The 55,175-nt window shown below is 73.8% G+C and carries 57 protein-coding genes and 1 pseudogene (1 of these 58 cut by a window edge); 26 read left to right on the forward strand and 32 right to left on the reverse strand.

From position 1 onward, the window contains the following. The 11 genes from ACQPYN_RS29730 to ACQPYN_RS29780 all read left to right on the forward strand — a co-directional run. Nucleotides 1-368, forward strand: partial view of an acyl-CoA synthetase gene (locus tag ACQPYN_RS29730; RefSeq protein ID WP_433030512.1) — the final stretch only. Its footprint begins 1,129 nt before the window's first position; only the last 368 of its 1,497 coding nucleotides appear in the window; its start codon lies off the left edge, out of view; its stop codon occupies nucleotides 366-368. Next, a complete protein-coding gene (locus ACQPYN_RS29735) occupies nucleotides 365-1,600 on the forward strand; it encodes an acyl-CoA dehydrogenase family protein (RefSeq protein ID WP_433030514.1) in 1,236 nt (411 codons plus the stop codon). Before ACQPYN_RS29730 ends, ACQPYN_RS29735 begins: the two co-directional genes overlap by 4 nt. Continuing rightward, the gene (locus tag ACQPYN_RS29740) at nucleotides 1,597-2,379 is read left to right on the forward strand and encodes a TIGR03084 family metal-binding protein (RefSeq protein WP_433030516.1); all 783 of its coding nucleotides are present in this window, start codon (nucleotides 1,597-1,599) and stop codon (nucleotides 2,377-2,379) included. Before ACQPYN_RS29735 ends, ACQPYN_RS29740 begins: the two co-directional genes overlap by 4 nt. Then, nucleotides 2,376-4,001 (forward strand): acyl-CoA carboxylase subunit beta, encoded by a 1,626-nt coding sequence (locus ACQPYN_RS29745; RefSeq protein WP_433030518.1) that lies wholly within the window; start codon nucleotides 2,376-2,378, stop codon nucleotides 3,999-4,001. Before ACQPYN_RS29740 ends, ACQPYN_RS29745 begins: the two co-directional genes overlap by 4 nt. Nucleotides 4,002-4,083: 82 nt before the next feature. Further along, a complete protein-coding gene (locus ACQPYN_RS29750; RefSeq protein ID WP_433030520.1) occupies nucleotides 4,084-6,090 on the forward strand; it encodes an acetyl/propionyl/methylcrotonyl-CoA carboxylase subunit alpha in 2,007 nt (668 codons plus the stop codon). Then, entirely contained in the window at nucleotides 6,087-7,823 is a 1,737-nt protein-coding gene (locus ACQPYN_RS29755; protein ID WP_433030522.1) for an acyclic terpene utilization AtuA family protein, read from the forward strand. Before ACQPYN_RS29750 ends, ACQPYN_RS29755 begins: the two co-directional genes overlap by 4 nt. Continuing rightward, nucleotides 7,820-8,836, forward strand: coding sequence for a TIGR03617 family F420-dependent LLM class oxidoreductase (locus ACQPYN_RS29760; protein ID WP_433030524.1), 1,017 nt, complete (start codon nucleotides 7,820-7,822; stop codon nucleotides 8,834-8,836). The genes ACQPYN_RS29755 and ACQPYN_RS29760 overlap by 4 nt, the downstream gene beginning before the upstream one ends. Next, nucleotides 8,833-10,347, forward strand: coding sequence for a class I adenylate-forming enzyme family protein (locus ACQPYN_RS29765; protein WP_433030526.1), 1,515 nt, complete (start codon nucleotides 8,833-8,835; stop codon nucleotides 10,345-10,347). The genes ACQPYN_RS29760 and ACQPYN_RS29765 overlap by 4 nt, the downstream gene beginning before the upstream one ends. A gap of 1 nt (nucleotide 10,348) precedes the next feature. Next, nucleotides 10,349-11,491, forward strand: a complete 1,143-nt coding sequence (locus ACQPYN_RS29770) for an acyl-CoA dehydrogenase family protein (protein ID WP_433030528.1) — start codon at nucleotides 10,349-10,351, stop codon at nucleotides 11,489-11,491. Between the two features lie 49 nt (nucleotides 11,492-11,540). Continuing rightward, nucleotides 11,541-12,023, forward strand: a complete 483-nt coding sequence (locus ACQPYN_RS29775; RefSeq protein WP_433030530.1) for a GNAT family N-acetyltransferase — start codon at nucleotides 11,541-11,543, stop codon at nucleotides 12,021-12,023. A gap of 21 nt (nucleotides 12,024-12,044) precedes the next feature. Then, the gene (locus tag ACQPYN_RS29780; protein ID WP_433030532.1) at nucleotides 12,045-12,446 is read left to right on the forward strand and encodes a hypothetical protein; all 402 of its coding nucleotides are present in this window, start codon (nucleotides 12,045-12,047) and stop codon (nucleotides 12,444-12,446) included. Nucleotides 12,447-12,452: 6 nt separating this feature from the next. Here ACQPYN_RS29780 and ACQPYN_RS29785 read toward each other — a convergent pair whose 3' ends face one another. Continuing rightward, a complete protein-coding gene (locus ACQPYN_RS29785) occupies nucleotides 12,453-12,686 on the reverse strand; it encodes a hypothetical protein (RefSeq protein ID WP_433030534.1) in 234 nt (77 codons plus the stop codon). Here ACQPYN_RS29785 and ACQPYN_RS29790 point away from each other — a divergent pair. The 3 genes from ACQPYN_RS29790 to ACQPYN_RS29800 are packed head-to-tail and all read left to right on the forward strand — an operon-like array spanning nucleotide 12,685 to nucleotide 14,603. Next, complete coding sequence (locus ACQPYN_RS29790; RefSeq protein WP_433030536.1) at nucleotides 12,685-12,810, forward strand: hypothetical protein; 126 nt, start codon at nucleotides 12,685-12,687, stop codon at nucleotides 12,808-12,810. The genes ACQPYN_RS29785 and ACQPYN_RS29790 overlap by 2 nt on opposite strands. Nucleotides 12,811-12,819: 9 nt before the next feature. Then, nucleotides 12,820-14,133, forward strand: a complete 1,314-nt coding sequence (locus ACQPYN_RS29795) for an O-acetylhomoserine aminocarboxypropyltransferase/cysteine synthase family protein (protein ID WP_433030538.1) — start codon at nucleotides 12,820-12,822, stop codon at nucleotides 14,131-14,133. Continuing rightward, nucleotides 14,130-14,603, forward strand: coding sequence for a CoA-binding protein (locus tag ACQPYN_RS29800; protein ID WP_433030540.1), 474 nt, complete (start codon nucleotides 14,130-14,132; stop codon nucleotides 14,601-14,603). The genes ACQPYN_RS29795 and ACQPYN_RS29800 overlap by 4 nt, the downstream gene beginning before the upstream one ends. Here the strand turns inward: ACQPYN_RS29800 and ACQPYN_RS29805 are convergent, their stop codons facing one another. From ACQPYN_RS29805 to ACQPYN_RS29845, 9 genes are all read right to left on the reverse strand, one after another. Then, nucleotides 14,604-14,843 (reverse strand): hypothetical protein, encoded by a 240-nt coding sequence (locus ACQPYN_RS29805; protein WP_433030542.1) that lies wholly within the window; start codon nucleotides 14,841-14,843, stop codon nucleotides 14,604-14,606. It abuts the gene before it with no gap. After that, nucleotides 14,813-16,651 (reverse strand): Hsp70 family protein, encoded by a 1,839-nt coding sequence (locus ACQPYN_RS29810; RefSeq protein ID WP_433030544.1) that lies wholly within the window; start codon nucleotides 16,649-16,651, stop codon nucleotides 14,813-14,815. Before ACQPYN_RS29810 ends, ACQPYN_RS29805 begins: the two co-directional genes overlap by 31 nt. Further along, nucleotides 16,648-17,034: a hypothetical protein gene (locus ACQPYN_RS29815; protein ID WP_433030546.1), complete on the reverse strand. Its 387-nt coding sequence runs from the start codon at nucleotides 17,032-17,034 to the stop codon at nucleotides 16,648-16,650. Before ACQPYN_RS29815 ends, ACQPYN_RS29810 begins: the two co-directional genes overlap by 4 nt. Then, nucleotides 17,031-18,881 (reverse strand): dynamin family protein, encoded by a 1,851-nt coding sequence (locus ACQPYN_RS29820; protein ID WP_433030548.1) that lies wholly within the window; start codon nucleotides 18,879-18,881, stop codon nucleotides 17,031-17,033. Before ACQPYN_RS29820 ends, ACQPYN_RS29815 begins: the two co-directional genes overlap by 4 nt. Beyond that, nucleotides 18,878-19,204: a nucleotide exchange factor GrpE gene (grpE, locus tag ACQPYN_RS29825; protein WP_433030550.1), complete on the reverse strand. Its 327-nt coding sequence runs from the start codon at nucleotides 19,202-19,204 to the stop codon at nucleotides 18,878-18,880. The genes ACQPYN_RS29820 and grpE overlap by 4 nt, the downstream gene beginning before the upstream one ends. A gap of 10 nt (nucleotides 19,205-19,214) precedes the next feature. Continuing rightward, a complete protein-coding gene (locus ACQPYN_RS29830) occupies nucleotides 19,215-19,556 on the reverse strand; it encodes a hypothetical protein (protein WP_433030552.1) in 342 nt (113 codons plus the stop codon). 119 nt (nucleotides 19,557-19,675) lie between these two features. Further along, nucleotides 19,676-20,464: a protein kinase domain-containing protein gene (locus tag ACQPYN_RS29835; RefSeq protein WP_433030554.1), complete on the reverse strand. Its 789-nt coding sequence runs from the start codon at nucleotides 20,462-20,464 to the stop codon at nucleotides 19,676-19,678. Nucleotides 20,465-20,506: 42 nt separating this feature from the next. Further along, nucleotides 20,507-22,006 carry a dynamin family protein gene (locus ACQPYN_RS29840; RefSeq protein WP_433030556.1) on the reverse strand — a complete coding sequence of 500 codons (1,500 nt, stop codon included), beginning with the start codon at nucleotides 22,004-22,006 and terminating at the stop codon, nucleotides 20,507-20,509. Nucleotides 22,007-22,016: 10 nt separating this feature from the next. Continuing rightward, nucleotides 22,017-22,577: an RNA polymerase sigma factor gene (locus ACQPYN_RS29845; RefSeq protein WP_433030558.1), complete on the reverse strand. Its 561-nt coding sequence runs from the start codon at nucleotides 22,575-22,577 to the stop codon at nucleotides 22,017-22,019. A gap of 226 nt (nucleotides 22,578-22,803) precedes the next feature. On the opposite strand from ACQPYN_RS29845, the gene hrpA reads away from it, so the two are divergent. Next, complete coding sequence (hrpA, locus tag ACQPYN_RS29850; protein WP_433030560.1) at nucleotides 22,804-26,856, forward strand: ATP-dependent RNA helicase HrpA; 4,053 nt, start codon at nucleotides 22,804-22,806, stop codon at nucleotides 26,854-26,856. A gap of 32 nt (nucleotides 26,857-26,888) precedes the next feature. Here hrpA and ACQPYN_RS29855 read toward each other — a convergent pair whose 3' ends face one another. Continuing rightward, nucleotides 26,889-27,194, reverse strand: coding sequence for a DUF3040 domain-containing protein (locus ACQPYN_RS29855; protein ID WP_328304737.1), 306 nt, complete (start codon nucleotides 27,192-27,194; stop codon nucleotides 26,889-26,891). 103 nt (nucleotides 27,195-27,297) lie between these two features. Here ACQPYN_RS29855 and glsA (ACQPYN_RS29860) point away from each other — a divergent pair, with 103 nt between their 5' ends. Genes glsA (ACQPYN_RS29860) through ACQPYN_RS29870 form a run of 3 tightly spaced genes read left to right on the forward strand, consistent with a single transcriptional unit; the run spans nucleotide 27,298 to nucleotide 29,529 of the window. Next, nucleotides 27,298-28,296, forward strand: a complete 999-nt coding sequence (gene glsA, locus ACQPYN_RS29860; protein WP_433030562.1) for a glutaminase A — start codon at nucleotides 27,298-27,300, stop codon at nucleotides 28,294-28,296. A gap of 35 nt (nucleotides 28,297-28,331) precedes the next feature. Then, nucleotides 28,332-29,336, forward strand: a complete 1,005-nt coding sequence (gene glsA / locus ACQPYN_RS29865) for a glutaminase A (protein ID WP_433030564.1) — start codon at nucleotides 28,332-28,334, stop codon at nucleotides 29,334-29,336. Nucleotides 29,337-29,343: 7 nt separating this feature from the next. Continuing rightward, entirely contained in the window at nucleotides 29,344-29,529 is a 186-nt protein-coding gene (locus tag ACQPYN_RS29870; RefSeq protein ID WP_433030566.1) for a DUF1707 SHOCT-like domain-containing protein, read from the forward strand. Nucleotides 29,530-29,599: 70 nt separating this feature from the next. Here ACQPYN_RS29870 and ACQPYN_RS29875 read toward each other — a convergent pair whose 3' ends face one another. Continuing rightward, nucleotides 29,600-29,779 (reverse strand): PspC domain-containing protein, encoded by a 180-nt coding sequence (locus ACQPYN_RS29875; protein ID WP_433030568.1) that lies wholly within the window; start codon nucleotides 29,777-29,779, stop codon nucleotides 29,600-29,602. Between the two features lie 206 nt (nucleotides 29,780-29,985). On the opposite strand from ACQPYN_RS29875, the gene ACQPYN_RS29880 reads away from it, so the two are divergent. After that, nucleotides 29,986-30,885, forward strand: coding sequence for an IclR family transcriptional regulator (locus tag ACQPYN_RS29880; protein WP_433030570.1), 900 nt, complete (start codon nucleotides 29,986-29,988; stop codon nucleotides 30,883-30,885). Here the strand turns inward: ACQPYN_RS29880 and ACQPYN_RS29885 are convergent. The 15 genes and pseudogenes from ACQPYN_RS29885 to ACQPYN_RS29955 form a co-directional block, all read right to left on the reverse strand. Further along, a complete protein-coding gene (locus ACQPYN_RS29885; RefSeq protein ID WP_433030573.1) occupies nucleotides 30,866-31,114 on the reverse strand; it encodes a helix-turn-helix domain-containing protein in 249 nt (82 codons plus the stop codon). The genes ACQPYN_RS29880 and ACQPYN_RS29885 overlap by 20 nt on opposite strands. A gap of 1,078 nt (nucleotides 31,115-32,192) precedes the next feature. Beyond that, a pseudogene (locus ACQPYN_RS29890) lies at nucleotides 32,193-32,729 on the reverse strand (GAF domain-containing protein); the annotation flags it as partial. 143 nt (nucleotides 32,730-32,872) lie between these two features. Further along, nucleotides 32,873-33,403: a bifunctional nuclease family protein gene (locus ACQPYN_RS29895; protein ID WP_433039125.1), complete on the reverse strand. Its 531-nt coding sequence runs from the start codon at nucleotides 33,401-33,403 to the stop codon at nucleotides 32,873-32,875. An 11-nt stretch (nucleotides 33,404-33,414) separates the two neighbouring features. Continuing rightward, the gene (locus ACQPYN_RS29900) at nucleotides 33,415-33,672 is read right to left on the reverse strand and encodes a hypothetical protein (RefSeq protein WP_433030576.1); all 258 of its coding nucleotides are present in this window, start codon (nucleotides 33,670-33,672) and stop codon (nucleotides 33,415-33,417) included. Continuing rightward, nucleotides 33,669-34,274, reverse strand: coding sequence for a hypothetical protein (locus tag ACQPYN_RS29905; protein WP_274194602.1), 606 nt, complete (start codon nucleotides 34,272-34,274; stop codon nucleotides 33,669-33,671). Before ACQPYN_RS29905 ends, ACQPYN_RS29900 begins: the two co-directional genes overlap by 4 nt. After that, nucleotides 34,271-34,864 (reverse strand): hypothetical protein, encoded by a 594-nt coding sequence (locus tag ACQPYN_RS29910; RefSeq protein WP_433030579.1) that lies wholly within the window; start codon nucleotides 34,862-34,864, stop codon nucleotides 34,271-34,273. Before ACQPYN_RS29910 ends, ACQPYN_RS29905 begins: the two co-directional genes overlap by 4 nt. Nucleotides 34,865-34,898: 34 nt before the next feature. Continuing rightward, nucleotides 34,899-35,612, reverse strand: coding sequence for a metal-sulfur cluster assembly factor (locus ACQPYN_RS29915; protein WP_433030582.1), 714 nt, complete (start codon nucleotides 35,610-35,612; stop codon nucleotides 34,899-34,901). Continuing rightward, nucleotides 35,609-36,673, reverse strand: a complete 1,065-nt coding sequence (locus ACQPYN_RS29920) for an amidohydrolase family protein (RefSeq protein ID WP_433030585.1) — start codon at nucleotides 36,671-36,673, stop codon at nucleotides 35,609-35,611. The genes ACQPYN_RS29915 and ACQPYN_RS29920 overlap by 4 nt, the downstream gene beginning before the upstream one ends. Before the next feature lie 19 nt (nucleotides 36,674-36,692). After that, nucleotides 36,693-37,721 (reverse strand): NAD(P)-dependent alcohol dehydrogenase, encoded by a 1,029-nt coding sequence (locus ACQPYN_RS29925; protein WP_433030588.1) that lies wholly within the window; start codon nucleotides 37,719-37,721, stop codon nucleotides 36,693-36,695. Nucleotides 37,722-37,750: 29 nt separating this feature from the next. Continuing rightward, nucleotides 37,751-39,439 (reverse strand): chaperonin GroEL, encoded by a 1,689-nt coding sequence (gene groL / locus ACQPYN_RS29930; RefSeq protein ID WP_433030590.1) that lies wholly within the window; start codon nucleotides 39,437-39,439, stop codon nucleotides 37,751-37,753. A 121-nt stretch (nucleotides 39,440-39,560) separates the two neighbouring features. Next, on the reverse strand, nucleotides 39,561-39,884 hold the full coding sequence (locus ACQPYN_RS29935; protein WP_433039127.1) for an MmoB/DmpM family protein: 324 nt from the start codon (nucleotides 39,882-39,884) through the stop codon (nucleotides 39,561-39,563). 56 nt (nucleotides 39,885-39,940) lie between these two features. Next, nucleotides 39,941-41,131, reverse strand: a complete 1,191-nt coding sequence (locus tag ACQPYN_RS29940; protein ID WP_433030593.1) for a toluene hydroxylase — start codon at nucleotides 41,129-41,131, stop codon at nucleotides 39,941-39,943. Next, entirely contained in the window at nucleotides 41,128-42,186 is a 1,059-nt protein-coding gene (locus tag ACQPYN_RS29945) for an NADH:ubiquinone reductase (Na(+)-transporting) subunit F (protein ID WP_433030596.1), read from the reverse strand. Before ACQPYN_RS29945 ends, ACQPYN_RS29940 begins: the two co-directional genes overlap by 4 nt. 161 nt (nucleotides 42,187-42,347) lie before the next feature. Next, entirely contained in the window at nucleotides 42,348-44,000 is a 1,653-nt protein-coding gene (locus ACQPYN_RS29950; RefSeq protein WP_274194610.1) for a methane monooxygenase, read from the reverse strand. A 129-nt stretch (nucleotides 44,001-44,129) separates the two neighbouring features. Then, the gene (locus ACQPYN_RS29955; RefSeq protein WP_433030599.1) at nucleotides 44,130-44,996 is read right to left on the reverse strand and encodes an IclR family transcriptional regulator; all 867 of its coding nucleotides are present in this window, start codon (nucleotides 44,994-44,996) and stop codon (nucleotides 44,130-44,132) included. A 360-nt stretch (nucleotides 44,997-45,356) separates the two neighbouring features. Between ACQPYN_RS29955 and ACQPYN_RS29960 the strand changes: the two genes are divergently transcribed. The 5 genes from ACQPYN_RS29960 to ACQPYN_RS29980 are packed head-to-tail and all read left to right on the forward strand — an operon-like array spanning nucleotide 45,357 to nucleotide 48,516. Continuing rightward, nucleotides 45,357-45,896 (forward strand): DUF2505 domain-containing protein, encoded by a 540-nt coding sequence (locus tag ACQPYN_RS29960; protein ID WP_433030602.1) that lies wholly within the window; start codon nucleotides 45,357-45,359, stop codon nucleotides 45,894-45,896. Beyond that, a complete protein-coding gene (locus tag ACQPYN_RS29965) occupies nucleotides 45,896-46,798 on the forward strand; it encodes a nuclease-related domain-containing protein (protein WP_433030605.1) in 903 nt (300 codons plus the stop codon). Before ACQPYN_RS29960 ends, ACQPYN_RS29965 begins: the two co-directional genes overlap by 1 nt. Before the next feature lies 1 nt (nucleotide 46,799). Then, nucleotides 46,800-47,585, forward strand: coding sequence for an MFS transporter (locus ACQPYN_RS29970; protein ID WP_433030607.1), 786 nt, complete (start codon nucleotides 46,800-46,802; stop codon nucleotides 47,583-47,585). Continuing rightward, nucleotides 47,555-47,986 carry a hypothetical protein gene (locus tag ACQPYN_RS29975; protein WP_433039129.1) on the forward strand — a complete coding sequence of 144 codons (432 nt, stop codon included), beginning with the start codon at nucleotides 47,555-47,557 and terminating at the stop codon, nucleotides 47,984-47,986. Before ACQPYN_RS29970 ends, ACQPYN_RS29975 begins: the two co-directional genes overlap by 31 nt. After that, the gene (locus tag ACQPYN_RS29980) at nucleotides 47,983-48,516 is read left to right on the forward strand and encodes a GIY-YIG nuclease family protein (protein WP_433030610.1); all 534 of its coding nucleotides are present in this window, start codon (nucleotides 47,983-47,985) and stop codon (nucleotides 48,514-48,516) included. The genes ACQPYN_RS29975 and ACQPYN_RS29980 overlap by 4 nt, the downstream gene beginning before the upstream one ends. Nucleotides 48,517-48,555: 39 nt before the next feature. Here the strand turns inward: ACQPYN_RS29980 and ACQPYN_RS29985 are convergent, their stop codons facing one another. Next, a complete protein-coding gene (locus tag ACQPYN_RS29985) occupies nucleotides 48,556-48,660 on the reverse strand; it encodes a TraR/DksA C4-type zinc finger protein (RefSeq protein WP_433030613.1) in 105 nt (34 codons plus the stop codon). A 214-nt stretch (nucleotides 48,661-48,874) separates the two neighbouring features. Beyond that, entirely contained in the window at nucleotides 48,875-49,783 is a 909-nt protein-coding gene (locus ACQPYN_RS29990) for a diacylglycerol/lipid kinase family protein (protein ID WP_433030616.1), read from the reverse strand. A gap of 77 nt (nucleotides 49,784-49,860) precedes the next feature. On the opposite strand from ACQPYN_RS29990, the gene ACQPYN_RS29995 reads away from it, so the two are divergent. Both ACQPYN_RS29995 and ACQPYN_RS30000 read left to right on the forward strand, forming a co-directional pair. After that, complete coding sequence (locus ACQPYN_RS29995; RefSeq protein ID WP_433030619.1) at nucleotides 49,861-50,556, forward strand: DsbA family protein; 696 nt, start codon at nucleotides 49,861-49,863, stop codon at nucleotides 50,554-50,556. A gap of 1 nt (nucleotide 50,557) precedes the next feature. Further along, complete coding sequence (locus tag ACQPYN_RS30000) at nucleotides 50,558-51,373, forward strand: cytochrome c biogenesis CcdA family protein (RefSeq protein WP_433030622.1); 816 nt, start codon at nucleotides 50,558-50,560, stop codon at nucleotides 51,371-51,373. Nucleotides 51,374-51,406: 33 nt separating this feature from the next. Here the strand turns inward: ACQPYN_RS30000 and ACQPYN_RS30005 are convergent, their stop codons facing one another. Genes ACQPYN_RS30005 through ACQPYN_RS30015 form a run of 3 tightly spaced genes read right to left on the reverse strand, consistent with a single transcriptional unit; the run spans nucleotide 51,407 to nucleotide 54,974 of the window. Next, complete coding sequence (locus ACQPYN_RS30005; RefSeq protein WP_433030625.1) at nucleotides 51,407-52,057, reverse strand: HAD family hydrolase; 651 nt, start codon at nucleotides 52,055-52,057, stop codon at nucleotides 51,407-51,409. A 19-nt stretch (nucleotides 52,058-52,076) separates the two neighbouring features. Further along, entirely contained in the window at nucleotides 52,077-52,544 is a 468-nt protein-coding gene (locus ACQPYN_RS30010; RefSeq protein WP_433030628.1) for a CinA family protein, read from the reverse strand. A 51-nt stretch (nucleotides 52,545-52,595) separates the two neighbouring features. Next, nucleotides 52,596-54,974 (reverse strand): heavy metal translocating P-type ATPase, encoded by a 2,379-nt coding sequence (locus ACQPYN_RS30015; protein ID WP_433030631.1) that lies wholly within the window; start codon nucleotides 54,972-54,974, stop codon nucleotides 52,596-52,598. Between the last annotated feature and the right edge of the window lie 201 nt (nucleotides 54,975-55,175).

The raw sequence follows: 55,175 nt of genomic DNA on the forward strand, positions 1-55,175 counted from the left end.
GCGTGCGCGATGCCGAGGGTTTCGTGACGCTGGTCGACCGCAAGAAGGACATGATCATCACGGGCGGCGAGAACGTCTATCCGATCGAGGTCGAGCAGGTGCTCCACCGCCACCCGGGCATCGCGGACGTCGCCGTCGTCGGCGTCGGGGACCCGCAGTGGGGCGAGACGGTGCTGGCCGTGGTCGTCGCGTCCGGGGATCTCGATCCGGCCGAGGTGATCACCTACGCCCGCGAGCGCATCGCGCACTTCAAGGCACCGCGGCGCGTCGAGGTCGTCGACGAGCTGCCCCGCAACGCCACGGGCAAGCTGCTCAAGCGCGTGCTGCGCGAGCAGTTCGCGGGCCAGGCGTCGGCGGTGGCGCGGTGAGCGCGTCCGCCGTGTCGCGCGAAGGGCACCATCAGCCGGGTAGAGCGCGCGAAGGTGCCCTTGGGCCGGAACCGGTTTCTGCGCACGACGCCTGGGCGACCCCCGAGCGCCGCGCGCTGCGCGAGCTCGTCGCCGACTTCACGACGCGCGAGATCGTCCCGAACCTCGAGCGCTGGGAGGACGAGGGCGCACTGCCGCGGGCGCTGCACGAGCGCGCCGGGGACCTGGGGCTGCTCGAGCTCGGCTTCCCGGAGGCCGCCGGCGGGGTCGGCGACCACCTCGACGCCTGCCTGGTCGCCGAGCAGCTGATCCTCTCCGGCGGGTCGAGCGGGGTCTGCGCGGGCCTGTTCACCCACGGCATCGGGGTCCCGCACATCGCGGCCGCGGGTGACGAGGAGCAGATCGCGCGCCTCGTGCGCCCGGTGCTGGCCGGCCGGGCCATCGCGAGCCTCGGGATCACCGAGCCCGAGGCCGGCTCCGACGTCGCGGCGATCACGACCCGCGCCGATCGCGACGGCGACGACTACGTCGTGACCGGCGCCAAGACGTTCATCACCTCGGGGACGCGGGCCGACTTCGTCACCACGGCCGTGCGCACCGGCGGCCCCGGGCACCGCGGGATCTCGCTGCTGGTGATCGAGACCAACCGTCCCGGGGTGTCCCGCTCGCGGCTGCGCAAGATGGGCTGGCACTGCAGCGACACCGCCGAGCTGCGCTTCGACGGCGTGCGGGTGCCGGCGACGAACCTCGTCGGCGTCGAGGGCACCGGCTTCCGCCAGATCATGGTCAACTTCGCCGCCGAGCGGCTGTCGATGGCCGTGCAGGCGTACGCCACCGCGCAGCGCTGCGTGGACCTGACGATCGGGTGGGCCCGGTCCCGGCGCACCTTCGGGTCGCCCCTGGCGCAGCGCCAGGTCGTGCGTCACCAGATCGCCGAGATGGCGCGGGAGACGGCCGTCGCGCGCACGTACGTCCGGGACGTCCTGGCGCGGTGGCAGGCCGGGACCGCCGACACCGATGTCGTCACCGATCTGGCGATGGCCAAGAACACCGCGGTCGCGGCGTGCGACGCCGTCGTCGACCGCGCGGTCCAGCTGCACGGAGGGATGGGCTACATGCACGGCGTGGAGGTCGAGCGCCACTACCGCGACGCGCGGATCCTCGGCATCGGCGGCGGCACGACCGAGATCATGAACGAGGTCGTGGCGGGCCGGTTGGGGCTGGACGCGTGAGCGGGCCCTCGGTCGAGGACCTGCTGGCCGACCTCGACGACGAGCGCGCGGCGGTGATGGCGCTGGTGCGTGGGCTCCCGCCGGCGTCGTGGGCGCTGCCCACGCGCGCCGAGCCCTGGACCGTGCGCGACCAGGTCGCCCACCTCGGCTGGTTCGACGCGGCGTTCGCCCGCGCGATCTCGACGCCCGCGGAGTTCGAGGCCGAGCGCGATGCGATCACCGACCTCGAGGGCTTCGTCGACGCCGCGAACGCCTCGGTGCCCGAGGCCGGCCCGGCGGCGCTGGCGTGGTGGCAGGACGCGGCGCGCGCGTTCGACGCCGCGGCGCGCGCGTGCGACCCGTCGACCCGGCTCCCCTGGTACGGGCCGCCGATGTCGCTCCGGTCGGCGATCACCAGCCGGATCATGGAGACCTGGGCGCACGGCAGCGACGTCGCCGACGCCCTGGGGACCCGTCTCCCGCCCACCGAGCGCCTGCGGCACGTCGCCGACATCGCCGTCCGCGCGCGGGCGCAGGGGTACCGGGTGCGGCGCCTCGAGGTCCCCGCGACCCCGGTGCGCGTCGAGCTGACCGGGCCGTCGGGCGAGGTGTGGCGATGGGGCGAGCCCCACGTGAGCGATGCCATCACCGGGGACGTCGAGGAGTTCTGCCTCGTGCTGATCCGTCGCCGCCACGTCGACGACACCGGCCTCGTGGTCACCGGCGACGCCGCGCGGGAGTGGATGGAGATCGGCCAGGCGTTCGCCGGGACGCCGGGGAAGGACCCGGTGCGGGCATGAGCGCTCCCGAGATCTCGCCCAGCACCGTCCTGGGCTCGCGACTCGACCCGTCGTCGGCGGAGTTCGCGGCGGACCGCGAGGCGATGCTGGCCGCGCTCGCGGGCGTCGACGAGGTGGCCGCGACGGTGCTCGCCGCCGGCGGGGCGAAGTACGTCGACCGCCACCACGAGCGCGGCCGGCTCACGGCGCGCGAGCGCGTCGACCTGCTCCTCGACCCCGACGCCGCGTTCCTCGAGATCGGCGCGCTCGCCGGCGCGCACGAGCCCGACCTGACCACCCCGGGCGCCGGGCTCGTCGTGGGGATCGGGGCCGTCAGCGGCGTCGAGTGCCTGGTCGTCGCCAACGAGCCGACGGTGAAGGGCGGCTCGATCACGCCGATCGGGGTGACCAAGCAGCTGCGCGGCCTCGAGATCGCCGAGCGCAACCGGCTGCCGGTGGTGGCGCTCGTCGAGTCGGGCGGCGCCGACCTCCCGCGCCAGGCCGACCTGTTCGTCCCGGGCGGGCGCACGTTCCGCGAGATGACGCGACTCTCGGCCCAGGGCATCCCGACGATCGCGCTGGTCTTCGGTTCGTCGACCGCCGGCGGTGCCTACATGCCGGGGATGAGCGAGTACACGGTGTTCGTCCGTGGGCAGGCGACGGTCTACCTGGGTGGGCCGCCGCTGGTGAAGATGGCGATCAACGAGGACGTCGACGACGAGACGCTCGGGGGCGCGGAGATGCACGCCCGCGAGTCCGGGCTCGCCGACCACCTGGCCGCCGACGAGCGGGACGCGCTGCGGATCGGGCGCCGGATCGTCGCCGACCTGGGCTGGCGTCGCGGCGGACCCGGGCCCTCGCTGCCGTCCGACCCGCCGCGGTACCCGGCCGAAGAACTGCTGGCCTGTGCGGCGAGCGATCCGAAGCGGTCGGTCGAGGTGCGCGACGTCCTCGCCCGCGTCCTCGACGGCTCCCGCTTCGACGAGCACAAGCCGCTCTACGGCACGACGCTCGTCTGCGGCTGGGGATCGATCGGCGGGTTCCCGGTCGGCGTGCTCGCGAACAACGGGATCCTGTTCTCCGAGGAGTCGCAGAAGGGCGCGCAGTTCGTCCAGCTCGCCAACGCACGCTCGATCCCGCTGCTGTTCGTCCAGAACATCACGGGGTTCATGGTCGGGTCGGCCTACGAGCGCGGCGGGATCATCAAGGACGGCGCGAAGCTGATCAACGCCGTGTCGAATTCCGAGGTCCCGCACCTGACGCTCATGGTCGGCGCGTCCTACGGCGCGGGGAACTACGGCATGTCCGGGCGCGCCTACGACCCGCGCTTCGTGTTCACCTGGCCCAACCACCGCATCGCGGTCATGGGCGGCGCCCAGCTCGCCGGGGTGATGTCGATGGTGCAGCGCCGCTCGGCGGAACGGGCCGGGCGTCCGTACGACGAGGACACCGACCGCGCGACGCGCACGGCGATCGAGGACGGCGTCGAGGCGCAGTCCAACGCGGTCTACGCCTCGGGGCGGATGTGGGACGACGGGGTCATCGACCCCCGCGACACCCGCACGGTCCTCGGTCTCGCCCTCTCGGCCGTCCACTCGGCCCCCATCGCCGGCGCGACCCGCTTCGCGCCGTTCCGGATGTGAGCGGGGTGGTGGCTCTCGCATGCAAGCCCTGCGTCCTCGCTTGCACTCAACGCCAGGAAATCCACATCCTCGAGGTGCGCCGGTGATCAGCACGCTGCTCGTGGCCAACCGCGGGGAGATCGCGCGCCGGGTGATCCGCGGCGCCCGGACGCTCGGCATCCGCACGGTGGCGATCTACTCCGAGCCCGACGCCGACGCCCCGCACGTCGCCGAGGCCGATCGCGCCGTCGCACTGCGGGGTTCGACGGCCACGGAGACGTACCTCGACGTCACGCAGGTCCTCGCGGCCGCGCGGGCGACGGGCGCGGACGCCGTGCACCCCGGTTACGGGTTCCTGTCGGAGAACGCCGGGTTCGCCCGGGCGTGCGCCGACGCCGGGCTGACGTGGGTGGGTCCGGACCCGGCGTCGATCGAGGCGATGGGCGTCAAGCACACCGCCAAGGCCCTGGCCCGCGAGGCCGGCGTGCCGACGCTGCCGGACGCGCTGCTGGACTCGGACGACCCCGACGACTGGGCGCGCGCCGCCGAGGGCGTCGGGTTCCCGTTGCTGGTCAAGGCCTCGGCGGGTGGTGGCGGCAGCGGGATGCGGGAGGTGCGGTCGTCCGACGCCCTCGCCGAAGCCGTCCGCTCCGCCCGCGCCGAGGCCGCGCGCAGCTTCGGCGACGAGACGGTGTTCCTCGAGCGCCTGCTCGACGCGCCCCGACACATCGAGATCCAGGTCGTCGGCGACGCGCACGGCCACGTCGTCCACCTCGGCGAGCGTGAGTGCTCGATCCAGCGGCGGCACCAGAAGGTCGTCGAGGAGGCGCCGTCGCCCGCCGTGTCGCCGGAGGTGCGCGAACGGATGGGCAGCACGGCCGTGGCGCTCGCGGAGAAGCTCGGCTACGTCGGCGTCGGGACCGTCGAGTTCCTCGTCGACGATGCGGATTTCCGCGCACCCAGTGCCAGCGAGGACGCAGCGCTTGCACCCCCCGGCTACTACTTCCTCGAGATGAACACCCGGCTGCAGGTGGAGCACCCGGTCACCGAGGAGGTCTACGGCGTCGATCTGGTCGCGCTCCAGCTCGCCGTCGCCGACGAGGAGCCGCTGCCCTTCACGCAAGACGACGTGCGGCCCCGGGGACACGCGGTCGAGGTCCGGCTCTACGCCGAGGACCCCGCCCAGGACGACCGCCCCGCGCCCGGCACCCTCCACCGCTATGCGCACGACCAGACCCTCCGCTGGGAGGACGCGCTGGGCGCGAGCGGCGAGATCAGCGCTTTCTACGACCCGATGATCGCCAAGGTCATCGCTCACGCCCCCACCCGGGCCGCGGCCGCGCGACGCCTCGCCGCCGGGCTCGCGCAGGCGGAGATCCACGGGCCGCCGACCAACCGCGACCTGCTCGTCGCCGTCCTGCGCGACGCCGACTTCCTGGCCGGCGCCACGCGCACCGACTTCCTCGACCGCCACCCCCACCTGCGCACCCCGGCGCCCGCGACCCCGCCCGTCGTGCACCTCGCCGCCGCGGTGGCCTGCACCAGCGCGGCGCGCCGGGAGCACGACCCCCGCGCCCACCTCGCCCCACCCGGCTGGCGCACCCTGCGCGGCGCGCCCCGTCCGACCGTGCACTGGGCCGGACCGGACGGCGAGATCGCGGTGAGGTCCACGATCCGCCCGGACGCGATCGTGCTGGACGTCGACGGCGTCGAGCACACGCTCGGCCTCAAGGACCTCGCCGCGGGCTCGGCCCGCCTCACCCACGACGGCGTCGAGTACCGCTGCCGGGTCGCCCAGCACGGCGGGACCGCGTACGTCGACGACACCGAGGGCCACGGCGCCTGGCGGGAGCTGCCGCGCCTGCCCGCCCCCGACGCCGCGGCGGGCGGGGCGGGGCCGGTCAGTGAGGTCCCGGGCACGGTCGTCGAGGTCCTCGTCCGCGAGGGTGAGCGGGTCGTCGCCGGCCAGAAGCTCGTCGTCCTCGAGGCCATGAAGATGGAGCACCCCGCGCTCGCCGCCGCCGACGGGATCGTCGAGACCGTGCACGTCGCGGTGGGCCAGTACGTCGAGGCGCACGCCACGCTCGTCACGCTGGGGGCGCCCGAATGATCGCGATCGCCAACGTCTCCGGCTTCTACGGCGACCGGCTCGCCGCGGCGCGCGAGATCGTCGACGCGCACCAGGAGGGCCGCGTCCACGTCGACGTCCTCACCGGTGACTGGCTGGCCGAGCTGACGATGGGGCTGCTCGCCAAGCAGCGCGAGCGCGGCGCCGGGGGGTGGGCGACGACGTTCGTGCGCCAGATGCACGACGTGCTCGCCGACTGCCTCGACGCCGGCATCCTCGTCGTCGCCAACGCCGGCGGGCTCGACCCGGCCGGGTGCGCCGCGGAGATCGCCGCGATCGACGAGCGCGCGAGGGTCGCCTGGGTCGGCGGGGACGACGTCACCGAGCAGGTGCGTGCCCTGCCGCCCGAGCGCACGGCGCACCTCGACACCGGCGAGCCGCTGCCGGACGCGCCGCTCGTCGCCAACGCCTATCTCGGGTGCCGCGGGATCGTCGCCGCGCTCGAGGCCGGCGCGAACGTCGTCGTCACGGGCCGCGTGACCGACGCGGCCGTCGTCGTCGGCCCCGCGGCGTGGTGCCACGGGTGGGGCGTCGACGACCTCGACGCGCTCGCCGGCGCCGTCGCCGCCGGACACGTCATCGAGTGCGGCGCCCAGGCCACCGGCGGCAACTTCTCCTTCGCCGCGGAGCTCGACGGCACCGAGCACGTGGGGCTACCGGTCGCGGAGATCGAGGCCGACGGGTCCTCGGTGATCACCAAGGCCGCCGGGACGGGCGGCGCCGTGACCGTCGAGACCGTCACCGCCCAGCTGCTCTACGAGGTCGACGGGCCGCGCTACCTGACTCCTGACGTCGTCGCCCGCCTCGACACCATCACGCTGACCCAGGAAGCGCCCGACCGCGTCCGGCTCGCCGGCACCCGCGGTGAACCCCCGCCCGACACCGTCAAGGTCGGCGCCGTCGTGCCCGCCGGGTGGCACAACGAGATGACGTTCGTGCTCACCGGCCTCGACGTCGAGGCGAAGGCCGAGCACGCGCTCGCCGCGCTGTGGGCCGGGGTGCCGGGGGGCCGCAAGGCCTACGACCGCGTCGAGACCCGCCTGCTGCGCGCCGACCGGCCCGACCCCGCGCGCATGACGGAGGCGGTCTCCCTGCTCACCGTGGCCGTCGCGGGGTCCAAGGAGGCCGTCGGGCGGCTGTCCCGGGCGGCCGTCGAGACCGCGCTCGCGGGCTACCCCGGCTTCTTCGCCACCGCCCCGCCAGGCCCCGGCAGCGCCGCGAGCGTGTTCTGGCCGATCCTGCTGCCGGCCGCCGACCTGCCCCAGACCGTCGGCCTCGGCGACCGGACGTGGACGGTGCCGCCGCCCGCCGTCGAGGCGAGCGAACGGGGAGTTCCGGCGCCTAGAAGCAGCGAACAGCGCGTTCGCTCCGACAGCCCGACCACGCGCGCCCCGCTGGGGACGATCGTCGGGGCGCGGTCGGGCGACAAAGGCGGGAACGCGACGCTCGGGCTGTGGGCGCGGGACGACGCGTCCTCCGCGTGGCTGCGCGCCTGGTGGGACGCCGAGCACGTCGCCGACCTTCTCGGCGAGGACGCCGCGGGGTGCGCGCTGCGGTTGTGGGAGTTCCCGCTGCTCCGGGCGGTCGGCGTCACCGTCGTGGGCTTCCTCGGACGCGGGGTGGCCGACAACCTGGCTCTCGACGCACAGGCCAAGGGGCTCGGCGAGTTCGTCCGGGCCCGCCACGTGGACATCCCTGAGGAGCTGCTGCGATGAAGGTCGACGCCACCGTGGTCACCGGCGGGCTCGGCGACTTCGCCGACGACGCCGTCACCGCGGAGAAGGCCGGGTACGACGCGGTCTGGGCCTCGGAGACCCAGCACGACCCGGCCGTCATGATCACCCTGGCCGCCACCCGCACCGAGGCGGTCACCCTCGGCACCGCGATCACCGTGGCGTTCGCCCGGACGCCGATGACGACGGCGATGACCGCCAACGACCTGCATCTCGTCACCGGCGGGCGGTACGCGCTGGGGCTCGGGACGCAGATCAAGCCGCACGTCACCAAGCGGTTCTCGATGCCGTGGTCGGAGCCCGCACGCCGGATGCACGAGTACATCCGCGCCGTCCGCGCGATCTGGGACGCCTGGGCCACCGGCGAGCGCCTGGACTTCCGCGGCGACTTCTACACGCACACGCTCATGACGCCGTTCTTCTCGCCCGGGCCCAACGCGTACGGCAACCCGCCGATCCACCTCGCCGGCGTCGGGCCGCGGATGACGGCGGTGGCGGGCGAGGTCGCCGACGGCTTCATGGCGCACGCGTTCTCCACCGAGCGCTACCTGCACGAGGTGACGCTGCCGGCGCTGCACCAGGGCTTCGAGAAGGCCGGGCGCGACGGCAGCGGCTTCGAGTTCTCCGCGACCGCGCTGATCGCCACCGGCAACACCGAGGAGGAGTTCGAGGAGTCGATCCGCGACGTCCGTCGCCAGGTCGCGTTCTATGGCTCGACCCCGGCGTACCACCCGGTGCTCGAACTGCACGGCTGGGGCGATCTCGCCCGCGAGCTCAACACGCTCTCCAAGAGAGGCGAGTGGGAGGCGATGGGCGACGCGGTGGACGACGAGGTCCTGCACACCATCGCGATCGTCGCCGAGCCCGGCGAGGTCGGACCCGCCCTGGAGCGGCGCTTCGGAGGCGTCGCCCAGCGGATCCCGCTCTACGCGCCGCGCGGGTCGCAGACCGACCGCTGGGGTCCGGCCCTGGCCCACCTGCAGGCGCTCCCGTGAGCCTCCCCGGCCTCCTGCGCAGCGCCGCCCGCGACCGCCCAAACGCGGTGTTCCTGCGCGAGGCACCTGGGACGATCACTCTGCGCGAGCTCGACGAGCACGCCGACCGGCTCGCGGCCGGGCTCGCCGCGCGGGGCGTCGGCCCCGGCGACCGTGTGGCGGTCGCGCTGCCGAACGGCGCGGCGTGGATCGGCCTGCTGTTCGCGACGACGCGCCTCGGCGCCGTGCTCGTCACCCTCAACGTCCGCTACCGGGGCAGCGAGCTCGAGCACATGCTCGCCGACTCCGGCGCCCGCGTCGTGGTCACCGTGCCCGAGGCGGGCGGGACCGACCTCGTCGCCCTCTACGCCGAGCTCGAGCCCGCGCTGCCCGACCTCGAGCACGTGGTGGTCGACGTCGACGAGCTGCTCGGGGACCGGTCGGGAGGGAGGCCCGGTGACGACGCCGACGCCGACGACCCCGCCGTCATCCTCTACACCTCCGGCACCACCGGGACCCCGAAAGGCGCGGTGCTCACCCACGGCAGCCTGCTCGCGTCGGCGCGCGCCGAGGCGGAGCACCTCGGTCTCGGACCGGACGACCGGTTCCTCGCGACGATGCCGTTCACGCACGTCGGCGGCCTGACCTGCACGCTGTTGTCGGCCCTCGTCGCCGGCAGCGAGGTCGTGCTCACGCCGGGGTTCTCGCCCGCGGTCGCGCTGCGGGACGTCGTCGAGCACGGCGTCACCGTGTTCGCCGGGGTGCCGACGATGTGGACGCTGCTGCTGCGCGAGCTCGGCCCGGACGCCACGCTCCCGTCGCTGCGTTTCGCCGTGGCCGGCGGCTCCAACGTCGAGCCCGCCCTGTGCACCGCGATCACCACGGCCGCGCCGTACGCCCGCGTCGTCAACCTCTACGGGCTCTCGGAGACCTCCGGCGCCGCGGTGATGTCGGCGCTCGACGACGACGCCGACACCGTCGCGAGCACCCTCGGCGTGCCGCTGGCCGGGATCGAGGCCCGGATCGTCGACCCGGTCGAGGGGACCGACGCCCCAGGAGACGGGGCGGAGGGAGAACTGTGGCTGCGCGGTGCGCCCGTCGCCGCCGGCTACTGGCACCGCGAGGAGCCGACGACGTTCCGCCCCGAGGGTTGGCTGGCCACGGGCGACGTCGTGGCCCGCGTCGGCGGCGACCACCTGGCGCTGCGGGGGCGGCTCAAGGAGATGTTCATCAGCGGCGGCTACAACGTCTATCCCGTCGAGGTCGAGAACGTCCTCGGCGCCCACCCGGGCGTCGCGATGGTGGCCTGCGTCGGGGCCCCCGACGACACCCACGGCGAGGTCGGGCACTTCTTCGTCGTCCGCACGCCCGGCAGCGACGTCACCGCCGACGAGCTCGTCGCCCTCGCCACGGACCGGCTGGCGAACTACAAGGTCCCGCGGGTCGTCGAGTTCGTCGAGGACCTGCCGCTCACCCCCGCCGGGAAGATCCAGAAGGCTGTCCTGCGGCAGCGTGTCCAGAAGGAGGCCTGAGATGGTCGCGTTCACCGAGGAGCACCAGGCGTTCCGCAAGACGGTGCGGACGTTCGTCGAGCGGGAGATCGACCCGTACGTCGACGGGTGGGAGCGCGACGGGCGGATGCCGACGCACGAGCTGTTCGCGAAGCTCGGCGACCTCGGCTTCCTGGGCCTCGAGTACGACCCCGCGTACGGCGGTGGGGGCGCGGATCACCTGTTCGCGGTGGTGCTCGCCGAGGAGATCGGGCGCTGCGACGCCGCCGGCGTGGGGATGGCGATCGCCGTGCAGACCGACATGGCGACCCCGTCGCTGCACCGCTTCGGCACCGAGGAGCTCAAGCAGCGCTACCTCGTCCCGGCGATCCGGGGCGAGATGGTCAGCGCGATCGCGGTGACCGAGCCCGACGCCGGCTCCGACGTCGCCGGCCTGAAGACCCGCGCGGTCCGGGACGGCGACCAGTGGGTGATCCACGGGTCGAAGCTCTACATCACCAACGGCGTCGAGGCCGACTGGCTCTGCCTGCTCGCCCGCACCTCCGACGAGGGCGGCGCGCGCGGCATCAGCCAAATCGTCGTCCCGACGACCACGCCCGGCGTGAGCGTGTCCCGCAAGCTCGACAAGCTCGGCAACCGCTGCTCGGACACCGCGGAGCTGGCGTTCGACGGGGCGAAGGTCCCGGTCGACCACACCATCGGCGAGGTCGGTCGCGGCTTCCAGCAGCAGATGTCGCAGTTCCAGAACGAGCGGATGGTCGCCTGCTACGGACGGGTCGGCGCCTGCGAGCGCGCGCTCGACCGCACCGCCGCCTACCTGCGGCAGCGCGAGGCGTTCGGCGGGCCTCTGATCAAGAACCAGTACCTGACCTACCAGCTCGCCGAGCTCTACGCGCGCCTCGACATGTGCCGGCACTACAACTACGCCTGCGCCGAGGCGTACATGCGCGGCGAGGACACCTCGCGCTTCGCGACGATCGCCAAGCTCGCGATCGGCCGGCTCTGCGAGGACGTCGCCCGCACCTGCCTGCAGTACCACGGGGGACTGGGCTACATGGAGGAGACGTGGACCGCGCGCTTCCTGCGCGACATGCGGATCACGTCGATCGGCGGCGGCGCCGACGAGGTCATGCTCCAGGTCATCGCGAAGATGCACGGCATGTGAGACCCCTCCGTGAGTGAAATTCCCGGCTATAGCCGAGAACATCACTCACATGGGGATCGACGTCGTACCGCTGAGCGCCGAGCAGGCGGTGACGCTGCTGACGGAGCCGGAGGAGTTCGCCGGGCGCTTCGGACTCACCCTGGTCGACGGCTTCCTCGCCTTCCCCGAGGCGCTCGAACCGACCGTCGAGGCGCTCGAGGGCGGGATCGCCCCGGCGTGGTTCGCGCACCTGATCGTCGAGGGCACGCAGGTCGTGGGCCTCGGCGGCTACACGGGCCCGCCGGTGGACGGCGTCATCGAGATCGGCTACTCCGTCGCGCCCTCGTGCCAGGGCCGGGGGATCGCGACCGCGGCCGTCGGGCAGTGGCTCGACCGCGCCGCGCGGGCCGGGGTGCGGCGCGTCGTCGCCCACACCCTGCCCGCGGAGAACGCCTCGAGCGCGGTGCTGCGCCGCAACGGCTTCGTCCGCGACGGGATCACCGCCGACCCGGACGAGGGCACGGTGTGGCGCTGGGCCTGGTACCCGGGCTGATCCCCACTACGGTGGCCGACCGTGAACCCGCCCACCCCCGTACAGCGCTCCTTCCAGCTGTGGATCGCCGCGGTCGTCGTCGGCGTCGTCGGCAGCGCCCTCTCGCTCGCGACCACCACCGCGGCTCCGAGCCCCCTCGCCGCGACCGGCGGCTTCGTCGGCGTCGTCATCGGCCTGCTCTTCCTCGGCGTCGTGGTCTACCTCGCCCTGCGGCTGCGGGCGGGTGACCACTGGGCCCGCCTGGCCCTGACGATCCTGGGCGGCATCTCCGCGGTCTTCACCGTGCTCGGCGTGCTGCTCACCGCGGGCCTCGGGGTGAGCATCGGCGCCGTGTCGACGATCGTCAGCCTCGTCCAGGCCGCCCTGATCGTCGCCGCGATCCTCTTCGCGTTCCAGGGCCCCGCGAACGCCTACTTCCGCTGAGCGCCGTCAGACGTGGTCGACCGTCGACGCGCCCTGTGACGCGGAGGCGCAGTGGGCGCAGCAGAAGAAGCGGCCGTCGACCTGGTGGCCGTGTCCGAGGATCATGACGCCGCAGTGCTCGCAGCGCGGGGCCATCGTGTGGATCGCGCACTCGAAGCTGTCGAAGGTGTGCGTCACGCCCTGCGCGCGCACCTCGAAGGCCATCTCGTAGTCGTTCCCGCAGGTCTCGCAGACGGCCATGACGGTCCTCCTCGCGTCGTGCGGCGGCGCGGGCGCGCCGACCGGGGCCGACGGATGCCCGACGGGGCGGCCCGACAACCTGCCGGAGCACCTGAGCCCGGCCGCCACGGCCCCGCTGCGGTAGAACGGCGGGGTGGCCACCGACCGTCCCTGGGGATTCCGCACGCGCGCGGTGCACGCGGGCGCCGTGCCCGACGCCGCGACCGGCGCCCGCGCCGTACCCATCTACCAGTCCACGAGCTTCGTCTTCGACGACACCGCCGACGCCGCGAACCTGTTCGCGCTGCAGAAGTACGGCAACATCTACAGCCGCATCGCGAACCCGACGGTCGCCGTGCTCGAGGAGCGCCTGGCCAGCCTCGAGGGCGCGCTCGGCGCGGTGGCCACCAGCTCGGGGCAGGCCGCGGAGTTCCTGACGTTCGCGACGCTCGCGGGCGCCGGCGACCACATCGTCGCCGCCGCCGCGCTCTACGGCGGGACGGTCACCCAGCTCGACGTGACGCTGCGCCGCTTCGGGGTCGGCACGACGTTCGTGCCCGGCGACGACCCCGACGCGTTCCGCGCGGCGATCACCGACCGCACCCGCTGCGTGTTCGCGGAGATCGTCGCGAACCCCTCCGGCGAGGTCACCGACGTCGCCGCCCTCGCCGAGGTCGCCCACGAGCGCGGCCTGCCGCTGATCATCGACGCCACGATGGCCACGCCGTACCTGTGCCGGCCCATGGAGCACGGCGCCGACATCGTCATCCACTCGGCGACGAAGTTCCTCGGCGGCCACGGCACCACCCTCGGCGGGGTGATCCTCGAGTCGGGGCGCTTCGACTGGGGCAACGGCCACTTCCCGCAGATGACCGAGCCGATCCCGTCCTACGGCGGGCTGACGTGGTGGGGCAACTTCCAGGAGTACGGCTTCCTCACCAAGATCCGTTCCGAGCAGCTGCGCGACGTCGGCGCCACCCTGAGCGCGCACTCGGCGTTCCTGCTGCTGCAGGGCATCGAGACGCTGCCCCAGCGCATGGACTGCCACGTCGCCAACGCGCAGCGGGTCGCGGAGTGGCTGGAGGCCGACGAGCGGGTGGCGTGGGTCAGCTACGCCGGTCTGCCGGGCCACCCCCACCACGCGCGGGCGAAGCACTACCTCCCGCAGGGCCCGGGCGCGGTGTTCAGCTTCGGGGTCCGCGGCTCCGACGAGGACGCCGCGCGGGCCGCCGGCCGGCGGTTCATCGAGTCGGTGCAGCTCTGCAGCCACCTCGCGAACATCGGCGACGCCCGCACGCTCGTGCTGCACCCCGCGTCGACCACCCACCAGCAGCTGACGGCCGACCAGCTGCGCGAGGGCGGCGTCCGGCCGGACCTCATCCGCATCAGCGTCGGGATCGAGGACGCCGACGACATCCTCTGGGACCTCGACCAGGCCCTGACCGAGGCCACGAAGGAGGGCGCGTGAGCACCTGGACCCCACCCACCGCCCAGGAGCGCCAGGCGATCCTGCGCCGCACCCACAGCGTCGCGATGGTCGGCGCCTCGCCGAACCCGGCGCGCGCCTCGAACTTCGTCGCGACCTACCTGCTCGGCTCCACCGGCTTCGACGTCTACTTCGTCAACCCGAACGCGAGCGAGATCCTGGGCCGCCCGGTCTACCCGTCGCTGGACGCGCTGCCGGTGACGCCCGACCTCGTCGACGTCTTCCGCCGGCCCGAGGACCTGCCCGACGTCCTCGACGCGACCATCGCCGCCGGGGCCTCGACGTTCTGGACGCAGTTCGGGCTCTACGACGAGCAGCTGGCCGAGCGCGGCGTCGAGGCCGGGCTGACCGTCGTCATGGACCGCTGCCTGAAGGTCGAGCACGCCCGCTTCCACGGCGGGCTGCACCTCGCCGGCTTCGACACCGGGGTGATCAGCGCCCGCAAGCGGTGATCAGCGCCGGGCGTGCGCCGAGCCGCCCGTGAACGACCAGGCGGCGACCACCACGGCGCCGACGGTCAGGACCATCGCGCCGGGGACGTGCACGGCGATCGGCCCGTTGCTGCCCAGGTAGGCCTGCACGAAGGTCAGCGCGAACACCACGAGCGCGAGCACCGCGGGCCACAGCGCCGCCCCGCCGCGCCACGCCAGCACCGCGACGATCATGGTGAGCCCGGACAGGACGTGCAGCACGACGGCCCCGGTGGCGTGGGCGTCCGCGGACTGGGACCCCTCCACCAACGGGCCGGCGGTGACGAACTGCCACAGCAGCGCCAGGACCGTGAGCGACGCGACGACGCGCAGCGCGGTGAGCAGGGCGGGCGTCGTGGCACGGCCGGTCGCGGTGTGGGACATGCGTTCCTCCGTGGTGGTCGGGGTGCGCCTACTCGACCACGTGGGGCGCGCTCGCGCTCACCACGCGGCCAGACGCTCCGCGACACCGTCCAGGCGGGTGAGGCACTGGCCCAGCGCGCCGAGCTCACCGCGTCCCTCGCGCAGGACCTGCAGCGCGATCTCGGGCGGCAGACCCGGGAAGGGGCTGAAGCGCGTGCCGATCGCAACGCCGAGACCGTCGAGGGCGACCAGGAGCGGCCGGCGCGCGGCGGCCGCGGTCTGGCCCGCCCGGACCGTCGGGGCCGACGCGCCGACGAGGTCGGCCACCCCGGCCGCCTCGGCGATCGCCGCGATCTCCCGGGCGATCTCGCGCGCGGCGGCGTCGTCGGGGGCGGTGCCGGCGGGGCCGCGTGCCGGCCGCCCTCGGTCGGTCCGCTCGCGGGGCGCCGGACCTTGGCGGTGGCCTCGGCCGGCGCGGGCGGGACCGGGAAGCCCGACGGGGTCAGCGGCGGGGTCGGCGGGGCGGGCGGCTGGGCGGGCCGGTGCGGGCGGTGCGACGGGAGCCGGACGTGCATCGTCGCGCTCACCGACCCCGGGACGGTGGCGAGCGCTCCCAGCGCGACGACGGCCTTGGGGTCGTCGCGCATGCCGGGGACGTGCCCGAGCAGGTCGGCCAGCAGCGCGCTGATCCGCGGGGTCCGGCTCGTGCTGCCGGTGAGGTAGACGTCGACGAGCGCGTCCGGCGTGGTGCCGGCGCGGGCGATCGTGTCGGTCAGCTCCTCGACGCTGCGCGCGAGCAGGGGCTCGACGGCGCGCTCGTACTCGCGGCGCGTCACGCGGATCTCGTCGTCGTAGCCCGGCACCCACAGATTGACCGCGGGCAGCCGCGAGAGCGCCTCCTTGGCCTGGGTGACGTCGCGGCGCAGGAGCGTGCGGTGCCGCTCGGCGACCCGGCCGGTGGCCTCCCACAGCTCGTTCCAGGCGTCGGGGTCGAGCGCCTCGGCGTGCTCGGCGAGGATCTCCATGAACGTGGCGTCGAGGTCCTCCCCGCCCAGCGCGACGTCCCCGCCCGGCGAGCCGGCCAGCTCGAAGCCGTCGCGACGACGGCGCAGGACGGCGGTGTCGAAGGTGCCGCCGCCGAAGTCGTAGACGCCGATCATTCCGCCGTCGGGCACCGGGTCGCCGCTGCGGACGTAGTGGTGCGCGGCCGCCACGGGTTCCGCGACGAGGTCGGGCTCGCCGAGCCCCGCGCGCTCCGCGGCCTCGGTGAGCCGGCGCAGCTCCGGGCCGCCGGCCTGCCAGCGCGCCGGGTGGGTCAGCAGGACGCGCCCGGGCCGCCGGCCGGAGAACCGGCGCGTCGCCTCGCCCGCGACCCGGGCCAGGACGGCCGCGACGAGGTCGACGGTGGCGATCGTGCGCCCGCCCAGCAGCACCTGCTCGGAGGCGACCAGCGCCCGCTTGGGCACGCGCTCGGTGCGCTCCGGGGCCATCACGGCCTCGTTGACCGCGTCGCGGCCGACCAGGATCGTGCCGTCCTCGTCGACGCACACCAGCGACGGGACGTACTTCGAGCCGTCGATCTCGAGGACCTCGGTGCGCCCGTCGGCGAGCGTCGCCGTGGTGGTGAACGAGGTCCCGAAGTCGATCGCGAGATCCCAGCCCTTCACGCCCAGCCGCCGTCCCAGCCGCCGTCGTCGTGCGGTGCGGGGTCGTGGGCCGCCGGGTCGTCCCCGGCATCGCCGGCGTCGTGCGCGGCGTGCTCGTCCACCACGTCGGCGGCGGGGTCGTCGGCCGGGTCCTCGACGGGTTCGGTGGTGGCGGTGGCCTCGACCTCCCCGTCCTCGGGCACGTCGCCCACCACGACGGCGAGCATGTGCTCCCACACGGAGTCGGGCAGCTCGGCGTCGTCGACCGCGAGCGACGTGGTCAGCAGGCTGTGGTCGTCGGACGAGAGCACGGTGTCCGGGTCGGTGTCGGGGTAGCGCGACATGTCCAGCCACACGCCCGGACCCCCGGCGTCCTGCTGGCCTCCCTCCTGCGACGCGGTCACGACGACTCCTCTCGGTCGGCGGGCAGCCGCGTCGCGAGCTGCTCGGCGGTCTCCCTCAGTGCGTTGCGGCGGCGCAGGCGGGCCTCGACCTCGGCCTTGCGGCGGACCACGGCGCTCTTCTCGCTCGCCAGGTTCTTCTCGTGCTCGGCGAGGCTCACGGTGAGCCGTTCCTTCTCGGCGGTCAGCGCCTCGGTGATCTGGCGCCCCAGCACCTCGCGGGCCCCGGCCACCGCCTGCGAGACCACCGGCGGGATCTCGTTGTTCAGCCGGGTGGCGACCTCGCCGAGGTAGCGACGGGCGTCCTCGCGGCTGCGGGCGCCGCGCTCCTTGCTCCAGCGTCGCCAGCTGAAGAAGCCGACCGCGCCGACCCCGGCCAGGATGCCGATCGGCGGCGCGACCACGAGGGCCACGAGGTGCCCGAGACCCATGCCGAGGCCCGCGGCCATGATCCCCTGCTCGGCGAAGCTCGTGCTGCCCGCACCGCGGGCGGCCTCGGGCAGCTGGGCGAGGCGCTCGGGGGCGTCCGGCACCACCCCGGCCAGGTCGAGCTCGACGCCCTCGAGGTCGGCGAGCAGGGCCTGCCCGAGCGCGGTGAGCTCGCGGCGCAGCAGCGTGTCGAGCTCGATCCACAGCGCCTGCGCGCGAGGCGGCAGGTCGGTGCCGACCTCGTCGAAGATCTTGTTGTTACCGACGGCGATGCGGTCGCCGACCTCCTTGCGCAGGTCCTCGAGACGCCGGTTGAGCTCGGTGCGCATCCGCTGCTCGAGGCGGGCGGAGCGCTCCGCGAGCGTCTGGCGCCACGTCGCGTTCTGCCCCTGCAGCGCCGTGAGCGCCGCCTTCTCGCGCTTCACCAGCTCGGCGAACTCCGGGCTCGGCGAGAGCGAGAGCGCCCGCCGGACCTGCAGGGCGGACAGGCGCTTCACCGTCGCCGTCGCCTGGTGCAGCAGGTTCGCGAGCCGCAGGCCGTCGGCGCCCTCGGCGAGGCCGGCGAGGTGCGCCGAGAGCGGGTCGATCCCGCTCGCGGCCCGCTCCTCGGCGGCCTCCTCGGGCTCGCCGTCGGCCTCGGCGGCGAGGGCGTCGGCGACGGCGCGGCTCGAGACCCCGAACCACGGGGCGTTGGCGTAGCGGGGCGCGTGGTGGGCGATGAGCTCGATGTCCCGGGCGCGCACCGCCTCCCAGGACGGGAACTGGTCGATCTTGGTGATGGCGAAGACGACCGTGGCGATGCGCTCGGTGGCGCGCTCGAGGAAGGCGAGCTCGGAGGCGGTGATCTCGCTCGAACCGTCGAGGACGAACACCAGCGCGTCGGCGCGGTTCAGCGTCGCGAGGGTCAGCGCGGCGTGGCCGGCGACGAGGCCGCCGACCCCGGGGGTGTCGATGAGCTCGAGGCCGCCCTCGAGCAGCGGGGCGGGCACGCGGACCTGGACCTGGCTGACGTCCTCGTGCTCCGGGGCGCGGGCCCCGGGGTCGAGCGCGGCGTACTCGGCGATCGCGTCGAGCCCCACCTCGCGGCCCTCGGGGCCGCCGCCGAGCACGACGGTCGCGCCGTCCGGACCGTGGCTCACGACGATGTGCACGCAGGTGGCGACGTCGGCGTCGACGGGCAGCAGGCCCGGGCGCCCGATCAGCGCGTTGATGAGCGAGCTCTTGCCGCGCTTCTTCTCCCCGACGACGACCACCGCGGCGTTCCCGGCCTGCACGCGGGCGACGTCGGCGTCGAGCGCCTCGGCGGCGCCGGCCTCGTCGTCCTCGACCGCGGTCGCGCGGACGTCGGCCACCAGCGCGAGGACCTCGTCGGTCAGCGGGTGGCGGCCCCGCGTCGTCGTCGCGGGCGGCTGGAGGGTCATCGGTGCTCTCCGGAGCTGGTCTCCCAGGCGTACACCACGACCTCCGGGCGGCGCAGGACGCTGCCGTGGTCGAGGTAGCCGGTGCGGGCGGTGCTCGCGACCGTGCGGTCGCGGGCCGGGTCGGTGGTGGTTTCGCGGCCGACGGCGTCGTGGTGCGCCCCGTCGAAGGGCGCGCCGTCGGGTTCGAGAGGGGTGATCCCCACGTCGGCGAGGCCGCGGTGCAGCCGGTCCCGGAGCCCGGGGCCGGCGGAGCGCAGCCGGTCGGCGAGGTCGAGGCAGAGCAGGACCAGCGCCGCGCGTTCCTCGTCGAGGGTCACCGTCATGGTGCGCTGCTCAGAAGCCGGCGGGGTCGTGGGCGGTGGTGTCGGCCGTGCCGTCGCGGTCGGTGTCGACCGCCGCGGTGTCGAAGTCGCCGTCGCCGTCGGTGTCCACGACCATCGTGTCGTAGTAGCCGTCGCCGTCGGTGTCCACGACGCCGGTCTCGAACGTCCCGTTGTGGTCGGTGTCGGTGACCGTCGTGTCGAGGACGCCGTTGCCGTCGGTGTCGCTCGAGACCGCGTCGACGTTGCCCGCGGCGTCGGTCTCGTAGGTGCCGATCATGGTGCCGGAGGCGTCGTACACGCCGCCGTCGGCGCTGAAGTACATGTCGCCGGAGGCCCCGGTCGTCCCGCTCATCGTGTCCGCCCTCGCCTCGAGGCCCACCGCCGTGGCGGACCGCTCGTGCCTGTGACGGTGCGGGCCCACCCGGATGTTCCGGCGGCGGGCGACTTTCTCCGAGCCTTTCTCCGGGATTCCTACCCGAGCGCGGACCGGGCCGCGGCGGCGAGCGTGCCCACGGTGGCCGTGCGCTCGCCCGGCGTCTTGGCCAGCGCGCCCGCGATGACCGCGTCGAACCCGGCCGGGACGCCCGTGCGCTGCTCCGACGGCCGCGGGATCGGGCTCTCCAGGTGCCCCCGCATCCGCTCGGGCAGGCTCCGGCCGGGGTAGGGCCGCGCGCCGGTGAGGCAGGTGAAGAGCACGCAGCCGAGGGCGTAGACGTCCTCGCGGTGGTCGGTGGCGCCGCCGCGGAAGCGCTCGGGCGCCGTGTGGTCCAGCGAGAGGCCGTTGCGGGACACGAGCCCGAAGTCGCCGACGCGGACCTCGGCCGCGGAGGCGTCGGTGAACAGCACGTTCGACGGCTTGACGTTGCGGTGCGCGAGCCCGCGCGCGTGGGCGGCGGCCAGCGCGGCCGCGACCTGCTCGACGACGGCCACCGCCCGCTCCGGTGTGAGGACCTCCTCGCGGGCCAGCACCGCGGCCAGGTCCGGGCCGGCGAGCAGGGGTCGCGACGAAGAGACGCCCGCCCGCCTCGCCGTGGTCGAGCACCGGCAGGACGTGGGGCTCGCGCAGCGTCCGGACGGTGCCGCAGGCCCGGTCGAAGCGGGCGCGGAACTCCCGCTCGGCGGTGTCGGGCGCGAGGAGCTTGAGGGCGACGACGCGGTCGCGGGCGGTGTCGTGCGCGCGCACCACCTCGCCGGAACGGCCCCGGTGCACGACGTCGGACAGCACGTAGGGCCCGAGGGTGGACCGCGGAGGACCGGCACGCGGCGGCACGCCCACGCCGACCTCCTCCCGCGACCCGGCGGTCACCGGCTCTCCGATCGAGCCTGCCAGGTCGGCGCGGGGGATGGGCCGGCGAACAGGATGTGCTCGCACATCTCGCGCGCGGTGCGGACGTGGCGCTGCAGCACCCGCGACGGGCGGGCCTCGAGCGCGCGCCACGCCGGGATCTGGGCGGTGGCCGCGGCGACCACGGCCTCGCGGTCGGCGCCGGGGTCGAGCCCGAGGCGCCGGGCGTCGTCGCTGCCGGTGGCGAGGTCGCGCAGGCGGGCGACGTGCTCGTCGGCGAGACGCATCCGCCCGGCCTCGAGGTCGACGAGCGCCGCGGCCAGGTCCACCTGGCGCAGGGCGGGCTCGAGGCGCAGCCGGTCGAGCTCCGACTGGAGGGAGAGCAGGCTGCGGCGGTCGACCTCGTCGGTGGCGTCCCACCCGAGGTGCTCGAGGGCCGCGATGCCCGCGCTCGCGCGCAGCCGGTCGGCACCGGCGACGAACACGGTGTCGATGCGCTCGAGCACGGTCTCGATCCCCGAGCGCCGTGCGAACCCCTCGAGCAGCGCCGGCGTCGCGCGCCGGCCCTCGTCGAGCAGCTCGAGGCCGACCCGGATGCCGTGCAGGCCGAGCAGCTCGAGGAGCCGCTCGCGGTCCCCGACGTCCACCGGGGCGTCGTCCCAGCCGCGGAAGCGCTGCACCGTGCGCAGCGCGCGGGTGGTCCGCCCGCGGTCGCCGTCGGCGAGGGCCCGCAGGAGCCGGGCGTCGGCCTCGCCGAAGTCCGGCCCGCGGGCGGTCTCGGCCAGCAGGCCGGCCACGGGGACGACGTCGGAGAGCACGGCGCGGAGCTCGCGGGCGTAGCGCTGCGCCACCCGGTGGGCGGTCGGCCAGGGGTCGTCCTCGCCGGACAGGGTGTCGATGCGGCTGAGGACGCCGATCATGTTCGCCGCGCCGAGGCGCAGGCCGCCGGTCCAGCCGCGCACCGCGTCGATCGCCTCGACGTCGCGCTCACCGGGATGCGGCATGAGGTAGACGACGGCGTCGGCGTCGCCGAGGGCGCCCAGCGAGTCCGGGTCGAGCCGGCTCAGCGAGTCGGTGCCCGGGGTGTCGACGATCGTGTGGCGGCTCAGCGCGTCGTTGGGCGTCTCGACGGTGAGGTGGGCGATCTCCCCGGCCGTCACGCCGGTGACCGTCGCCCCCAGGCCACCGCTCGGGGCGAGCGGCAGCACCCGGTCGGTGCCGTCGCGGCCGTGCACGCGCAGGCGCGCCTGGTGCGAGTGCCGGAACCACGTGACGAGCCGCGTCGTCTCGGTGGCGCCGGTGGCCGCGAGCCGCTCCTGGAGCAGGGCGTTGACCAGCGTCGACTTCCCCGCGTTCATCCGGCCGCCGACGGCCACGCGGATGCTCGGCTCCCCGAGGCGCGCCACCAGCCCGTCGAGGCGGTCGCGCAGCTCCGGGGTGCGCAGCTGGTCGCGGGTGCGGGTGCAGACCGCGATGAGGCGGGAGGTGACCGGGCCGACCGGCCCTGACTCGGTCATGGAGTCCCCGTCATGCGGTCCGGGCGGCGGGACGGTCGGTGAGCAGCTCGACGAGGGCCTGGCGACCGCGGGACAGCTGGGACTTGACGGTGTCGATCGGGATCTCGCGCAGCTCCGCGATCTCGGCGTAGGTGAGGTCGCACAGCTCGCGGAGCACCACGACGGCACGGTACTGCGGGGGCAGCTGGGCCAGGGCGCGGTCGACGTCCATCCGGGCGACGACGGCGCCGTCGGCGCCCCGGTGCGGCGTCGGCTCGGGCATCGACTCGGCCTCGGTCGGCTCGGGGGTGCGCTTGCGCCGGCGGACCTCGTCGATCGCGGCGTTCGTGGCCACCCGGTAGAGCCAGGTGCCGACCGCGGAGCGGCCGTCGAACTCGCCGAGGCGCTTCCAGGCCAGGAGCATCGTCTCTTGCAGCGCCTCCTGGGCGTCCTGGTCGTGGCAGGTGACGCGCCGGCAGACCGCGTACAGCCGGGGCCGGTGACGGGTCATGAGCTCGGCGAACGCGGCCTGGTCGCCGCCCGCGGCGAGCACCACCAGCTCGGTGTCCGCCCGCCCGTCCGACACGCTCACCGACCCCTCCCGCCTGGTCACCATCGGTGACCACGTCGTCGTGCTCCCGGCGCCAGACGTTACTTTCCGTCGACTACGCCTGCCATCTCGATCACTCGAACAGCGTAATGGCGGTTTCGGTGCGTGACCAGAAGGGTCGGGAACACCGGCGCGGCCCCGCGCGCTGACAATGGGGACAGGGCCGTCTCGTGCCCGCACCCCCACCGCCCGCAGGAGGAGTCCCGCCGTGCCCGCCGCGACCGACAGGCAGATCGACGTCGGCGGCGACCTCGCCGCGCGCGTCGCCGCCCTCGGTACCGCGGACGCCCACCGGCTGCGGCGCCGCCTCCAGGGCGCCGGCCGGATCGCCGACGACGAGCGCCGCGAGAACACGCTGGCGACCATCGGCCGCGACGTCACCGCCGCCGAGGCGCGCCTCGAGCGCCGTCGCGCGTCGGTGCCCGCCGTCTCGTACCCGGACGAGCTGCCGATCAGCGGGCGTGTCGACGACATCCGCGCGGCGCTGGAGACCCACCAGGTGGTCGTCGTGGCCGGCGAGACCGGGTCGGGCAAGACCACGCAGCTGCCGAAGATGGCGCTCGAGATGGGCCGCGGCGTGCTCGGCACGATCGGCCACACCCAGCCGCGGCGGATCGCGGCGCGCACGGTGGCCGAGCGCGTCGCCGAGGAGCTCGGCACCACCGGCACCGACACCGTCGGCTACCAGGTCCGCTTCACCAGCCGCGCGAGCGAGGACACCCTCGTCAAGCTCATGACCGACGGCATCCTGCTCGCCGAGATCCAGCAGGACCGGATGCTGCGCCGGTACGACACGCTGATCATCGACGAGGCCCACGAGCGCAGCCTCAACATCGACTTCCTGCTCGGCTACCTCGCCCAGCTGCTCCCGCGCCGCCCGGACCTCAAGGTCGTCATCACCTCGGCGACGATCGACCCGGAGCGCTTCTCGCGCCACTTCGGCGACGCCCCGATCATCGAGGTCTCCGGGCGCACCTACCCCGTCGAGGTCCGGTACCGGCCCCTGGTGGACCCGGACGATCCCGCGGGCGACCAGCGCGACCAGGTCGACGGCATCGTGGACGCGGTCGACGAGCTGCGCCGCGAGGGGCCGTCGGGTGATGTGCTCGTCTTCCTCTCCGGCGAACGGGAGATCCGCGACGCCGCCGACGCCCTGCGCGAGCACGCCGCGCAGGCCCACATCGAGGACCTCGACGTCCTCCCCCTCTACGCGCGCCTGTCCTCCGCCGAGCAGCACCGCGTCTTCGAGCCCTCGTCGGGCGGCCGACGACGTGTCGTGCTCGCGACGAACGTCGCCGAGACCTCGCTGACGGTGCCGGGCATCCGCTACGTCGTCGATCCCGGCCTCGCGCGCATCTCGCGGTACTCGCGGCGGACGAAGGTGCAGCGGCTGCCGATCGAGCCGATCTCGCAGGCCTCGGCCACCCAGCGGGCCGGGCGCTGCGGGCGCGTCGCCGACGGCATCTGCATCCGGCTCTACGCCGAGGACGACTTCGACGCGCGCCCGGAGTTCACCGACCCGGAGATCCAGCGCACCAACCTCGCGTCGGTGATCCTGCAGATGGCCGGCGCGAAGCTCGGGCCGGTCGAGGAGTTCCCGTTCGTCGACCCGCCCGAGCGGCTCGCGGTGCGTGACGGCGTGCGGCTGTTGACCGAGCTCGGGGCGCTCGCCGGGGCGAGCGGAGCGACGGGAAAGGATGGGCTCGGGGACCCGACCCGGCTGTCGGAGACCGGGCGCCGGCTGGCGCGCCTGCCCGTCGACCCCCGCATCGGGCGCATGGTGCTCGAGGCGGACAAGCTGGGCTGCCTGCATGAGGTCACGGTCATCGCCGCCGGTCTCTCGGCGCAGGATCCGCGGGAGCGGCCTTCGCCGGGAAGCTCCCCCGAAGGAAGTACGGCAGCGGCCGACGCCGCGCACGCCCGGTTCACCGACCCGCGCTCGGACTTCCTGTCCTGGGTGCACCTGTGGGAGCACGTGCGCTCGGGGCGCCGTGAGCTGTCGTCGAACCAGTTCCGCAAGCGCTGCGGGGCCGAGTTCCTCAACTTCCTGCGCATCCGCGAGTGGCAGGACCTCGCGGCGCAGATCCGCCAGCTCGGCGACGAGCTGGGGCTCACCCGCAACGAGCCGGGCGCCGAGCTGACCAAGGACGTCGCGGACCGCGTCCACCAGGCCCTGCTCACCGGGCTGCTCTCCCAGATCGGCCTGGCGCAGGAGCCGCCGAAGGACCCGAAGACCGGGAAGCCGCGGCGTCGGGCGCTCATCGAGTACGAGGGCTCGCGCGGCGCCCGTTTCGCGATCTGGCCGGGATCGACCGTCGCGAAGCGCCCGCCGACGATGGTCATGGCCGCCGAGCTGGTGGAGACCTCCCGGCTGTGGGCGCGCACGGTGGCGGGCGTGGACCCGGCGTGGGTCGAGGCCGCGGCGGGCGACCTCGTCACCCGCACGTACTCCGAGCCGCGCTGGTCGAAGCGACGCGGCAGCGCCGTGGCCACCGAGCGCGTCACGCTGTTCGGTGTCCCGCTCGCCATGGACCGCACCGTCGACTACGGGCGCATCGATCCCGAGGTGGCCCGCGAGCTCCTCGTGCGCCACGCGCTGGTCGAGGGCGACTGGAACACCCGGCACGCGTTCGTCACGCGCAACCGCGAGCGCCTCGAGCAGGTCGCCGAGATGGAGCGCCGCGCCCGCCGCGAGCTGGTGGTCGACGACGACACGATCTACGCGTTCTACGACGCGCGCGTGCCCGCCGACGTCGTCTCGGTGCGGCACTTCGACCGCTGGTGGCAGAAGGCCGCCCGCCGCGAGCCACACCTGCTCGACCTCGACGAGGCGACGCTGCTCGCCGGCGAGGCCCCCAGCACCGAGCAGTACCCCGACACCTGGAACGCGGGCGGGCTGACCCTGCCGCTGTCCTACGCCTTCGAGCCCGGCGCCGAGACCGACGGCGTCACCGTCAGCGTGCCGCTCGCGGTGCTCGGGCAGGTCCGTGCCGAGGACCTCGCGTGGCAGGTCCCGGGCCTGCGCGACGAGATGCTCACCTCGCTGGTGCGCTCGCTGCCCAAGAACCTGCGCCGCTCGCTGGTGCCCGCGCCGGACACCGCCCGAGCGCTCGCGGCCCGGCTGGCCCACGACGGCCGGCCCGCCGCCGACGAGCCCCTGCTGCCCGCCCTGTCCGACGCGGTCCGCCGGCTCTCGGGCCTCACCATCCCCACCGACGCGTGGAACGTCGCGGGGCTCCCGTCGCACCTGCGGCTGACGTTCCGGGTGGTCGGCGACGACGGCGCGATCGTGGACGAGGGCCCCGACCTGGGCGCGCTGCGCCGCCGGCACGCCGCGCAGACACGCGCCGCCGTCGCCGCGGTCGCCGACGGGGTCGAGCGCCGCGGGGTCACCTCGTTCGCCGAGATCGGGACGCTGCCCCGCACCCGCGAGCAGCAGCGCCCCGGCGGGACGGTCACCGCGCACCTCGCCCTGGTCGATCGCGGCGACGCGGTGGACGTGCGGGTGTTCGACTCGGCGCTCGAGGCGCGCGACGCGATGCGCGCCGGCACCCGGCGGCTGCTGCGGCTCGCGCTGTCCTCACCGGCGAAGTCGCTGGTGCGCTCGCTCGACAACACCGCGGTGCTGCGCCTGCGGGGCGCGATGGCCACCGGCGGCTACCGGGACGTCGCGGCCCTGGCCGAGGACTGCGTGGACGCGGCGATCGACGCCCTCGTCGCCACGGGCGGCGGGCCGGCGTGGGACCCCGAGGCGTTCGAGGCCCTGCGGGCCCACGTCGCCGCGCGGCTGCCGGCCGCGGCGGCCGAGGTGCTCTCGCGGGCGGAGTCCGTGCTCGGCGAGGCCGGGCCGGTGGAGCTGGCGATCGACCAGCTCGGCGCCCGGTCGGTCGGGCACGCCCTCGACGACGTGCGCGAGCAGCTGCGGACCCTGGTGGGCGACCGTTTCGTCGCGCGCACGCCGGTGGCGCGCCTGCCCGACGTCGTGCGCTACCTCCGCGCCGCGCGCCGGCGCCTCGAGAAGCTCCCGACCGCCCCGCGACGGGACGCCGAGGCCACCGAGGAGATCCACCGCGCCGAAGGGGCCTACCGCGCCCAGCGGGCCCGCGCCGCCGCCGAGCCGCGCACCTTCGACCGCGACGCCTACGACGCGATCGGCTGGATGCTCCAGGAGCTGCGGGTGAGCCTGTTCGCCCAGGACGTCGGCACCGCGGGCCCGGTCTCCGAGCAGCGCATCACGAAGGCGCTGGCCAAGCTCACGTGAGCGAAGTTCCCGGCTATAGCCGGGAACTTCGCTCACATGGGGGGTCGGTCGCCCTGACCCAGGGCCCAGGCGATGAGGGCCACGGGCACGACGACGATCACGAGCGTCGCGACGCCCGCCAGCACCCAGGGTCCGGGCACGAGCAGCAAGGCGACGCCGATCACCGCGAGCGCCGCGGCCACCAGCCACGGCACGCGGCCGCCGCGTCTCCGGGGCCGCGCGCCCAGGCGCTCGGCGAAGGCGGGATCGGCGGCCGACTCGTGCGCGGCGAGCTGCGCCAGGGCCTGCCGCTCGCGGTCGGTGAGCGGGCCGGGACGGGGCTCGGGCAGGCGTTCCATGGCGGACCTCGGTGCGGGACGACGTCGGTGTCGAACGCCACTGAGCATGCCCCGGATCCCCCCGCAGCGCACCCACCTGCTGGGAGGGAGGATGCGGACCGTGGTGAGTGATGCCGAGGAGGCGCTGGTCCAGGAGCAGCTGGAGCAGCTGCACGATCACCACTCCGAGGCGCACGAGGACGACATCGTCTCGATCGCCCTCCCCGCCGCCGACGGCGAGGAGGACATCTTCGGGCTCGCCGGGACGGCGGTCGACGGCACGCAGTGGACCGTCGGCGACTGCGAGCACCGGTTCGCGCTCCAGTCGATCTCGAAGATCGTGACCTACGCGCTCGCCCTCGAGGACAACGGCCGCGAGGCCACCCTGCGCCACGTCGGCGTCGAGCCCTCGGGCGACCCGTTCAACTCCATCACCTTCGACGACGAGCACCAACGCCCGCACAACCCGATGATCAACGCGGGCGCGCTCGTCGCGGCCTACCTCGTCGCGGGCGATTCGCCCGAGGAGAAGGTCGCGCGGATCCTGGACCGGCTGCGGGTGTTCACCGGCGTCCCGGACCTCGTGGTGGACGGCGACCTGCTCGCCGACCAGCTCGTCTCCGCCGACCGCAACCTCGCGATCAGCTACCTCATGCGCTCGCTGGGGATGATCTCCGGCGGCATCGAGGACAACCTCGCGGTGTACCTGTCGATGTGCTCGGTCCGGGTCACCACCAGCGAGCTCTCGGCCCTCGGCGCGACGCTCGCGAACGGCGGGGTCAACCCGCTGACCGGCGAGCGCGCACTCGACACCCGCCACGTCCGCGACGTCGTCAGCGTGATGATGACCTGCGGGATGTACGACGCCACCGGCGAGTGGGCCACCGACGTCGGCATCCCGGCGAAGAGCGGGGTCTCGGGCGGGATCGTCGCGGTGATGCCAGGACGCCTGGGGCTCGCGACGTACTCGCCCGGCCTCGACGAGCACGGCAACTCCGTGCGCGGCCAGGCGGTGTTCCGGGAGCTGTCCGAGCGCTACGGGCTGCACATGTTCTCGTCGCCCGACCAGACCCGCTTCGGGCGCCTGCGCCGCACCGGAGGGCCGCGGCTGACCCGGGTCTGACCCGCGTCCGACGCGCGGCGGGCACAATGCCGCTCGTGGTCGCCGTGGGAGAACGGGAACTCGTCCGACAGCAGCTCGACGAGCTCCACGAGAAGTACCGGCTGACCGGCGAGGACGAGGTGGTCAGCTTCTACCCGCCCGAGGCGGAGGCCGACCGCCACCTCTTCGGGCTCGCCGGCACGAACGTCGACGGGACGCAGTGGCAGGCGGGCGACTGTTCGGTCGCGTTCCCGCTGCACTCGGTGTCGAAGGTCTTCACCTACGGCCTCGCCCTGGAGGACAACGGCACCGAGGAGACCCTGCGCCGCGTCGGCGTCGAGCCCTCCGGGGACCCGTTCAACTCGATCACCTTCGACGAGGTCCACCACCGGCCCCACAACCCGATGATCAACGCGGGGGCGCTCGTCGCGGCGAGCCTCGTGGCGGGCAAGGACGTCGACGAGAAGGTCGACCGCATCCTGGAGCGCTACCGCGTCTACGCGGGGAACCCCGAGCTCGCGGTCGACCAACGGATCCTGCGCCAGCAGCTGCGCAGCAACGACCGCAACCTGGGGCTCTGCTACATCATGCGCTCGCTCGGCATGATCGACGGCGACATCGAGGAGGTCGTGGAGACCTACCTGTCGGCCTGCTCCATCACGGTGACCGCCGCCGACCTGAGCGTCATGGGCGCCACGCTCGCCAAGGGCGGGATCAACCCGTTCACCGGCGAGCGCGCGGTCGCCCGCGAGCACGTCCGGAGCATCGTCAGCGTGATGATGAGCTGCGGGATGTACGACGCGGCGGGCCAGTGGGCCAACGAGGTCGGCATCCCGGCCAAGAGCGGCGTCTCGGGCGACATCGTCTGCGTCCTGCCCCGCTACTTCGGGTTCGGCGTCTACTCGCCGGGCCTCGACGAGCACGGCAACTCGGTGCGCGGGGTGAACCTCTGCCGCGAGCTGTCCGCGACCTTCGGTCTCCACGTGTTCGCCGACCCGGCGGACTCGCGGTTCGGCCGGGTCGCGCAGCCCACGGAGGCGAGCGCGCCGATCGAGGGATGATGAGCACGTGGAGAGGGACGTGCGGGCCTCGGACGCGGAACGCGAGCTCACCGTCGAGCGGTTGCAGCGGGCCGTGGGCAACGGACGGTTGACCATCGAGGAGTTCGAGGACCGTGCCGCCCGGGCCTACGCCGCGCGCACCCGCGGTGAGCTCGCGGACCTCACCCGCGACCTGCCGGGGAACCTGTGGTGAGCGGCTCCGCGACGGCGTCGATCGCCCGCGGCACGGCCGCGGTGTCGGTCCCGGCCTGAACCCCGCCTGATCACCGCTTCGGCATGATCACCCAGAGCGCGATGTAGATGATGAACTGCGGGCCCGGCAGCAGGCAGGACAGCACGAACAGCAGTCGCACCACCCCCGCCGACATGCCGAACCGCTCCGCGAGCCCGGCGCACACCCCCGCGATGACCTTGCCCTGCTGCGGTCTGGTCAGCGTGGCCATGACGTCTCCGTTCCTCGTGCGGCGGGACCGTCCCCGCCGTCACCTCCGACACTCCCCCAACGTCCGGGCGCCCGCCCCGGTGCCCGACCCCCGGGTTCGTCGGGGTGCCGTGGCGAGGCCCACGGGGGCCGCACACCCCCACCCGGTCGGGCGCCGTCCCACATTGAGACAGGTGTCACCCCTCCGGCGGTCCTAGATTCAGGCACGTGGACGACGACGGTGTGTCGACGGGCGGCGGCTCGCGGTCTCTGAAGACCGCAGCCACGGTCCTGCGCGCGCTGCGTCTGCTCGGCGACCACCCCGCGGGCCTGTGCGCCGCGGAGCTGGCCGAGCGCCTGGGCAAGAGCGCCTCGACGGCGCGATACATGATCAACACCTTGTGCGAGGCCGGCTACGCCGAACGCGACCGCTCCGGTCGCGTGCGGCTCACCGAAGCCCCGCCCTGGGGCCGGTGGGGTGCCTCCCCGAGTCCCGTGCCCGGCGACCCCGATCCGGGTGCCGTGCTCGCCGAGGCGACCACCGAGCTCTACCGGCGCACACGACAGAGGTCCTACCTCGTGCGCCGCACCGGCACCCTGGTGGCCACGGTGACCGACTCCCGTGGCCATCAGGGCCTGGCCAAGCTGCCGGGCCTGGGGACGCACGTCCCACCGCACCACGCCCACGCGCTGGCCATGACCAAGGTGCTGCTGGCCACGTCGCCGGCGTACCGCGAGGCCATCGCGGCCGAGCAGCTGACCGACCTCACGCACGCCACGATCACCGACCAGGCCGAGCTCGGCGCCGAGCTGGAGCGGGTGTGCCGCGACGGGATCGCGCTCGACCGTGAGGAGTACGCCGAGGGCCTCGCGACGATCGCCGCCCCCGTCGTCTCCCCCTCCGGGGCGGCCACGGTGGCCCTGGGCCTGTCGTGCTCCGCGCGGCGGCTCGCGACCGACCACGACGAGCTCGTCGACGCCGTGCACGACGTGGCGCGGTGGGCGAGCGAGCAGTGGGCGGGCGAGGGAAGGCCCCCGGCGGCGCTGACCGGCAGGCCGGACGGGTCCGTCGCGGCCGAGGACGTCGCCGACGACGAGGACCGCCTGGTCAGCGGCCCACGTCGGTGATCCCGAAGGCCCGCAGCCGGCGGTAGAGCGTCGCGCGGCCGATCCCGAGGACGGCCGCCGCCTGCGACCGGTTGCCGTTCGCCTCGACCAGCGCGGACACGATGAGGTCGCGCTCGGCGGCCTCGAGCGGGGTGAGACGGCGCCGGGTGCCCGACACCGCGAACTCCCCCGGGAGGTCGGCGGGGGTGATGTCGCCGGCGGGACGCGCGGCGAGGGCGCGGCGCAGCACGTCGGCGAGCTGGGTGACGTTGCCCGGCCAGCGGGCCCCGCGAGCAGGGCGGCCGCCTCCGGGGTGCAGCCGGCACGCCGCGCGGGGGCGAGCCGGGCGAGCAGCGCGGTGGCGAGCAGCGGGACGTCCTCGGGCCGGCGGCGCAGCGGGTCGACGAGCACCGAGGTGGCGAACCCGGCCAGCACCTCGCCGATCTGGCCGTGCTCCGGGGTCCGCTCGGCGGTGACGAGCCCGACCACCCACCAGGTGGGCGGGACCTCCTCGAGCAGCGCGGTGAGCGCGCCGGCGCCGGCGGCATCGAGGGCCTCGGCGTGGCGGATCGCGACCGTGGCCGCGCTGCGGCTGCCCTGGGGGAGGCGGACGCCTCGGAGGCGTACCCGGCCAGGACGACCGCCGCCTCGGGGTCGGAGCCGTCGACGGTGACCCAGCGGGCCGTCGGGCGCATCTCGCCGTGGACGGCCCGGACCGCCGCGGCCTTGCCGGTGCCCGGCTCGCCCAGCACCACCGTGCTGCGCGCTGCGGACGCCGCCGTCCGCAGCGCCCTCGCCGCGGTCCGCCAGGCCCGGGAGTCGCCGGCGAGCCCGGCGAGCGGCCGGTCGAGGCCGGGTCCGGGGTTGGGCAGGGCGCTGCTGCGCGCCGGGGCGGGCGGCGCCGGCAGCACCCGGTGCAGGGGTTCCTCGCGGCCGGCGAGACGCAGGTTGCTGCGGCTCGGCACCACCTCGATGACCACCCCGACGGGCCGCCCGGTGGGCACCGGTGTGATCAACAGGCGGGCGGGGCCGTCGGCGAGCAGCACGCGTTCCTGCCACGGCCGCGCCCCGGTGCCGACGTCGATCGCCCGCATCGTCACCTGGTCCTGGTCGCCCGCGGGCAGGGCCCGCGCGGCCCGGTTGGCCATGACGATGTCCTCGGTGACCGCGAGCACCGGGCCCCGGGCGCGGGCACACGTCGCGCGGAAGGCCGCCATGACTCGCCGTACCCCGGCGCCGCCGCGCTCGCGCAGGACGTCCTCGATGTCGGTGGCCGCCTGCTGGGCGAGGAAGCGCATGAGGTCGTTCGCCTCGGCGCGCAGGCACGTGACGTCGAGGATCCCCGCCAGCGCGCCGTCGGGCCCGCGCACGGGCGCGCCGGCGCACGCGAAGGCCTGCAGCCGCTCGCTGAAGTGCTCCGCGCCGACCACGAGGGCCGGGGTCGCGCCCTCCAGGGACGTGCCGACGCCGTTGGTGCCGGCGAACTCCTCGGCGTAGCTGAAGCCCGGGGCCAGGGAGATCTCGTCGAGGCGGCGCTGGAGCTCGCCCTCACCGACGCGCCGCTCGAGCACGCGGCCGTCGGCGTCGGTGAGCACCACGGCGACCGACATCCCCGACAGGCGCTCGGCGAGGTCGTCGAGGACCGGGCGGGCGCAGTGGGTGAGGCTGCCGTCGAAGTCGAGGTCGGGCTCGTAGGGCAGGGCCAGCTGGGTGGCGTCGACGCCGGCGTTCCGCGACCGCTCCCACGAGTCGACGATCTCGGGCCGGACGACGCCGCGGGCGTTCACGGAGCCGCGGTCGACGAAGTACTCACGCGCGCGGTCGAGGGCGCTCCGGGAGCGTCCGTTCATCGGCCACCTCGCCATCCGACACCACTCGATCGACCCGACACCGTGAGTGATGCGCAACACGGCATCGTACGGCGCGAACGGGCTCCGCAGGGGGTTTCGGGGTGTCTCGGATCGAGACGATGTCGCAGGTCAGATCGGTTCATTCCGGAGGGGCCGGGTCAGCCGGGGTCACGACCCTCGACATCCGGCGCCCCGGGCGGCCGCCCGAAGTCCTGGGCGGTCGCCTCCTCGAGGAACGCGCGCATCCGCTCGACCTCCTCGGCCGCCTCGCGCGCCGGCTCGGGACGGTCACCGCCGAGCGCCGAGAAGGACTGGCCGACGGCGTCGAGCACGGCGTCGGCGACCTCGATGCGCAGGGCCTCCCGGACCGCCACGGCGAGCACGTCGCTGGGACGCCCGGGCAGGCGCGTCCCGTCGTCGAGCACCAGCTCGGCGTGGAAGCGGTCGTCGACGAGGTCGGTGATCTCGGCATGGTCGAGACGCCGGCCGAGGATCCCGGCGAGGTCGGCGAGCAGGTCCTGGGTGAGCCTGCCGTCGTCGTCGACGACCGCCGAGCGGGGTCCCCGGTCGATGACCTCGGCCTGCGGGCCGCGCACCGACACGACCAGGCACCGGTCGGCCTCGTCCTCGACGAGCAGCGCCAGCGGCTCGCGGGTCATGCGGTGGACCGCGAGCCGCGCCAGGCGCATGGCGACCACGGTCAGTCCCGCCCGGACCGGGGCGAGTCGTCCACCGGGTCGAACGCCGCCCGCACCGCGGCGAGGTCCGCCCGGACACGGGCCGCGTCCTGGCCCTCTCCCCACGACGGGTCCCCCGGCGTGATCCCGAGGGTGGCCAGCAGCTCGGCCGCGGCTGCCGACGGGTCGCCTGCCTCCCCGAGCACCGGGTGCAGGCCCTCGTCGGCGAGGTGGCGGAAGACCAGGTTGACGACGGTCCAGGGGTTGTACTTCTCGATCATTCCTCGCTCCCGGGGGTCTCGGTGAGCTCGACCTCGTCCAGGGTCTCGAGCTCGACGGGGCTCAGGCTGCGGGTGCCCTCGAGCACCGTCGCCTGGTGTTCGGCGATGCGGCCGTCCACCAGCTGGCTGAGCCGGTAGGCGATCGCGCCGGTCTGGTGCACCGACACCGTGTCGGGCAGGGCCTGGCGCGTGGAGGTGATGGCGACGCCCTGGGGCGTGCCGTCGGAGACGGCCACCCCCACCTCGAACGTCTCGCGCGGGTTGGTCGCCGGGTCGGCGTAGTGCTTCTTGAGCTGCCGGAGCATCTGGTGCCAGGCGAGCACCTCGCCCTCGAGCTCGAGGCCCTCGACGTCGGCCTCGACGAGGCCCATCCCGCGCCCTCCCGGGGCAAAGCACCGCGAGTAGGACAGCAGCGCGGTGGTCCACAGCGACTCGACGACGGTCGCGTCGGGCTCCGGGACGCTGAGCTGCTGCACGAGGCGCTCGCAGCACAGCAGCGTCATCTGCAGGTCGTCGAAGATCGCGGCGAGGTCGGCGAGCGCCGCGGCCGCCGGGGATCCGATGCGCCGGACGGTGCGCGGGGTCTCGCTGGGGGCGGTCATGCGGCGGTCTCCAAGCGAGCAGGGGATGGGGTCGGAGCGGGACGGCTCTCGTCGAGCACCTCGTCGAGGGCGGCGTCGAGCAGGGCGACGAGCACGATGTCGCGTTCGGGTGACGACGGCGGGCCGGAGACGGCGACCACGTAGTGCAGGGCCGCGACCAGCTCGTCGAGGGCGGCGAGGCCGCGGGCGGCCCGGACCCACCGCGGCAGGCGGCGCACCAGCGCCCGGGGCACCAGGGCGCCCCGAACCCGGCGGTGGCGACGGGCCCGGGCGAGACGCCGCGTCGCGACGCGCTCGCCGGGACGCCGGGTGAGCACGGTCTCCGCGGCGACCCCCACCAGGCGCCAGGTCAGCGCCGGGTCGTCGCTGTCGGCGACGACGAGGGCCTCGGCCCGGCGCAGCACGGCGGCCCGCCCCTCCGGCGAGCAGTGGTCCTCGACCCGGGTGGCCAGGGTCGCCACGGCGGGGTGCGTGCAGCGGGGCCACGCCCGGAACGCCTCCCCCGCGAGCATCGAGACGTGCTCCGTGAGGCAACGGCCGGCACCGGGGTCGTCGTGGCCGGGGTCGAGCGGCACCGGGTCACACGGCATGGCGGAAGCCTCTCCTCTCGGCGGGACCCTGGGATCAGAGCCCGTAGCGGGCAGCGAGCTGACCGCGGCAGATGCTGGTGTTCGCGTCGACGCCGACCTGGTAGCTGCGCGCCTTGCGCAGGTGCAGCGGGAGGTCGTCGATCCCCACCGCGCGGCCCACGGCGTCGACCACCAGGGGTGCGTCGTCCCCGGCCGGGATGCCGAGCTCGCGCCGGCGGGCCCGCAACCGGGGCAGGTCGTCGCTCGGTGGGGCGTCCCCGAGCGTCATCGTGACGAGCTCCTCCGGCGTCGTCCCCGCCCGCACGAGCGGACGGACGACGAGGTCGGTGCCGGCCAGCATCGCCCGCTCGGTGAACGAACGACGCAGGTCGTGCAGCTCGTCGACGGCCTCGCCCACGGCCGATCCGGCCATCGAGGAGACGAAGCCGGCGCGCGCCGCCACGCCCGAGTTGATGGCCTCGGAGGCGAAGTGGTCGAGCAGCTCGACGTCGACGTCGGTGAGGCCCGGCACCTGGGACACGGCGTCCCACGCGTCGGCGACCATGAGGAACGCGAAGTTCGGGGCGCAGAAGTAGGTGGGCAGGCGCAGGCGCACGTGCGCGACCCCGTCGTCGGACACCGAGGCCGACGCCACGAAGTCCAGGCTGACGACGTCGGTGTCGAGCTCGGGATCCCGCACCGTGCGCAGCGCCTCCCACACCCCGTCCACCGTGGAGGCGGTGGACGGGGTGTCGGAGACGGCGGTCATGCCTGGGCCACCGACCTCTCGACGAGCTCGGCGTCGTCGGGAGAGGCGGGAGCACTCGTGTCCGAGGACAGCTGGAACTCGGCCGGCACCTCGATGTCGTAGAGCTTCGCGGCGTTCAGACCGAGGATCTTCTTCTTGCCGTCGACACCCAGGCGCGGGTAGTCGTCGAAGTCGTGGCCCTCGGGGTACTGCCAGTCCACGAAGCCCTCGACCTGCCACTTCGGTTCCCAGATGTTGTAGTCGGAACCGAAGGTCATCTTGTCCTCGCCGACCCAGAACAGCAGCTCGCCCATGACCTTGGCGAAGAAGCGGGGACGGGCGTGCATGAGGCCGCCGATGACCACCGACAGGCCCGCGTACACGTTGGGCTCCTGCGTCGCCATGAAGCAGAAGTCCTCGATGCGCGGCAGGCCCACGTGCTCGACGATGAAGTTCAGGCCCTGGAAGTCGGTGGCCGCGTGGTCGACGTCGGAGACGTCGAACGCGTCCTTGTCCAGGGGCCAGATCGTCGGACCCTTGTGCACGTGGATGTTCTTGATGCCCAGTTCCTGGGCCCGCTCGAGGAAGCGGTAGCACTCGGGGTCGGTGAGCTTGTAGCCGCGCGACTCCCCGTTCCACTCCGCCGTGTAGAGCTTCGCACCGGTGGGCTTGTACTCCTCGACGTTCTTCTCGAACTCCCGCATCCCGGCGTCGCCGTCACGCGGGTCGAACCGGGTGTTCACCCGGAACTTGTCCGAGTGCTTCTTGAAGAGGGCGCCGTTCTGCTCGGTGGTGTTGAAGCCGTTCTTGTACCACTCGCGCAGGTAGGTGGACTGGAAGATCGCGACGTCGACGTGGCCCTCGTCGAAGACCTCGCGCATCAGCTGGTCCTCGGAGACCTTCTGGAACTCCTCGATCGGCTGGTGCGTCTCCGCCGGGCCGAGGCCCTGGTAGGCGTGGAAGCACTCGATCCAGCCCTTGGCGTACTGCTCGGCGCCCTCGACCCAGTTCTCGGGCGAGGCGTCCCAGAAGTGCATGTGGCTGTCGACGATGAAGTACTTCTCGCCGTCCTTCTCGTACATGTGGTGGTGTCCTTCCTGACTACGGGACCAGGATCGCCCGGCCGCGGACCTTCCCCGCGTCCAGGTCGTGCAGAGCGTCCAGCGCCGAGTCGAGCGAGTACTGCACGGTGTGCAGCGTGACCTTTCCCGCCTGGGCCAGGACCATCAGTTCGGTGAGGTCGTTGTACGTCCCGACGATGTTGCCGATCACGTTCTTCTCGCCCGCGACGAAATCGAGCGTCGGGGCCTGGAACTGTCCCCCGTACCCGAGGACGAACTGGTAACCCGCCGGCCCGGTCATCTGCCAGGCCTCGAGCTCGACGCCCTGTTCGGCGACGAAGTCGAAGACGACGGTGGCGCCGCCGCCGGTGAGCTCCTGCACCTCGCCGACCTGGTTGCCGTCGGCCACGACCGTCTCGTCGGCGCCGATCTGGGAGGCGAGCTTCAGGGCGTCCGGGTTCTTGTCCACCACGATGATCTTCGTGGCGGTGAGCGCGGCGAGCGCCTGGACCGCGATGTGGCCGAGGCCGCCGGCCCCGATCACGACGGCCGTGGTGCCCGGGTAGAGCAGCGGCACGGCCTTGCGCACCGCGTGGTACGCGGTGATCCCGGCGTCGGCCAGCGCGGCCACGTCGGCCGGGTTGGTGTCCGGGTTGAGCTTGACGCAGGCCCGCGCGGTGGTGCGCAGGTACTCGGCCATGCCGCCGTCGTTGTTCGACAGGCCCGGGAAGAACGCGTCCCCGGTGCACTGCATGTCCCGGCCCGCACGGCAGGCCAGGCACAGCCCGCAGGACGGCTGCGGGTGGAGGATGACGGTGTCGCCGACCTTGACGTTGGTGACGGCGTCGCCGACCTCGTGCACCCACCCGGCGTTCTCGTGGCCGATCACGTAGGGCAGCGACGGGTTCTGGATCGCCTCCCAGTCACCGTTCACGATGTGCAGATCGGTGCGGCAGACCCCCGCGCCGCCGATCTTCACGATGACGTCGAGCGGCCCCTGGAGCTCGGGCTCCGGGATGTCGTCGATCGACGGGTCCTTCTTGTACTCGTGCACCCGCACGGCCTTCACGACTGTCTCCTCTCGGCAGTGATAACGAGTCAGCCCATCGACGGGCCGAGGCCCAGCGACTGCGGGGTGCTGGAGTCCGGCGGCGGCTGGGGCAGGCCCTCGTCGAGCTGGCCGAACTCTGTCATGAGTGACTTGTTCCACGGGGTCTGTTCCTCGGCCACCAGCGAGTTCGTGGTGAGGATGAGACCGGCGACCGAGGCACCGTTCTGCAGCGCCGACCGCACGACCCGCAGCGGGTCGATGATGCCAAGCTCGAGCATGTTGCCGAAGCGGCCCTCCAGGGCGTCGAAGCCCTCGTCGACGCCCAGGTCGCGGGCCTGCTTGACGACGTCGGAACCCTCGTAGCCGGCGTTCGTGGCGATGAGGTTGGCCGGCTCGGAGAGCGCGGCGCGCACGATCTCGGCGCCGATGCGGCCGTCGCCGGTGAGCCCGTCGAGGTTGTCCAGCGCTCCCTCGGCGTGCAGCAGAGCCGCACCGCCGCCGGCCACGATGCCCTCGGCCATCGCGGCGCGCGTGGCCTGCAGGGAGTCGTCGACGCGGTGACGGACCTCCTTGAGCTCCGCGTTCGTCGGGGCCCCGACCTGCAGGATCGCGGCCTTGCCGGAGAGCCGTGCGATGCGCTCGGAGAACCAGTCCTCGTCGGTGCCGATCGTCGTGCGGTCCATCTCGGCGCGCAGCTGGGACAGGCGCACCTCGCGGGCCGCGGGGTCGCCGCCGCCACCGATGATCGCCGTCTGGTCGCTCGTCGCGCGGACCTGCCGCGCCCGGCCGAGGTGCTCGACGCCCATCTGCTCGATGGAGAACGCCGAGGCCCGCGAGAACACCTGGCCGCCGCAGAGCGCGGCCATGTCCTCGAGGAGGTGCACGCGCTTCTCGCCGAAGCCCGGCGCCTGGATGGCGGTGGTCTTGAGGTGCCCGTTCACGTGGTTGTGGACGAGCATCTGGAGTGCGGAGCCGTCGACCTTCTCGGCGATGATCACGAGCGGCGCGGGGTCGCGCATGATCCGCTCGAGCATCGGCATGAGCGTGCGGACGTCGGAGATCTTCTCGGCGGAGAAGAGGATGTAGGGGTCGTCGAGCACGGCGAGCATCGAGCCCGGGTCGGTGACCAGGTACGGCGAGACGTAGCCGTTGTCGAACTCGAAGTCCTCGACGAAGTTCACGTTCAGGCCGATCATCGGCCCGTCGTCGACGGTGATGACGCCGTCGTCGCCCACGGTGTGCAGGGTCTCCGCCACCACGCGGCCGATCGCGTCGTCGTCGTTGGCCGAGATCGCGGCGACCCGCGACAGCGCCTCGACGTCGTTCACCGGGTGCGCGACCGAGGCCAGGTGCGCGACCACGCGCGCCACCGCGGCGTCGATCCCGCGCTTCACCAGCACCGGGTTGCCGCCCTGACCGATGGCCTTGAGGCCCTCGCGGACGATCGCCTGGGCGAGGACGGTCGAGGTCGTGGTGCCGTCACCGACCACGTCGTTCGTCTTGACGGCGGCTTCCTTGAGGACCTGGGCGCCCATGTTCTCGAACTGGTCGCGCAGGTAGATCTCACGCGCGATCGTCACACCGTCGTTGGTGACCTCCGGCGTACCGGTGATCTTCTCGAGGATGACGTTGCGCCCCTTGGGCCCCAGCGTGGATTTGACCGCCTCGGCGAGCTGGTCCACTCCAGCCTGGAGAGCCCTGCGCGCGTCGGCGCCGAATCGCAGTTCCTTGGCCATGTCCTCACTTCTCCGGTGCTCAGGGGCGCGAACGGGGAGTCATCGGGTGTTGCGGTGGAACGGCCACCGGGCCGTCGCACGCCCGCCCCGTGCGAGCGTGCGACGACCCGGGGCCGCGGTGCTACTTCTGGTTCACCACCGGGGGCAACATGTCGCCGATGAACTCGGCCGCCTCCTCGAGATTCCCGAACATGATCGTCCGGTCATCCATGTGGATCATCTTCCCGTAGTGGGTCGACATGTTCTCTTCGAACTCGGCGGCGTTGTAGAAGTCGGGGTCCTCCCCGAGCGCCTCGGAGATGTCCGCGTACACGAAGTCCATGCGACCGACGCAGTCGACACGGATCATCGAGGGGAGGTGCTTGACCGTCACGTTGTCCTGGCGGTCCATCACCTCGGCCACCACGACGCCGACCTGGTTGTTCATCAGGGTCACCCCGGCCATGCCGGACTCGGTGTTGTCCTGCTTGAACGGACTCTCGGCCGTCTTGAAGCTCTTGGTCACTGGTTCAGCTCCTTCGGGGTCTCGAGACCGAGGTCCGTGAGGATCCCGGAGAACCGGTTCTTGGCCCGGTCGAGGCTGTCCTCGAATCGCGGAGGCTTCGCGTCGGGCTGCGACCAGAGCGGCTGCATCGTGCGGGCGGCCTCGATCGCCAGCGGCACCCAGTGCCGCAGCCAGCCATTGAAGATCTCCTTGTTGTGCTCCGCGAACTCGCGGTCCTGGGTCAGCGGGGCGAACGCGGCCACGGTCCAGCGCAGGTCGCGCTGGGCGTAGTCGTACTCGCCGGAGCCCACGACGGTCGGCGTCACGTAGTCGCCGTTGCCGGCCGCCGACTGCATGACCAGGCCGGACCGGAAGAGCTCGCCGAGCAGCGACTCGAACACGATGTTGGTGGCGAAGATCATCTCGCCCCAGTCGTTGTCCACCGCCGTCAGCGCCTCGACGACCCTGCGGACGCCCTGCCACTCCGGGTCGGAGTTCCACGCCTCGATGTGCGCGGCCCCGTCGAAGCCCTCGATCTCCTCGGTGAGGGTGAGGTTGTAGAGCGCGAGGTCCTGGGCGAAGCGAATCTTGTGCTCGCTGTTCACGGCCATGACCGTGTTGTGCATGTTCGTCGGCCCGCTGCGGTTGCAGGCGGCGAAGACGTACAGGCCGAGGATGTGCTCGATGTGCATCCAGGCGCCGACGTTGCGCTCGACGAAGCGCACCCAGTTCGGGGTCCACTGCTGGAACGCCTTCGCCTGACGCGCGTTCTCGACGTTCTGGGTCACCTGCCGGACAACGTTGGCGTTGTACCGGTACATCGTGAGTTCCCACTCCTCGTTGGGATCACGGAACTCGTGCCAGCCGTGGGCCGGCCAGTCGGCCACGTGGCGCCCGCCGGAGCCGGGGCCGCGCTCGGGCTCGGGGTCGTCGACGCCCCAGGCCTTGAGCTTGGTCCAGGTCAGCGGGTAGCCGGCCGATCCGTCGGCGAAGCCGTAGATCCAGCCCTGGGAGAGGTAGTGCCGCGGGTCCGGCTGGACCTCGACGGTGACGTCCTCGTAGTGGGTCTGCTTGCGCTTCGCCGGTTTGAAGTAGTTGTAGCGCCGGGCCGAGGGCCCCGAGTCGGGGAACTCCTTGGCGCCCGCTTCCGCGTCGGTGAAGACGGGCTTCGGAACGCTCCGCTCCGGACGTTCTTCGGTACTGGTCATGAGGTGCCCTCGTCCTCCGGCTCTCCAGTGGTGGTGAACTTGTCGTAGAAGATGTTCCGGGTGTCCATGCCGCGCTGCGTCAGGAGTGCGATCGCCGCGTCGACCATCGGCGGCGGTCCGCACACATAGGCGTCCATGCCTTCGAGGTTCGGTTCGCCGTCCCGCACCACCTCCGTGATCAGGCCCGTCGCCCCGTCCCAGCCGTCACCTTCGTGGTGCGACAGGGCAGGGACGTACTTGAATCCCGGAATCTTCTCCTCGAGGGCACGCAGTTCGTCCTCGAAGCACAGGTCGCCCTTCGTGCGGGCGCCGTAGTAGAGGCGTGCCTTGCGGTCGCCGTCCTTCTCCGCCAGGGCGCGCAACAGGCCCAGCATGGGAGCCATGCCGGCGCCACCGCCGATGAAGACGATGTCCGACGTCCGGTTCTCGCGGAGGGTGCACGTGCCGAACGGCGCCTCGACCTCGAGGCGGTCGCCGATGGCCACCTTGTGCTCCAAGAACTGCGAGAAGGCCCCGTCGGGGTAAATCTTGATGACGAACTCGAACACGCCTTCGCGGTTCGGGAGGTTCGCCATCGAGAACGATCGGACCTCCCCGGTGTCGGGGACGGTCAGGTCCATGTACTGGCCGGGGAAGAACTTGATGTCCTCGCCGGCGATCTGCTTGACCACCAGGTGGCGCATGTCGTGGGTCACGGCGTCGTTCGCCAGCACCTCGACGGTGCCCTTCCGCAGCGGCAACCCCGACCGGATGATCTCCTCGTCGTAGTTGAGGAGCTCGATCACGAGGTCGTTGTAGGCGTGGGCGCGGCAGAGGAGGGTCTGGCCCTCCTCGCGCTCCATGTCGGGCAGGGCGAAGGTGGAGTACTTGTCGAGGTCGATGTCGTCGATGTCGCCCTCGAGGACGAAGGACTTGCAGGCGGCGCACTGGCCTTCCTTGCAGCCGTGCATCAGCTGGAGGCCTTGCTCGGAAGCGGCGCGCAGGATCGTCTGGTCCTCGTCGACCTCGATCTCGATGCCCACCGGCTCGAAACGCACCAGGTGCTTGTCACCCATCGATGGCTTCTCCGTTCGGGAGTCAGGTGCCGATATCCGGACGAAGCGGTCGCTTGCGGCCGGACGAGGGCGTGAGGGATCGAGGGAGGGCCGGGTTGCCCCGGCCCTCCCTGTCACCTCACCGTGCTACTGCGTCGTGCCCACGCGTCGGACTACCGGCGTCAGCTGGTCGCGTCGGCCGGGCGGCCGGCAGGACCCTGACGGTTGTAGTCCGCCACGAACGCCTCGCGGTCGGCATCGCTCATCTCGTTGAGGATGACGTTCGGGCTCGCGACCGGCCCCATCCGACGAAGGTGGTCCGTGGTCCACATCTTCTTCGGGTCGAGGTCCAGGTGCGGCTGCGCCGTGAGGGTCTTGCCGTCGTCGCGGACGAAGCCCATGTCCTCGACGACGTCGGCCCAGTTCCAGCCGTGGTAGAGCGTCTCCCACTCGCGGTGACCCACGAGCTTGCCCATGTTCGGGGTCTCGCGACCCTGGTACGTGGGCCGGAAGGCCTCGGCGTCGGTCCAGCGGCAGGCCTCGTGGCAGTACGTGCGCCACTGGCCGTCCACCTTGTCGACGACCATGTCCTCGCGCACCAGACACGGGACCATGCAGGTCCAGCAGCGGTGCGGGTACACGTAGTCGACGTCCTCGGCGACGATCGGGTGGTGCCCGTTCGGCCGAGACAGGCGGTTGTAGTTCTCCCACCACTTGCCGTACTTGTCGTACCAACCCGGGTACTTGTACTCGAACCACTCGAAGTCGTCGTCGGTCATGCCGTCGATGCGCCAGTAGTTCGCGAGCCACCCGGTGGCGAAGAACTGGGCCACCTCGTGCACGTAGCCCTTGTTCCAGATCTGGTTCCACGACTCCTCGATGAGGTCGTGGGGGATCACCAGGCCGTACTTCTCGAGCGGCAGCAGGTAGGCCCGGTAGTAGTCGTCGTAGATCCAGCGACGCCACATCTCCGCGTAGGACTCACGGTCCTTGCGGCGGTCCTTCGTGCCGTACTCGATGAACGTGCCGATGGCGGCGTCCACCACGCGGTGGTTGTTCCACCACGCGTAGCGCAGGTCGCGCTCGAGCAGCTGGCGGTTGTCCTCGTCGGAGAGCGCCATGAGGAGCGTGGCGTAGCCGTTGGAGATGTGCCGCGACTCGTCCGACTGCACCGAGTGGAACACCGTCGGCAGCAGGTAGTCACCGTTCGCCGCCGCCTCGGCCGGCATGGCCACGAACAGGGTGTTCGTGAAGGCCGTCTCGGCGACGATCGTCAGGTAGATGCTGGCCGCGGTGATCGCGTCACCGGTGATGAACCCCTCGGCGAACTGACGGCCGATGGTGCCGCAGTAGTCCGAGTGGAAGTTCCGGAGGGTGTTGTTGAAGCCCGCCGGGTCGATGTAGTTGTTCATGTACAGCCGCTTGAGGTTCTGCTGGATCGTGCTGTGCCGAACCTCGTCGATCATCTGGATCGCCTGGCCGTTGTGCAGCTCCGGGTTCGGAACCGCCTGGAACAGCATCGGCATCGACCGTGCGGCCGAGATCTCCGGCAGTGGGATGATCGAGAGGAACAGCTTCTGCCACTCCAGCCAACGCTCCTGGACCTGGCGGAACATGTTCCCGCGGATCGCACCGTCGGACGCGCCGTAGACGCGGTTGTCCTTCTCCTCCTGCATGGGGAAGTAGGACCGGAGGACCTGCTTGAGCGGGTCCTTCTTGGCCGCCTTACGGAACGTGTAGTCCGTCCCGTACTTCATGTACGGCTCGTGGTACTGCGGCTCCCAGGAAAGTTCCTGGATCTTCTGGTGAGCCTTCGCCAAACTCTGACGGCTCATCTCTTCTCCTTGTGGAGTTCCAGCTCGGCCTACGGGGTTCCGCAGCCGTGGTCCGTGGTGGTGGCCGGCGCCCCCTGGTGAGGGACGGCGGCACGGCCGGCGTCGAATCCGGTCGCGATGCGAGGGGGGTCAGTGCCCCCCGGGGACGGGATCGGCGGGCCGAGGTGGCGGGAGGTCGGTGTCGGCCTCGAGCCAGGATCGGGTGGCGGTGGAGGCGACGTCGCGGACCGCGCCGGTGAGCTCGTCACCGTGGGTCTCGAAGCGGCGTGCCGGGGTGGAGATGGCGATGCTCGCGGCGACCCGGCCCTCGGGATCGAAGATCGGGGCGCCGATGCAGCAGAAGCCCTCGGCGTACTCCTCGCGGTCCACCGCGTAGCCGCGGCGGCGGACCCGCGCGAGCTCCAGCTCCATGGCCGGGGTGCTCGTGATCGTGGTGCCCGTGAAGGACGTGAGGTCCCGCTGCTCGCGCAGCCGCTCGGTGCGGGCGCCGGAGGAGGCGACGAGGGCCTTGGTGACGGCGAGCGCGTGGGCCGACGCGAGCGGGATGCGCTCGGTGAGGTCCGGGATGCGGGCGAGACCCTGGTGGCCGCGGGCGTCGACGATCACCGTCGCGTCGTCGTCCTCCCAGCGCGCCAGGTAGGTGCGCTGGCGGGTGCGCCAGTAGAGCTCGGTGACCGCGTCGGAGAGCCGCTCGGGCAGCTCGTAGCGCGTCAGGTCGTCGCGGGGCGCGGGGTCGCCCCACGCCTCGCCCCAGGGCGGGGACTCGTGGAGGCGGACGGTGCCCGCCTGCTTGTCCCGCACCGCGTAGCCCTCCTGGCAGAGGGTGTTGAGCAGGTACCGCGCCGTCGCGGTGCTCTTGCCGAGCTCCGCGGCCAGGGCCTCCGGCGTGATCCCCTCGGGCGAGGCCCCGAGGATCCGGAGGGCGGCCAGCGCCTCGGCGGCGGTCTTGAGGGAGCGGCCCCCACCGACGCCGCGGGCGTGGCGCGGTTCCGTCATGGTTGCTCCCTTCCGTCGTCGGTGGACCTTGCTCCGACCGGCCGCTCGCTCGCCGTCCTGCGATGGCCACTGAACGCGGTCGCGGACCTTGTGGTCAACATCACGGTTATGGCGTGCAGCATCTGCAATCGCCGCTGACCGCACGGGGTGCGCCGTTGCTCGCCGACCGCTCCGCCGAGCGTGTGCGCAGGTGCGGGACGGGTGGTGCGACGACCGACCGTGCGCCCGTGGCATCCGGGGGAACGGTGCTGCCGCCGGCACCTCGCCACGGCGCTCGGCGGACGCCGGGTCCGCCCCGGTCGGGGGCCGTCCGTGCCATCTCCGGGAACGGGCGGCCGGCGACGATTAGGGTCGATCCACGTGAGCACCCGGCTGGCGCTGAGTCGCGACTACCCGCACGGCGTGCCCGCCTTCGCGTCCGCGCTCGCCGAGCCCGACTTCCACCGCGTCAAGCTCGATGTCGACGGTTCCGGGCGCATCGAGGTGGTCGCGTTCGAGCGGCGTGACGCCGACCCCCGCGACGGGGAGGGAGCGCGGCGCGTGCGGGTCGTCCTGCGCCAGCCCGTGCCGCCCGGCCAGGTGCCGGCGGTGCTCGAGCGGATGCTCTCGGGGATCCTGGTGATCGAGCGCACCGAGGAGTGGACGCTCACGCCACGGCGCTGCGACGGCCGGGCGCGCGTCGCCGTCCCGGGCACGCCGATCAGCGCCGCGGGCACGATGGCCGTGGTCCCGCAGGGCGCCGACCGCACCCGGCTCTCGATCGACCTCGACATCACCGCGGCCGTCCCGCTGCTCGGCGGCGGTATCGAGCGCGCCGTGGTGGCGGGCATCCGCGGGCTCACCGGCAGCGAGCACGACCGGATCTCGCGCTGGCTCGCGCGCGCCGAGCAGGCCGGCTGATGCCGGCCCGCCGCCGTCGCCGGCTCGGGGCCGACCGGCTGTACGTGACCTCGGCCGACGGCCTGCCGCTCGGGCACCTCGACCTGTTCAGCCGCGTCGCCCACGACGTTCCCGCCGGGTATCGGGAGACCTTCGTCAAGGAGGCCAACGCCTGGCTCTGGCAGAACAACATGCCGCCGATGGGCAGCCCGAGCGAGGTGTCCCCCGAGCCCCCGCCCGCGCTCGGCGCCGGCGTCGAGCCGCCGGAGGGCGGGTGGGACCCGGGCGTCGACGACCTCGCCCTGCGCCGGCCCGGGCACGGCCTGCTCGACGAGGCCGCGCAGGCGCGGGCCACCCGCGGACCCGACGCCGACCGTCCGTTGCGCCTGCGGGCCGACGGCCAGCACGCCGTGGCCGAGGCGCTGGGCAAGCTGACCCGCCCGCCGGCGCTGCGGCGCGGGCGCGGCGCCCGCTGGCGGATCCTCCACCGGGTGCCGATGGCGTTCGCCGAGGGCGACGTCGTCCTCGACCACGTCGTCGTCGGGCCGCCGGGCCTGTTCGTCATCGAGGTCGTCAACATCCCCGGCGGCCGGGTGGTCGTGGAGGACAACAAGCTCGACCTCGCCGGCACCTCGATGGACCTGGAGCGACACCGTCGCATCGGCGCGGAGGCCGCCGACCGGGTGTCGGTGGCGCTCGCCCGCGCCGCGGGGGCCGCCGAGACGCTCGACCCGCCCGCGGTGCACCCCGTCATCGCCGTCGTCGGCGCGATCCTCGCCGGCGACGGGCGCCACCGCGGCGTCACCGTCACCCGCGTCGGCCAGCTGCCGCGCCTGCTCACCGCGTTCGGCGACCCGCTGTCCGACCTGGCGGTCGCGCAGACCTACGAGGTGGCCCGACGGTCGGTGACGTGGAGCCCGTGACATGACCGCGGTGACCACGTCCCTGCGCCGTGCGCGGGTCGCGGTGATCGGGATGTTCGTCGTCAACGGGGCGACGTACAACAGCATCGTCCCGCGGCTGCCGAACATCCGCGACGACCTGGGCCTGTCGAACGCGGCGCTGGGCACCGCGATCGCCGCCTTCCCCGCCGCCGCGCTCCTGTTCGGGGTGCTCGCGGGCCCGCTCATCGCGCGGGTGGGCAGCGGCCGCGCCGGCGCCGGGGTGGGCCTGGTGGGCGCGGTGCTGCTGCCCGCCGTGGCCCTCGCACCGTCGTGGATCGCGCTCGCCGCCGCCCTGTTCGTGCTCGGGCTGACCGACGCGTGGGCGGACGCCGCGATGAACGCCCACGGGCTGCGGGTGCAGACCGGCTACGGGCGCTCGATCGTCAACGGCCTGCACGCGGTGTGGAGCATGGCCGCGGTCGGCGCCGGGCTGCTCGGTGCGGCGGCCGCCGGGCTCGGGGTCCCGCTGCTCCTGCACCTCGGGGCCGTGGCGGTCGTGCTCGTCGGGGTGTCGGTGCTCGCCTGGCGGTGGGCGCTGCCCGGGCCGGAGCCGGAGGCCGAGCACGAGGACGGGGCCGTCCGCCAGGGGCCGTGGCGCGCCGTGGTCGTCGCCGCAGGCCCCTGCTCGCGCTGGCCGCCCTGCTCGTCGCGTCGGGGGGCATCGAGGACTCGGCGGCGTCGTGGGGCGCGATCTACGTCCGCGACGACCTCGGCGGCGGCCCGTTCGTCGCCGGCCTGCCGTTCGTCGCGTTCCAGATCGCCATGACCCTCGGGCGCCTCGCCGGCGACCGCGTCGTCGACCGCTTCGGCGGGGTGGCCGTGGCGCGCGCGGGCGCGGCGCTGGCCGCGGTGGCGATGTCGACGGCGCTGCTCATCGCGCACCCCGTGGCCGCCGTCGTCGGCTACGCCGTCACCGGACTCGGCGTGGCGACGCTCTTCCCGCTCGGCTTCGCGGCGGCGGGCCGCGTCCCCGGGGTGCGGCCCGGCGATGGGATCGCGGTGGTCGGGTGGCTCGCGCGCCTGGGCTTCCTGACGTTCCCGCCGCTGATCGGGCTCGTCGCCGACCGCGTCTCGGTGGGCGCGGGGCTCGTGCTCGTCCCGATCGCCGCGGTGGCCGCGATGCTGCTGGCGGGGGCGCTGCGGCCGGCGCGCACACTGCGGACGTGACCGTCACCGACGCCGTCGCCGCCCTGTCGGCCCCGCTCGCGCCCCTCGACGAGACCGTCGCCTCGCTCGGCCGGGACCCGGGGCTCGTGGCGTGGTGGGGCACCGACGTCCCGGTGTCGGGCCCGGCGCACCCCGTCGACGACGGCTGGGTGCTGCTCGAGGTGGGCGACGCGACGATGCTGCGTAACCGCGTGACCCGCCAGGACCTCTACCGGACCGGCGTGTCGACGCTGCGCCGGACGCTCGCCGGGCTGCTGCTCGACGACCTCGGGCTCGCGCCCACCTGGGCCGCCGAGGTGATCCTGCCCCGCGCCGACGAGGACCGGCTGACGGAGTGGATGCGCGCGCACCTGCGGCTCACCGTGACGGTGCGCGAGGACCGCAAGCTGCTGCTCGGGCCGGTGCGCGACGCGATGGCCCCGGGGCTGCGCGACGACCGCGAGCCGGCCCTGTCCGCGCTGGCCCGCTTCGACGCGGCCGGCGGCGAGCGCCCCGTCCGCGACCCCTCGGTCCCGTTCCAGCGCCCCTGACCCGTGAGCGAAGTTCCCGGCTATAGCGGGGAACTTCGCTCACGTGCAGGTGACGCACGTGCGAGCAGCGGGGCGGGCCTCGAGGCGCTCGGGGGCGATGGGGCGTCCGCAGCGCTCGCAGACCCCGTAGGTCCCGGCGGCCACCCGCGCCCGGGCCGCGGCGAGCTCGTCGAGGTCGCGGCGCGCCCCGCCAGCAGCGCGGCCGCCTGCGCGCGCTCGTAGGCGATCGTCTGGCCCTCGGGGTCGTGCTCGTCGTCGCCGGAGCTCGCCGACGCCGTCTCGACGATGCCCGCGAGCTGCGCGGACAACGCCGCGACGCGGGCCCGCGCGTCGGTCTCGGCCTCGTCCAGCGGACCGGTCATACGACCGTCGCCAGGGCTCCCGGCGCGATCGTGACGGTCACGGCGCAGTCGGCGGACAGGTCGAGCACCTCGCCGTCGATCTGGACCGGCATCGGCTTGAGCGTGGTGAACGCGAACCGGTCGGTGTGGGGCTGGGGTCCCAGCCCGCGCACGGCCGCCCGGACGGCGAAGGCCAGGAGCCGGAGCCGCGAGCGGTGCGGCAGCGTGATCACCTCGAACTGCCCGTCGGCCGGGTCGCCGTCGGAGAGCGTCGCGTACTTCGCCATCTCGGGGATGTTGGCGAGGATGAGGCTGTCGAAGCGCCGCGGCCCCTCACCCTCGACGTCGACGGCGAAGGGCTTGAAGCGGGAGAACGCCCGGAGCGTGGTGATCACCTCGCGGATGGAGCCTTTGCCCCCGCGCTCGATCTCGAGCGCGACGGTGGGCGTGATCCCGAGGCCGAAGTAGGAGTGCGCCCAGCGCGGCCCCTCCTCGCCGGCGATCTCGATGCGCATGAGGTCGAGCCGCCGCACGTCGCCCGCGGCGACGGCCTCCACCAGCGGGCGCTCGCGCGTGGCGCGGCGGTGGTCGTTGGCGTTGCCGGCCGCGTGCACGGCCGTGACCGCCGCGGAGGTGGAGCCGTCGCCCGCGGCCATGACGCCCTCGACGACCTCGTGGTAGCCGCCGTCGCCGCTGACCGACACCACGAGCGCCCGGCCCGCGCTGGCCTCCTGCTCGGCGATGACCCGCGCGTGCCCCGCGTACTCGGTGGGGACGGCGACCACCTCGAGGTGCGGAGCGGCGTCCGCCAGCTCGGACCTCGCGCGCACCGCGCGCTGGGGGCCGTCGCCCGTGCTCTCCGGGTTGTAGACGAGCACCACCCGCTCGTAGGCGGGCACCGGGGACGGTTCGGACGGCAGGGCCACACGCCGAGGATACGGCGCGGACACCGACGGACGGCGCAGCGCGCGCGGCCACGTGCCCGGCGTGGGACGGTCGGGCCATGACGGCCCCGAGCACGCGCCGACGCGCGGTGATCGGCGGCGCGATCGCCCTCGTCGTGCTCGCCGTGCTGGGCGTGCCGCTGCTGCTCGGGTCGAGGACACCCCAACCCGGCGAGGCCGCCCGCGACCCGCAGGCGCAGGCCCGTCTCGACGTCCCGCGCCGGGAGGCCGGCGACCCGCTCGCGCTGGGCCGCCCGGACGCCCCGGTCGTCATGGCCGAGTGGGGCGACTTCCAGTGCCCCTTCTGCCGGCTCTTCGCGACGACGACCGAGCCCGAGCTGATCCGCCGCTACGTCGACGCCGGCCTGGTGCGCCTCGAGTGGCACGACTTCGCCTACCTCGGTCCCGAGTCGGTGCTCGCCGCCCGTGCGGCGCGGGCGGCGGCGCGCCAGGACCGCTTCTGGGACTTCCACGCCGCCCTCTACCGCGACGAGCCGGCGGAGAACCGGGGCGCGGTCACCGAGGCCTCGCTCGCCGCGACGGCCGCGGGGCTCGGGCTCGACGTCGACCGCTTCCGCCGCGACGCCGCCGACCCGGCGATCGCCGACGCCGTCACCGCCGACCAGGAGCTGGGCACGCGCCTGGGCGTGGGCGGCGTGCCGAGCTTCGTCGTCGGCGACCGGCTGATCTTCGGCGCGCAGCCGCTGCCGACGTTCACCGCCGCCCTCGACGACGCGCTGGCCCGGTCCCGCTGACGTGCTCGACATCGGCTACCTCGCCGCCTTCGCCGGCGGGGTGCTCGCGCTGCTGAGCCCGTGCAGCGCGCTGCTGCTGCCCTCGTTCCTCGCCTACGCCGTCGCCGGACGCACCGAGCTCCTCGCGCGCACCGGGGTGTTCACCCTCGGGCTGCTCGTCGTGCTCGTGCCGCGCGGCGCGGGCTCGTCGGCGCTGACGGGACTGCTCACCGGGCAGCGCGCGACCGTCGTGCTCGTCGCCGGGCTCGTGGTCATCGCGCTCGGCGTCGTCCAGATCCTCGGCGGTGGGTGGGCGTTCGCCCCCGCCGCGCGCGCCCAGCAGGGCCTCGCCCGCCGGGGCACGTGGCTGGCGACGGCCGGGCTCGGCGCGGTCTACGGGCTGGCCGGCTTCTGCTCCGGACCGGTCCTCGGTGCGGTGCTCACCGTCGCCGCGGCGAGCGGCCAGCCCCTGCGCGGCGCAGCCCTGCTCGCGGTCTACGCGGTGGGGATGACCGTGCCCGCCTTCGTGCTCGCCGCGCTCTGGGTGCGCTTCGACCTCGGTCGGCGCCGCTGGCTGCGCGGTCGCGAGTTCCGGGTGGGCCCGCTGCGGCTGCACACCACGTCGACGATCTCGGGACTGCTGTTCGTCGGGATCGGCGTCCTCTTCCTGGTCGCCGACGGCACGGCCGGGCTGGTCGGCGCCGACCCTGCGACGTCCGCCCGCGCGGAGGACGCGGTCGCGGGCCTCGGCGCCCGGGTGCCCGACGGGCTGCTGCTCGTCGTCCTGGCGCTGGTGGTGGTCGCGGTGACCGTCTGGCGGGTGCGGCGGGCCCGGTAGATCAGGGCGTCGGTAGATCAGGGCGTCGGTAGGTCAGCGCATCGCCAGCACGCGCTCGACCGCCTCGGGCAGCGTCGCGACGGCCGGGGCGACGGTGCGCAGGTCGGCCTCGTGGTGGGTGGAGTGCTCGGCGACGAGCACGCAGGCGCTGCCGACCGCGGCGGTCGCCGCGGCGTCGTCGAGGGTGTCGCCCACCAGCACCACCCGGGCCGGGTCGAGGCCGAGCACGTCGAGGTGGGCGGCCAGCGCCTCGGCCTTGCTGCGGCCGTCGTGGTGGTGGTCGCCGTCGACGCGGGCGAACCAGTCGTGCAGCCCACGCCGTCCGAGCGTCGCGTGGAGCTGGTCGTGGGCGAGCATGCTCAGCACCGACTGGCCGAGCCCGGCGTCCGCGCACCGCTCGAGCGCGTCGGTCGCGCCCTCGGCCAGCGGCAGGCCGGGCTCGACGCCCAGGTAGTGCGACCCGAAGGCGGCGTTGGCCCGCGCCCACTCCGCGTCGTCCACGGGACGTCCGACGAGGTCGGTGTAGAAGTCCCGCAACGGCCGCCGGAACGTCGACCGGTACTGCTCGAGGTCGAGGCCCGGCTCGACGCCCATCACCGCCAGGCTCGCCGCCGTGGCGTCGACGACGGCGTGCACGTCGGCGAGCAACGTGCCGTTCCAGTCCCAGATGACGTGCTCGACCACGCCACCATGATCCCCCAGATCAGGTGCCGAGGTGGTCCAGGAGGGCCTGGAGGGAGCGCTCGCGGGTGCACCGCAGGACCTCCTGCGGATCGTCGGTCCCGAACTGCTCGACCCACGCCTGGGTCTCACCCCGGTCGTCGACCGCGAACCAGACGGTGCCCGGGGGCTGGTCGTCCTGCGGCTCGGGCCCGCCGGCGCCGCTGACCGCGAGCGTCAGGTCGGCGCCGAGCATCCCCGCGGCCTTCTCGGCCATGGTCCGCACCGCGGGCTCCGACACCACCGGACCGTCGGGCACGCCCAGTGCCCCGTGCTTGGTGGTGCGGTCGTACGCCACGACCCCGCCGCGGAACCACTCACTCGAGCCGGGCGACGCGGCCAGGTCGCTGCAGACCAGTCCACCGGTCAACGACTCGACGACCGCCAACCGACGTCCGTCCCGCGATGCCGCCTTCGACACCGACTCCGCCAGCTCCTCGGGATCCGCCATACAGAGGGCCTTGCCGATCCCCCGCGGGCGGAAACGCGGACGGGAACGCCGTCAGGGTGTGAAGCGCCGCAGCCGCAGACTGTTGCCGACGACGAAGACGCTCGACAGCGCCATCGTCACGCCGGCGATCATCGGGTTCAGCAGCCCGGCGACGGCCAGCGGGAGCGCCGCGACGTTGTAGGCGAAGGCCCAGAACAGGTTGCCGCGGATCGTGGAGAGCGTGCGGCGGGCCAGGCGCAGGGCGACGGGCACGGCGCGCAGGTCGTCGCGGACGAGGGTGACGTCGCCGGCCTCGATGGCCATGGCGGTGCCGGTGCCCATCGCGACGCCGAGGTCGGCCTGCGCGAGGGCCGCGGCGTCGTTGACGCCGTCGCCGACCATCGCGACGGTCGCGCCGCCCTCCTGCAGACGGCGGACCTCGTCGGCCTTCTCGGTGGGCAGGACCTCGGCGACGACGTCGGCGGCATCGATGCCCACCTCCGCGGCGACCGCGCGGGCCGCGGCGGGGTTGTCGCCGGTGAGCAGCACGGGACGCAGACCGCTCGCCCGCATCTGGGCCACGGCTTCCTTCGAGCCCTCGCGCACGCCGTCCGCGACCGCGAGCACCGCCCGGGCCCGCAGGACGCCGTCCTCGTCGTCCCAGGCGACCAGCACCGTCGTCGCCCCCTGGCCCGCGGCGTCGTCGAGCGCGCGCTGCAGGTCGGCGGGGACGTCGACGCCGCGCTCGACGAACAGGCGGTGGCGCCCGGCGAGCACCCGCACGCCGTCGACGGTCCCGACGACGCCGAGCCCGTCGAGCGCCGCGACGTCGGTGACCTCGCTGACCTCGACCGACGTGGACGCCGCCTCTGTGACCTCGTCCCGGGCCGCCGCCGCGATCGCCCGGGCGACGGGGTGCTCGAGGCGCGCCTCGAGGGCGCCGGCGCGGGCGAGCACCTCGTCGCGGCCGACGCCGTCCGTCGCGCGCAGCGTCTGCAGGGTCATCCGGCCCGTGGTCACGGTGCCCGTCTTGTCCAGCACGATCGTGTCGACCCGTCGCGTCGACTCGAGCACCTCGGGCCCCCGCAGCAGGATGCCGAGCTGGGCACCGCGGCCGGTGGCGACGGCCAGGGCGGTCGGGGTGGCGAGGCCGAGCGCGCAGGGGCAGGCCACGACGAGCACGGCCATCCCGGCCGCGACCGCGAAGCCCCAGCCGGCGCCCGAGACGCCCCAGAAGAGCAGGGTGTTGATCGCGACCAGGATCACGACCGGCACGAACCACGCGGAGATGCGGTCGGCGAGCCGCTGGATCGCGGTCTTGCCGGCCTGCGCCTCCTCGACACGTCGCGCCATCCGCGACCACTGCGTGTCCCCGGCGGCCCGGGTGGTCTCGACGACGAGGCGGGCGGTCTCGTTGCGCGTGCCGGCGAGGACCTCGGTGCCGGGCTCGACGTCGACGGGCGCGGACTCGCCGGTCATGGCGCCCGCGTCGACGGTCGACCGTCCCTCCACCACGCGACCGTCCAGCGGGAAGGGCTCGCCGGCGCCGACCGCGATGCGGTCCCCGGGCTGCACGCCGCCGACCGGCACCGGCAGTTCGCGATCGCCGACGACCACGCGGGCCTCGGTCGCGGGCGGCGCCATGAGCGACGACGACACCCCGAGCGCACGGCGTCGTCCGCGGAGCTCGATCCAGCGCCCGAGCAGCGCCGCGGTGGTGATGGCCGCCGCGGCCTCCAGATAGACCGTCCGCGAACCGTCGAACTGGTCGGGCCGCGGGATGAGGTAGAGGGCGTGGCGCATGCCGCCCAGCCCCGCGCCGCCGAAGAAGAGCGTCCACAGCGACCAGCCGAAGGCGGCGAGCGTGCCCACCGAGACGAGCGTGTCCATCGTCGCCGAGAGGTGGCGCAGGTGACGGGCCGCGGCCCTGTGGAAGCGGTACCCGCCCCAGATCACGACGGGCGCGGTGAGCACCAGGCAGAACCACTGCCAGTACCGGAACTGCCAGTCGGGGTTCATCGCGACCGCCATCACCGGCAGCGTCAGCGCGAGGCAGACGAGGGCGCGGTGGCGCAGCTCGGAGAGCTCGGGGTCCGGCGCGTCCTCGGCCTCGGGTGCTGCCGTCGACGACGTCGGGCGCGGCGTGGCCTCCGGGGCGGTCCGCGGTGCGGGGACACCACCGCCGGCGGGCACCAACGGCGCCGCCGCCGCCGCCCCGAAGCCGAGGGTCCGGACGGCCGCGACGAGCTCGTCGCTGTCCTGCTCCGGCGGGTGGGTGACGCGGGCGCGACCCGTGGCGTAGTTGACGCTGGCCTCGACGCCCGGCAGCCGTCCGAGCTTGCGCTGGATGCGTGCGGCGCACGTCCCGCAGGTCATGCCGGTGACGGCGAGCTCGGTCGTCACCGTCTCCGCGCTCGCCGCTGCCGTGCTGTCCGCGACATCGGTCGCCACGCCGCCACCTCCTGCTCGTCGCCGGGGATCGACGGCGCGACGTTAGGGGGCGATCACGCCGCGGCCGCCGGAGCTGAGAGCGCCTGAGGACCCGTCCGCCGACCGCCGACCGGGACGGGACGAGCGGTCGTTCCGGACGCCCGTGCGGCCGCTGACGTTCACCCGATCGGTTCAGTCACCGTCTCAGCCGTGCGTGTGTGC

The organism is Actinomycetospora sp. CA-053990, assembly GCF_050948445.1.
GTDB classification, from domain to species: domain Bacteria; phylum Actinomycetota; class Actinomycetes; order Mycobacteriales; family Pseudonocardiaceae; genus Actinomycetospora; species Actinomycetospora callitridis.

What these genes read in the sequence shown, in the direction of transcription:
- ACQPYN_RS29745 (WP_433030518.1), top strand. Translation starts at nt 2,376, where the DNA reads ATGAGCGCTCCCGAGATCTCGCCCAGCACCGTCCTGGGCTCGCGACTC.
- ACQPYN_RS29755 (WP_433030522.1), top strand. Translation starts at nt 6,087, where the DNA reads ATGATCGCGATCGCCAACGTCTCCGGCTTCTACGGCGACCGGCTCGCC.
- ACQPYN_RS29760 (WP_433030524.1), top strand. Translation starts at nt 7,820, where the DNA reads ATGAAGGTCGACGCCACCGTGGTCACCGGCGGGCTCGGCGACTTCGCC.
- ACQPYN_RS29770 (WP_433030528.1), top strand. Translation starts at nt 10,349, where the DNA reads ATGGTCGCGTTCACCGAGGAGCACCAGGCGTTCCGCAAGACGGTGCGG.
- ACQPYN_RS29775 (WP_433030530.1), top strand. Translation starts at nt 11,541, where the DNA reads ATGGGGATCGACGTCGTACCGCTGAGCGCCGAGCAGGCGGTGACGCTG.
- ACQPYN_RS29790 (WP_433030536.1), top strand. Translation starts at nt 12,685, where the DNA reads ATGACGGTCCTCCTCGCGTCGTGCGGCGGCGCGGGCGCGCCGACCGGG.
- ACQPYN_RS29785 (WP_433030534.1), bottom strand. Translation starts at nt 12,686, where the DNA reads ATGGCCGTCTGCGAGACCTGCGGGAACGACTACGAGATGGCCTTCGAG.
- ACQPYN_RS29820 (WP_433030548.1), bottom strand. Translation starts at nt 18,881, where the DNA reads ATGACCCTCCAGCCGCCCGCGACGACGACGCGGGGCCGCCACCCGCTG.
- grpE (WP_433030550.1), bottom strand. Translation starts at nt 19,204, where the DNA reads ATGACGGTGACCCTCGACGAGGAACGCGCGGCGCTGGTCCTGCTCTGC.
- ACQPYN_RS29830 (WP_433030552.1), bottom strand. Translation starts at nt 19,556, where the DNA reads ATGAGCGGGACGACCGGGGCCTCCGGCGACATGTACTTCAGCGCCGAC.
- ACQPYN_RS29840 (WP_433030556.1), bottom strand. Translation starts at nt 22,006, where the DNA reads ATGACCGAGTCAGGGCCGGTCGGCCCGGTCACCTCCCGCCTCATCGCG.
- ACQPYN_RS29855 (WP_328304737.1), bottom strand. Translation starts at nt 27,194, where the DNA reads ATGGAACGCCTGCCCGAGCCCCGTCCCGGCCCGCTCACCGACCGCGAG.
- ACQPYN_RS29875 (WP_433030568.1), bottom strand. Translation starts at nt 29,779, where the DNA reads ATGGCCACGCTGACCAGACCGCAGCAGGGCAAGGTCATCGCGGGGGTG.
- ACQPYN_RS29895 (WP_433039125.1), bottom strand. Translation starts at nt 33,403, where the DNA reads ATGCGCCTGGCGCGGCTCGCGGTCCACCGCATGACCCGCGAGCCGCTG.
- ACQPYN_RS29900 (WP_433030576.1), bottom strand. Translation starts at nt 33,672, where the DNA reads ATGATCGAGAAGTACAACCCCTGGACCGTCGTCAACCTGGTCTTCCGC.
- ACQPYN_RS29905 (WP_274194602.1), bottom strand. Translation starts at nt 34,274, where the DNA reads ATGACCGCCCCCAGCGAGACCCCGCGCACCGTCCGGCGCATCGGATCC.
- ACQPYN_RS29910 (WP_433030579.1), bottom strand. Translation starts at nt 34,864, where the DNA reads ATGCCGTGTGACCCGGTGCCGCTCGACCCCGGCCACGACGACCCCGGT.
- ACQPYN_RS29915 (WP_433030582.1), bottom strand. Translation starts at nt 35,612, where the DNA reads ATGACCGCCGTCTCCGACACCCCGTCCACCGCCTCCACGGTGGACGGG.
- ACQPYN_RS29920 (WP_433030585.1), bottom strand. Translation starts at nt 36,673, where the DNA reads ATGTACGAGAAGGACGGCGAGAAGTACTTCATCGTCGACAGCCACATG.
- groL (WP_433030590.1), bottom strand. Translation starts at nt 39,439, where the DNA reads ATGGCCAAGGAACTGCGATTCGGCGCCGACGCGCGCAGGGCTCTCCAG.
- ACQPYN_RS29935 (WP_433039127.1), bottom strand. Translation starts at nt 39,884, where the DNA reads ATGGCCGGGGTGACCCTGATGAACAACCAGGTCGGCGTCGTGGTGGCC.
- ACQPYN_RS29940 (WP_433030593.1), bottom strand. Translation starts at nt 41,131, where the DNA reads ATGACCAGTACCGAAGAACGTCCGGAGCGGAGCGTTCCGAAGCCCGTC.
- ACQPYN_RS29945 (WP_433030596.1), bottom strand. Translation starts at nt 42,186, where the DNA reads ATGGGTGACAAGCACCTGGTGCGTTTCGAGCCGGTGGGCATCGAGATC.
- ACQPYN_RS29950 (WP_274194610.1), bottom strand. Translation starts at nt 44,000, where the DNA reads ATGAGCCGTCAGAGTTTGGCGAAGGCTCACCAGAAGATCCAGGAACTT.
- ACQPYN_RS29955 (WP_433030599.1), bottom strand. Translation starts at nt 44,996, where the DNA reads ATGACGGAACCGCGCCACGCCCGCGGCGTCGGTGGGGGCCGCTCCCTC.
- ACQPYN_RS29965 (WP_433030605.1), top strand. Translation starts at nt 45,896, where the DNA reads ATGCCGGCCCGCCGCCGTCGCCGGCTCGGGGCCGACCGGCTGTACGTG.
- ACQPYN_RS29970 (WP_433030607.1), top strand. Translation starts at nt 46,800, where the DNA reads ATGACCGCGGTGACCACGTCCCTGCGCCGTGCGCGGGTCGCGGTGATC.
- ACQPYN_RS29995 (WP_433030619.1), top strand. Translation starts at nt 49,861, where the DNA reads ATGACGGCCCCGAGCACGCGCCGACGCGCGGTGATCGGCGGCGCGATC.
- ACQPYN_RS30010 (WP_433030628.1), bottom strand. Translation starts at nt 52,544, where the DNA reads ATGGCGGATCCCGAGGAGCTGGCGGAGTCGGTGTCGAAGGCGGCATCG.